The 56,372-nt window shown below is 63.4% G+C and carries 52 protein-coding genes and 1 riboswitch (2 of these 53 cut by a window edge); of the genes, 39 read left to right on the top strand and 13 right to left on the bottom strand.

The annotated features are described in order from the left end of the window. The 13 genes from waaC to PVZ80_RS16275 form a co-directional block, all read left to right on the top strand. Positions 1–83, top strand: the 3' portion of a protein-coding gene (gene waaC, locus PVZ80_RS16335; RefSeq protein WP_110175391.1) for a lipopolysaccharide heptosyltransferase I. 979 nt of this gene lie to the left of the window's left edge; the window shows 83 of its 1,062 coding nt (coding positions 980–1,062); its start codon lies beyond the left edge, outside the window; its stop codon occupies positions 81–83. Next, the gene (locus tag PVZ80_RS16330) at positions 83–1,204 is read left to right on the top strand and encodes a glycosyltransferase family 4 protein (RefSeq protein WP_009041865.1); all 1,122 of its coding nucleotides are present in this window, start codon (positions 83–85) and stop codon (positions 1,202–1,204) included. Before waaC ends, PVZ80_RS16330 begins: the two co-directional genes overlap by 1 nt. Beyond that, positions 1,204–2,010: a lipopolysaccharide core heptose(I) kinase RfaP gene (gene rfaP, locus PVZ80_RS16325; RefSeq protein WP_009046648.1), complete on the top strand. Its 807-nt coding sequence runs from the start codon at positions 1,204–1,206 to the stop codon at positions 2,008–2,010. Before PVZ80_RS16330 ends, rfaP begins: the two co-directional genes overlap by 1 nt. After that, the gene (locus PVZ80_RS16320) at positions 2,010–2,744 is read left to right on the top strand and encodes a lipopolysaccharide kinase InaA family protein (RefSeq protein WP_009046649.1); all 735 of its coding nucleotides are present in this window, start codon (positions 2,010–2,012) and stop codon (positions 2,742–2,744) included. Before rfaP ends, PVZ80_RS16320 begins: the two co-directional genes overlap by 1 nt. After that, positions 2,741–3,493, top strand: coding sequence for a lipopolysaccharide kinase InaA family protein (locus tag PVZ80_RS16315; RefSeq protein WP_016704482.1), 753 nt, complete (start codon positions 2,741–2,743; stop codon positions 3,491–3,493). The genes PVZ80_RS16320 and PVZ80_RS16315 overlap by 4 nt, the downstream gene beginning before the upstream one ends. Further along, complete coding sequence (locus tag PVZ80_RS16310; protein ID WP_124310230.1) at positions 3,493–4,947, top strand: lipopolysaccharide kinase InaA family protein; 1,455 nt, start codon at positions 3,493–3,495, stop codon at positions 4,945–4,947. Before PVZ80_RS16315 ends, PVZ80_RS16310 begins: the two co-directional genes overlap by 1 nt. 278 nt (positions 4,948–5,225) lie before the next feature. Beyond that, positions 5,226–6,983, top strand: a complete 1,758-nt coding sequence (locus PVZ80_RS16305) for a carbamoyltransferase family protein (protein WP_009041869.1) — start codon at positions 5,226–5,228, stop codon at positions 6,981–6,983. Continuing rightward, positions 6,967–8,097 carry a glycosyltransferase gene (locus tag PVZ80_RS16300; protein ID WP_273864207.1) on the top strand — a complete coding sequence of 377 codons (1,131 nt, stop codon included), beginning with the start codon at positions 6,967–6,969 and terminating at the stop codon, positions 8,095–8,097. The genes PVZ80_RS16305 and PVZ80_RS16300 overlap by 17 nt, the downstream gene beginning before the upstream one ends. Beyond that, a complete protein-coding gene (locus tag PVZ80_RS16295; protein ID WP_273864206.1) occupies positions 8,097–8,993 on the top strand; it encodes an antimicrobial resistance protein Mig-14 in 897 nt (298 codons plus the stop codon). Before PVZ80_RS16300 ends, PVZ80_RS16295 begins: the two co-directional genes overlap by 1 nt. Beyond that, positions 8,990–10,396: a PIG-L deacetylase family protein gene (locus tag PVZ80_RS16290; RefSeq protein ID WP_273864205.1), complete on the top strand. Its 1,407-nt coding sequence runs from the start codon at positions 8,990–8,992 to the stop codon at positions 10,394–10,396. The genes PVZ80_RS16295 and PVZ80_RS16290 overlap by 4 nt, the downstream gene beginning before the upstream one ends. Before the next feature lie 84 nt (positions 10,397–10,480). Beyond that, positions 10,481–11,437, top strand: coding sequence for a glycosyltransferase family protein (locus tag PVZ80_RS16285; protein ID WP_038630439.1), 957 nt, complete (start codon positions 10,481–10,483; stop codon positions 11,435–11,437). Positions 11,438–11,491: 54 nt separating this feature from the next. After that, positions 11,492–12,253, top strand: a complete 762-nt coding sequence (locus PVZ80_RS16280; protein ID WP_009046656.1) for a hypothetical protein — start codon at positions 11,492–11,494, stop codon at positions 12,251–12,253. A 48-nt stretch (positions 12,254–12,301) separates the two neighbouring features. Next, positions 12,302–13,405, top strand: a complete 1,104-nt coding sequence (locus tag PVZ80_RS16275) for a glycosyltransferase (RefSeq protein WP_029527142.1) — start codon at positions 12,302–12,304, stop codon at positions 13,403–13,405. Here the strand turns inward: PVZ80_RS16275 and PVZ80_RS16270 are convergent. Continuing rightward, positions 13,391–13,996 carry a hypothetical protein gene (locus PVZ80_RS16270; RefSeq protein WP_009046658.1) on the bottom strand — a complete coding sequence of 202 codons (606 nt, stop codon included), beginning with the start codon at positions 13,994–13,996 and terminating at the stop codon, positions 13,391–13,393. The genes PVZ80_RS16275 and PVZ80_RS16270 overlap by 15 nt on opposite strands. Before the next feature lie 107 nt (positions 13,997–14,103). Between PVZ80_RS16270 and PVZ80_RS16265 the strand changes: the two genes are divergently transcribed. From PVZ80_RS16265 to hldE, 5 genes are all read left to right on the top strand, one after another. Further along, positions 14,104–15,276 (top strand): O-antigen ligase family protein, encoded by a 1,173-nt coding sequence (locus PVZ80_RS16265; protein ID WP_198919663.1) that lies wholly within the window; start codon positions 14,104–14,106, stop codon positions 15,274–15,276. Between the two features lie 15 nt (positions 15,277–15,291). Continuing rightward, positions 15,292–17,100, top strand: coding sequence for a lipid A export permease/ATP-binding protein MsbA (msbA, locus tag PVZ80_RS16260; protein ID WP_028683749.1), 1,809 nt, complete (start codon positions 15,292–15,294; stop codon positions 17,098–17,100). Between the two features lie 187 nt (positions 17,101–17,287). Beyond that, the gene (locus PVZ80_RS16255) at positions 17,288–17,992 is read left to right on the top strand and encodes a sulfotransferase family protein (RefSeq protein WP_257371433.1); all 705 of its coding nucleotides are present in this window, start codon (positions 17,288–17,290) and stop codon (positions 17,990–17,992) included. Further along, complete coding sequence (gene cysC / locus PVZ80_RS16250) at positions 17,985–18,596, top strand: adenylyl-sulfate kinase (RefSeq protein WP_273829311.1); 612 nt, start codon at positions 17,985–17,987, stop codon at positions 18,594–18,596. The genes PVZ80_RS16255 and cysC overlap by 8 nt, the downstream gene beginning before the upstream one ends. A gap of 102 nt (positions 18,597–18,698) precedes the next feature. Next, entirely contained in the window at positions 18,699–20,123 is a 1,425-nt protein-coding gene (gene hldE, locus PVZ80_RS16245) for a bifunctional D-glycero-beta-D-manno-heptose-7-phosphate kinase/D-glycero-beta-D-manno-heptose 1-phosphate adenylyltransferase HldE (RefSeq protein ID WP_009046663.1), read from the top strand. Between the two features lie 54 nt (positions 20,124–20,177). Here the strand turns inward: hldE and PVZ80_RS16240 are convergent, their stop codons facing one another. The 4 genes from PVZ80_RS16240 to PVZ80_RS16225 all read right to left on the bottom strand — a co-directional run bounded on the left by PVZ80_RS16240 (position 20,178) and on the right by PVZ80_RS16225 (position 23,618). Beyond that, positions 20,178–21,149, bottom strand: a complete 972-nt coding sequence (locus PVZ80_RS16240; protein ID WP_009046664.1) for a hypothetical protein — start codon at positions 21,147–21,149, stop codon at positions 20,178–20,180. 41 nt (positions 21,150–21,190) lie between these two features. Next, entirely contained in the window at positions 21,191–22,003 is an 813-nt protein-coding gene (locus PVZ80_RS16235) for an aldo/keto reductase (RefSeq protein WP_028683746.1), read from the bottom strand. After that, positions 22,000–23,175, bottom strand: a complete 1,176-nt coding sequence (locus tag PVZ80_RS16230) for an NAD(P)/FAD-dependent oxidoreductase (RefSeq protein ID WP_273864204.1) — start codon at positions 23,173–23,175, stop codon at positions 22,000–22,002. The genes PVZ80_RS16235 and PVZ80_RS16230 overlap by 4 nt, the downstream gene beginning before the upstream one ends. A 110-nt stretch (positions 23,176–23,285) precedes the next feature. Then, positions 23,286–23,618, bottom strand: coding sequence for a DMT family transporter (locus tag PVZ80_RS16225; protein ID WP_007921448.1), 333 nt, complete (start codon positions 23,616–23,618; stop codon positions 23,286–23,288). Positions 23,619–23,727: 109 nt separating this feature from the next. On the opposite strand from PVZ80_RS16225, the gene PVZ80_RS16220 reads away from it, so the two are divergent. Further along, positions 23,728–24,612, top strand: a complete 885-nt coding sequence (locus PVZ80_RS16220) for a LysR family transcriptional regulator (protein WP_162473257.1) — start codon at positions 23,728–23,730, stop codon at positions 24,610–24,612. 23 nt (positions 24,613–24,635) lie between these two features. Then, positions 24,636–25,907 carry a lipid IV(A) 3-deoxy-D-manno-octulosonic acid transferase gene (gene waaA / locus PVZ80_RS16215; RefSeq protein WP_273864203.1) on the top strand — a complete coding sequence of 424 codons (1,272 nt, stop codon included), beginning with the start codon at positions 24,636–24,638 and terminating at the stop codon, positions 25,905–25,907. A 124-nt stretch (positions 25,908–26,031) separates the two neighbouring features. On the opposite strand, the gene PVZ80_RS16210 is transcribed toward waaA, so the two are convergent. Beyond that, positions 26,032–27,471 (bottom strand): TolC family outer membrane protein, encoded by a 1,440-nt coding sequence (locus tag PVZ80_RS16210; protein WP_038630449.1) that lies wholly within the window; start codon positions 27,469–27,471, stop codon positions 26,032–26,034. 196 nt (positions 27,472–27,667) lie between these two features. Beyond that, positions 27,668–27,772: riboswitch (TPP riboswitch) on the top strand. Positions 27,773–27,947: 175 nt separating this feature from the next. Here PVZ80_RS16210 and thiC point away from each other — a divergent pair. Continuing rightward, positions 27,948–29,837, top strand: a complete 1,890-nt coding sequence (thiC, locus tag PVZ80_RS16205) for a phosphomethylpyrimidine synthase ThiC (RefSeq protein WP_023970195.1) — start codon at positions 27,948–27,950, stop codon at positions 29,835–29,837. 102 nt (positions 29,838–29,939) lie between these two features. Further along, the gene (gene cytX, locus PVZ80_RS16200; RefSeq protein ID WP_273864238.1) at positions 29,940–31,229 is read left to right on the top strand and encodes a putative hydroxymethylpyrimidine transporter CytX; all 1,290 of its coding nucleotides are present in this window, start codon (positions 29,940–29,942) and stop codon (positions 31,227–31,229) included. Here the strand turns inward: cytX and PVZ80_RS16195 are convergent. Then, the gene (locus PVZ80_RS16195) at positions 31,198–31,944 is read right to left on the bottom strand and encodes an RsiV family protein (protein WP_028683742.1); all 747 of its coding nucleotides are present in this window, start codon (positions 31,942–31,944) and stop codon (positions 31,198–31,200) included. The genes cytX and PVZ80_RS16195 overlap by 32 nt on opposite strands. 223 nt (positions 31,945–32,167) lie before the next feature. Here PVZ80_RS16195 and PVZ80_RS16190 point away from each other — a divergent pair, with 223 nt between their 5' ends. The 9 genes from PVZ80_RS16190 to PVZ80_RS16150 all read left to right on the top strand — a co-directional run bounded on the left by PVZ80_RS16190 (position 32,168) and on the right by PVZ80_RS16150 (position 41,481). Further along, on the top strand, positions 32,168–32,785 hold the full coding sequence (locus PVZ80_RS16190; RefSeq protein WP_009046673.1) for an NUDIX domain-containing protein: 618 nt from the start codon (positions 32,168–32,170) through the stop codon (positions 32,783–32,785). Further along, on the top strand, positions 32,776–33,228 hold the full coding sequence (locus PVZ80_RS16185; RefSeq protein ID WP_007921426.1) for a DUF1249 domain-containing protein: 453 nt from the start codon (positions 32,776–32,778) through the stop codon (positions 33,226–33,228). The genes PVZ80_RS16190 and PVZ80_RS16185 overlap by 10 nt, the downstream gene beginning before the upstream one ends. A gap of 99 nt (positions 33,229–33,327) precedes the next feature. Further along, positions 33,328–34,143: a 3',5'-cyclic-AMP phosphodiesterase gene (cpdA, locus tag PVZ80_RS16180; RefSeq protein WP_257371431.1), complete on the top strand. Its 816-nt coding sequence runs from the start codon at positions 33,328–33,330 to the stop codon at positions 34,141–34,143. A 116-nt stretch (positions 34,144–34,259) separates the two neighbouring features. Next, the gene (locus tag PVZ80_RS16175) at positions 34,260–34,868 is read left to right on the top strand and encodes a YqiA/YcfP family alpha/beta fold hydrolase (protein WP_007921424.1); all 609 of its coding nucleotides are present in this window, start codon (positions 34,260–34,262) and stop codon (positions 34,866–34,868) included. Between the two features lie 42 nt (positions 34,869–34,910). Next, positions 34,911–36,818 carry a DNA topoisomerase IV subunit B gene (gene parE, locus PVZ80_RS16170; protein WP_016704500.1) on the top strand — a complete coding sequence of 636 codons (1,908 nt, stop codon included), beginning with the start codon at positions 34,911–34,913 and terminating at the stop codon, positions 36,816–36,818. After that, entirely contained in the window at positions 36,818–37,801 is a 984-nt protein-coding gene (locus tag PVZ80_RS16165; protein ID WP_273864202.1) for an esterase-like activity of phytase family protein, read from the top strand. The genes parE and PVZ80_RS16165 overlap by 1 nt, the downstream gene beginning before the upstream one ends. Then, a complete protein-coding gene (locus tag PVZ80_RS16160) occupies positions 37,798–38,319 on the top strand; it encodes a retropepsin-like aspartic protease family protein (RefSeq protein WP_273864201.1) in 522 nt (173 codons plus the stop codon). Before PVZ80_RS16165 ends, PVZ80_RS16160 begins: the two co-directional genes overlap by 4 nt. Before the next feature lie 10 nt (positions 38,320–38,329). Then, positions 38,330–40,588, top strand: a complete 2,259-nt coding sequence (gene parC, locus PVZ80_RS16155) for a DNA topoisomerase IV subunit A (RefSeq protein ID WP_009041892.1) — start codon at positions 38,330–38,332, stop codon at positions 40,586–40,588. A gap of 179 nt (positions 40,589–40,767) precedes the next feature. Further along, positions 40,768–41,481 (top strand): PqiC family protein, encoded by a 714-nt coding sequence (locus PVZ80_RS16150; protein ID WP_007921414.1) that lies wholly within the window; start codon positions 40,768–40,770, stop codon positions 41,479–41,481. Between the two features lie 224 nt (positions 41,482–41,705). Here the strand turns inward: PVZ80_RS16150 and PVZ80_RS16145 are convergent, their stop codons facing one another. Further along, positions 41,706–43,250: an AhpA/YtjB family protein gene (locus tag PVZ80_RS16145; RefSeq protein WP_273864200.1), complete on the bottom strand. Its 1,545-nt coding sequence runs from the start codon at positions 43,248–43,250 to the stop codon at positions 41,706–41,708. Positions 43,251–43,384: 134 nt separating this feature from the next. Between PVZ80_RS16145 and serB the strand changes: the two genes are divergently transcribed. After that, positions 43,385–44,599, top strand: coding sequence for a phosphoserine phosphatase SerB (gene serB / locus PVZ80_RS16140; RefSeq protein ID WP_009046680.1), 1,215 nt, complete (start codon positions 43,385–43,387; stop codon positions 44,597–44,599). Positions 44,600–44,669: 70 nt separating this feature from the next. Here serB and asd read toward each other — a convergent pair whose 3' ends face one another. The 3 genes from asd to PVZ80_RS16125 are packed head-to-tail and all read right to left on the bottom strand — an operon-like array spanning position 44,670 to position 47,944. Further along, positions 44,670–45,530: an archaetidylserine decarboxylase gene (gene asd, locus PVZ80_RS16135; RefSeq protein ID WP_016704504.1), complete on the bottom strand. Its 861-nt coding sequence runs from the start codon at positions 45,528–45,530 to the stop codon at positions 44,670–44,672. 16 nt (positions 45,531–45,546) lie between these two features. Continuing rightward, positions 45,547–46,362, bottom strand: a complete 816-nt coding sequence (rhdA, locus tag PVZ80_RS16130) for a thiosulfate sulfurtransferase (protein ID WP_038582587.1) — start codon at positions 46,360–46,362, stop codon at positions 45,547–45,549. Positions 46,363–46,405: 43 nt separating this feature from the next. Further along, a complete protein-coding gene (locus PVZ80_RS16125) occupies positions 46,406–47,944 on the bottom strand; it encodes an HDOD domain-containing protein (protein ID WP_273864199.1) in 1,539 nt (512 codons plus the stop codon). A 166-nt stretch (positions 47,945–48,110) separates the two neighbouring features. Here PVZ80_RS16125 and motA point away from each other — a divergent pair, with 166 nt between their 5' ends. After that, on the top strand, positions 48,111–48,962 hold the full coding sequence (motA, locus tag PVZ80_RS16120; protein ID WP_007921402.1) for a flagellar motor stator protein MotA: 852 nt from the start codon (positions 48,111–48,113) through the stop codon (positions 48,960–48,962). A 3-nt stretch (positions 48,963–48,965) separates the two neighbouring features. Further along, positions 48,966–50,006 (top strand): flagellar motor protein MotB, encoded by a 1,041-nt coding sequence (gene motB, locus PVZ80_RS16115; protein ID WP_009046684.1) that lies wholly within the window; start codon positions 48,966–48,968, stop codon positions 50,004–50,006. Between the two features lie 87 nt (positions 50,007–50,093). On the opposite strand, the gene rsgA is transcribed toward motB, so the two are convergent. Then, positions 50,094–51,125, bottom strand: a complete 1,032-nt coding sequence (gene rsgA, locus PVZ80_RS16110; RefSeq protein WP_009046685.1) for a small ribosomal subunit biogenesis GTPase RsgA — start codon at positions 51,123–51,125, stop codon at positions 50,094–50,096. Between the two features lie 107 nt (positions 51,126–51,232). Here rsgA and orn point away from each other — a divergent pair, with 107 nt between their 5' ends. Together orn and PVZ80_RS16100 are read left to right on the top strand one after the other, a co-directional pair. Continuing rightward, positions 51,233–51,775: an oligoribonuclease gene (orn, locus tag PVZ80_RS16105; protein WP_273829319.1), complete on the top strand. Its 543-nt coding sequence runs from the start codon at positions 51,233–51,235 to the stop codon at positions 51,773–51,775. 171 nt (positions 51,776–51,946) lie between these two features. Further along, entirely contained in the window at positions 51,947–52,561 is a 615-nt protein-coding gene (locus tag PVZ80_RS16100) for a trimeric intracellular cation channel family protein (RefSeq protein WP_169915460.1), read from the top strand. Here PVZ80_RS16100 and queG read toward each other — a convergent pair. After that, positions 52,543–53,622, bottom strand: a complete 1,080-nt coding sequence (queG, locus tag PVZ80_RS16095; RefSeq protein ID WP_016704510.1) for a tRNA epoxyqueuosine(34) reductase QueG — start codon at positions 53,620–53,622, stop codon at positions 52,543–52,545. The two genes, PVZ80_RS16100 and queG, sit on opposite strands and share 19 nt — an antisense overlap. Before the next feature lie 63 nt (positions 53,623–53,685). On the opposite strand from queG, the gene PVZ80_RS16090 reads away from it, so the two are divergent. The 3 genes in view from PVZ80_RS16090 to PVZ80_RS16080 are tightly spaced (at most 3 nt apart) and all read left to right on the top strand, a layout consistent with a single transcriptional unit that may run on beyond the window. Continuing rightward, entirely contained in the window at positions 53,686–54,546 is an 861-nt protein-coding gene (locus PVZ80_RS16090) for an NAD(P)H-hydrate dehydratase (RefSeq protein WP_273864198.1), read from the top strand. Then, positions 54,534–55,004: a tRNA (adenosine(37)-N6)-threonylcarbamoyltransferase complex ATPase subunit type 1 TsaE gene (gene tsaE / locus PVZ80_RS16085; RefSeq protein WP_009041903.1), complete on the top strand. Its 471-nt coding sequence runs from the start codon at positions 54,534–54,536 to the stop codon at positions 55,002–55,004. The genes PVZ80_RS16090 and tsaE overlap by 13 nt, the downstream gene beginning before the upstream one ends. Positions 55,005–55,007: 3 nt before the next feature. Beyond that, positions 55,008–56,372: the 5' portion of an N-acetylmuramoyl-L-alanine amidase gene (locus PVZ80_RS16080; RefSeq protein ID WP_196762704.1), read on the top strand. The gene runs 63 nt beyond the window's last position; the window shows 1,365 of its 1,428 coding nt (coding positions 1–1,365); it begins with the start codon at positions 55,008–55,010; its stop codon lies off the right edge, out of view.

Genomic DNA, 56,372 nt, shown 5'->3' with positions numbered 1-56,372 from the left:
GGCCGTTGTGCTTCACGCGTCTGAATCCTGAGCGTGTCGCCAGCCGGCTGAGCAGGTTGTTACTGGCTGAGGAGCTGCGCTGATGCAATTGGCTTTTGTCCTTTATAAATACTTCCCGTTCGGCGGCCTGCAGCGGGATTTCATGCGCATCGCCCTGGAGTGCCAGAAGCGCGGGCACCAGATCCGTGTCTACACGCTGATCTGGGAAGGTGATGTACCGCCAGGTTTCGAAGTGCTGGTGGCGCCGGTCAAGGCGTTCTTCAACCATCGGCGTAACGAGAAACTCAGCGCCTGGATGGAGGCCGACCTGGCCAAGCGTCCGGTGGACCGCCTGATCGGCTTCAACAAGATGCCCGGGCTGGATGTGTATTACGCCGCCGACGGCTGCTTCGAAGACAAGGCGCAGAACCTGCGTCATTCGCTGTACCGCCGTTGGGGTCGCTACCGGCACTTCGCCGAATACGAGCGGGCGGTGTTCGCCCGGGACGCGAAGACTGAAGTGCTGATGATTTCCGAGGTCCAGCAGCCGCTGTTCATCAAGCATTACGACACCCCGGTGGAACGTTTCCACCTGCTGCCGCCCGGCATCGCCCAGGACCGTCGCGCGCCGGCCAACGCGGCCGAGATCCGCGCCGAATTCCGTCGCGAGTTCGCCCTGAAAGACGATGACTTGCTGCTGGTGCAGATCGGCTCCGGGTTCAAGACCAAGGGCGTGGATCGCAGCCTCAAGGCTGTGGCCGCCTTGCCGCCGGAGCTGAAGAAACGCACCCGGCTATTTGTAATTGGCCAGGACGACCCCAAAGTATTCCAATTGCAGAGCGCCGCATTGGGCCTGGGCGAGCATGTGCAGTTCCTCAAGGGGCGCAGTGATATCCCGCGTTTCCTGTTGGGCGCCGACCTGTTGATCCATCCGGCGTACAACGAAAACACCGGTACTGTGCTGCTGGAAGCGCTGGTGGCCGGCTTGCCGGTGCTGGTCAGCGCGGTCTGCGGTTATGCCCATTACATCGCCGAGGCCGACAGCGGCCTGGTGCTGGACGAGCCATTGGAGCAAGGACAGCTCAATCAATACCTGAACACCATGTTGACCGACGACGCTGCACGCGCGACCTGGAGCCGTAACGGCCTGGCGTTCGCCGAGACGGCCGACCTCTATAGCATGCCGCAGCACGCTGCGGATGTGATTCTGGCGGAGCAACACTGATGAAGTTGATTCTTGCCGAACCGTTCAAGACCCTTTGGGCCGGACGCGATGCGTTCGCCGAAGTCGAGCGTCTGGACGGCCAGGTCTACCGTGAACTCGAAGCCCGCCGTACCTTGCGTACCGAGGTGGCCGGCGAAGGGTTCTTCGTAAAGATTCACCGCGGTATCGGTTGGGGCGAGATCTTCAAGAACCTCCTCACCGCCAAGTTGCCGGTGCTCGGCGCGGGCCAGGAATGGCAGGCCATCCAGCGCCTGCAGGAAGCCGGCGTGCCGACCATGACCGCCGTGGCCTATGGCGAGCGCGGCAGCAACCCGGCCAACCAGCATTCGTTCATCGTGACCGAAGAGCTGGCGCCGACCATCAGCCTCGAAGACTTCAGCATCGACTGGGTCAAGCAGCCGCCGCAGCCCAGGCTCAAGCGCGCGCTGATCGCCGAAGTGGCGCGCATGACCGGCATGATGCACCGCGCCGGGGTCAACCATCGCGACTGCTACATCTGCCACTTCCTGCTGCACACCGACAAGCCGGTGACGCCCGATGACTTCAAGCTCTCGGTGATCGACTTGCACCGCGCCCAGACCCGTCCGGCAATCACCCGGCGCTGGCGCGACAAGGACCTGGCGGCGCTGTATTTCTCGGCCCTGGATATTGGCCTGACCCGGCGCGACAAGCTGCGTTTCCTCAAGGGCTATTTCCAGCAGCCGCTGCGGCAGATCCTGAGCGACGAGGCGGCGCTGCTGACCTGGCTGGAGGGCAAGGCCAACAAGCTGTACGCACGCAAGCAGCGGTACGGAGATGCGCTCTGATGGCGGGTTGGAACCTTGAACCTGGGTATCGGGAGCTGGCGCAGGACTTCGGCAGTCTGGATGCGGTATTTGCCCTCAAGGGTGAACATCTGACCCGCGACCCGTTGTCGGAGGTCATCCGTGTCGAGCGCAACGGCATCAACTATTACGTCAAGCGCTACACCGGCGCCGGCAAGAACCTGCGGCGCTATCTGGGCAAGCCGCGGGTCAAGTCCGAGTGGCAGAACCTCAAGCGTTTCGCCAAGTGGGGCATTCCCACGGCGGAGGTGGTGGCCTGGGGCCTGGAACGTCGTGGCCTGGCCTACGACCGGGGGGCGATGATCACCCGCGAGCTGCCACGCACCGAAGACCTGTCGGTCCTGGCCGAGCGCAACGACCCGCTACTGGCCGATCGGGCCTGGGTGGACCGGGTCAGCCAGCAGCTGGCACGCTACACGCGGATCATGCATGAGCACCGCTTCACCCATAACGACTTGAAGTGGCGCAACCTGCTGATCGACGACGATGCCCGGCTGTACCTGATCGATTGCCCCAATGGCGATTTCTGGCGCGGTTTCTGGCTCAAGTACCGGATCACCAAGGACCTGGCGTGCCTGGACAAGGTGGCCAAGTATCATTTGTCCGCCACCCAGCGCCTGCGCTTCTATTTGCAGTACCGCCAGCGCACCCGGCTGAATGCCGCGGACAAGTGCCGTATCCGGCATGTGCTGAGATTTTTCGAGGGACGCGAATGACCGATTTCCTGGCGGCTCAGGACCGTGCGTTGCTGGAGCGCCACGGCCTCGACAGCTTCGACGCGTTGTGGGCCAAGCAGCTTGAGGCGGTGGACGAACCCAATACCGATGGTGGGGGCTGGAGCAGCGTGTATCGCCTCGACCTGGAAGGCCACGGCTACTACCTCAAGCGCCAGAGCAACTACCTGACGCGGACCCTGCACCGGCCGTTCGGCGAGCCGAGTTTTGCCCGCGAGTTTCGCAATATCAGCCGCTATCAGCAGTTGGGTATTCCGGCGCTGCAGGCGGCCTTCTTTGGTGAGCGCAAGGTGGCTGGCGAAACCCGGGCGATCCTGCTGACCCGGGCGCTGGATGGCTGGAACGACCTGGACTCGCTGTTGCAGCAGTGGGCGCAGCTCAGCCCGGACCAGCATGCGGCGATCCTGCGGGCCTGCGGCCTGCTGGCGCGCCAGCTGCATGCGGTGCGCCAGGTACACGGCTGTTTCTATCCCAAGCATATTTTTCTGCGGGCCACCGGCGACGGTTACCAGGCGCAATTGATCGACCTGGAAAAGACCCGTCCGCTGTTGTTCGGCCAGCGTGATCGGGTCAAGGACCTGGAGCCGCTGTTGCGTCGCGCCCCGGTCTGGAGTGAGGGCGATGTGCGCGCCTTGCTCGCGACCTATCTGGATCAGCCGCAGGACAGTTCGCTGGTCGATGCCTGGCTGAACCGCCTGAGTGCACGCCGCAGCCATAAGGAGACTCGTTGATGCGCCTGTCCGAACTCAAGCAGGCCGGCCGCGCGCCAAGCCTGCCGTTGAGCCTGGAGCTGGCCGACGCTGCTGGACCTGCGACGCTGCAGTTGCTCAGCCTGCTGCGGGTGCTGCCAGGGCAGCGTTATGTCGGCGCCGGTGTCTGGCGCGGGCGTCCGGTGCTGGCCAAGTTGCTGGTGGGCGCCAAGGCGGCGCGGCATTTCCAGCGTGAGCTGCAGGGTGTGCGCCTGCTTGAAGAACAAGGCATGACCACGCCGCTGTTGTTGGCCGACGGCCTGAAGGAAGGCGAGGGTGGCTGGCTGTTGTTCGAGTTCCTGGAAGGTTCCGAGAGCCTGGGCGATGCCTGGAAACAGGTGGAGTCGTTGCCGGCGCTGGCCGATGAGCAGCAGGCGGTACTCGCCGAAGCCCTGGCCGCCATCGCCGAATTGCACAGCAAGGGCCTGTGGCAGGAAGACCTGCATCTGGACAACCTGCTGCGTCATCAGGGCAAGCTGTACCTGATCGATGGTGCCGGGATCTGCGTGGAGCAGGCAGGCAAACCGCTGTCCCGGCAGAAGGTCCTGGAAAACCTTGGGGTGTTTTTCGCCCAGTTGCCCAAGAGCCTGGAGCCCTTCACCGAAGAGTTGCTGGTGCATTACCTGCTGAACAATGCCGAGCATGCCTTGCCGCTGGAAGCCTTGCAGAAGCAGGTGGACAAGGTGCGCAGCTGGCGCTTGAAGGATTTTCTCAACAAGATCGGTCGCGAGTGCACCCTGTTCAGCGTGCTGCGCGGTCCCTTCGCCTTGCGGGCGATTCGGCGCGAGGAAGAGGCGGCGATGCTGCCGGTGCTGGAACAGGCCGATGCGCTGCTGGATCGGGGGCACCTGTACAAGACCGGTGGCGCCGCCAGCGTCGGCCGGGTCGAAGTGGCGGGCCGCACCCTGGTGGTCAAGCGCTACAACATCAAGGGTTTTGCCCATTGGCTCAAACGCTTCTGGCGCCCCAGCCGGGCCTGGCATTCGTGGCAGGAAGGCAATCGCCTGGCATTCCTCGGCATTGCCACGCCCAAGCCGCTGGCCTTGCTGGAAAAGCGTTTCCTCTGGCTGCGCAGCCGGGCCTATCTGGTGACCGAATACCTGGCCGGGCCGGACATCATCGAGCGCTTCGCGCCCTATATCGATAGCGGCGCAGCTCCAGAGGCCGAGTTGCAGGCGCTGGACCGGCTGTTTGCCGAGTTGATTCGCGAACGCATCAGCCATGGCGACTTCAAGGGGCACAACCTGTTCTGGCAAGAGGATCGCTGGGCGCTGATCGACCTGGACTCCATGTGCCAGCATCACAGTCTCGGCAGCTTCGCCCCGGCCTACGCCCGCGACCGGGCGCGCTTCATGCGCAACTGGCCGCAGAGCAGCGCGCTGTATCAGGTCATCGACCAGCGCCTGCCTAAAACCGCCGAATCGTCCGTAGGCTAAGGCCTGTAGCCGCTGCCGCAGGCTGCGATCGAGCGCGAAGCGGTCGCGCTCTGGAGATCGCAGAAAGGCTCTTCGAGCCTTATCGCAGCCTGCGGCAGCGGCTACAGATCCCTCGCAAGCCATATTTGGCGCCAGCGCCCGGCGCTGAAACGTCAGGGATCATCCCGCGGCAGGTTTACGCTATAATCCCGCCCTTTAGCTGTTTCTCGCCCCTGGCGGGGAGCACATTAATTCCAGGCGCACGTCGCCTGCATGCAGACTTAAGAGGCTAGACCCCTGTGGCATTGACGATTCTTGGCCTGTCCGGCGCCCTTAGCCATGATCCTTCCGCAGCGCTGTACATCGACGGCAAGCTGGTGGCGGCTGCCGAAGAAGAGCGCTTCGTACGCGATAAACATGCAAAGAACCGCATGCCCTACGAATCGGCGAAGTTCTGTCTGGAACAGGCCGGCATCAAGCCTTCCGACGTTGACGTGGTGGCGATTCCGTTCGCGCCGATCAGCCTGTTCGGCAAGGCCCGCTGGCACTACGCCAAGCGTTACTGGTACGCCCCGGACCGCGCCCTCGACGCGATCCTGATGGGCAACCGTCGCTACAAGCGCTATCGCAACAAGATCGTCTGGTGCCTCGAGCAACTGGGCTTCGATCCGAAGAAGATCAAGATCGAGCCGGTCGAGCACCACCTGGCCCATGCTTCCAGCGCCTACCACTGCTCCGGCTTCAAGGAGAAAACCGCGATCCTCGGGATCGACGGCAAGGGCGAGTACGCCACGACCTTCTTCGGCTACGGCGAAAACGGCAAGATCCACAAGATCAAGGAATTCTACGATCCGGACTCCCTGGGCGGCCTGTATGGCGCGATCACCGAGTTCCTCGGCTTCGAGATGCTCGACGGCGAGTTCAAGGTCATGGGCATGGCGCCGTACGGCGATGCCAGCAAGTACGACTTCTCCCGCCTGGCCAGCTTTGAAAACGGCGAACTGGTGATCAACACCGATTACGCCAACGTCATCGGCCTGCGCCGCTATAAAGAGAAGGGCAAGGGTTTCTACTTCTCGCCGAAGCTGATCGAGTGGCTGGGTCCGAAGCGCGAAGGCGACATCGCCGACGAGCCGTACATCCACTACGCGGCCAGCATGCAGGCGCTGTTCGAGAAGCTGGCGCTGCAGATGATCGACCACTACCTGGGCGACATCCTCAAGGAAACCGGCAAGCTGGCCTTCGCCGGCGGCTGTGCGCTGAACGTCAAGCTGAACCAGAAGATCATCGCCCGTCCGGAAGTCAAAGAGCTGTTCGTGCAACCGGCGTCCGGCGATGCCGGTACCGCGGTCGGTGCCGCGGCCTATGTTTCCCACGCGCGCGGCGTGCCGGTGGAGAAGATGGAACACGTCTATCTCGGCCCGTCCTACAGCAACGAAGACGTGATCGCCGCCTGTGCCCGTCACCCGAACAAGCCGGCCTGGCGCCAGATCGACAACACCCCCGAGCGTATCGCCAAGATCATGGTCGACGGCAACCCGGTGGCCTGGTTCCAGGGTCGCATGGAGTTCGGTCCGCGTGCCCTGGGCGGTCGTTCGATCATCGGTTGCCCGAGCGCTACCGGCGTGGCCGACCGGATCAACGAGCAGATCAAGTTCCGCGAGCGCTGGAGGCCTTTCTGCCCGTCGATGCTCGACACCGTCGGTCCGCAGATGATCAAGGTCGATCACCCCGCACCGTTCATGACCTTTACCTTCGAAGTGGCGGAAGAGTGGAAGACCCGCGTACCGGAAGTGGTCCACGAAGACGGCACTTCCCGGGCCCAGGTGCTCAAGCGCGAATACAACCCGCGCTACTACGACATGATGAAGGCCCTGGAAGTCCTGACCGGCAACGGCGTGTCGCTGAACACCTCGCTCAACCGCCGTGGCGAGCCGATGATCTGCTCGCCGACCGACGCCCTGAACATGTTCTTCGGCTCCGATCTGCAGTACCTGATCATGGAAGACATCCTGGTGGTCAAAGACGGCGTGGACCCTTATGACACGCTCGGCTGAGCGCCACGTCCTGCAGTTCTGCCACGGCTATGACGGGCCGTTCCTGGACTGTGCCCGGCAATATGCCAGCCTGTTCGCGGGCAGCGGCTATCGCGTGACCACGGTGTTCCTCACCGGGGTCGCCGATGCCGAGGTGGCCGATGGCTGCGCCAGCGACGAAGTGCTGTTCATGGAGTACAGCTCCAAGGCCATCCGTGGCCTGAAGCTGGGGGCTATACGCGACCTGCGCAAGATCGCCGCGTCGCGCAACTTCAGCTTCTGCATCGCCCACCGTTTCAAGCCGATCTACATCGCATTGCTGGGCACCGCGTTGCCGGTGATCGGTGTGCATCATGCGTTTGGCGATTACCAGCGCGGCAGTCGCCGCCTGTTTGCCAACCTGTTCCGCAAGCGCCTGAGCCTGCTCGGTGTGTCCGATGCGGTGCGCGACGACATGCGCAGTTGCCTGCCGCAGTGGCCGGCGGCGCGGATCCAGACGCTGTACAACCGGATCGACGTCGAAGCCTTGCAGGCGACCCAGCTACCGAAGGCCGAAGCGCGCCGGGAGCTGGGGCTGTCGTCTTCCGCCTGGATCGTCGGCAATGTCGGACGCCTGCACCCGGACAAGGATCAGGCCACCCTGCTGCGCGGATTTGCCGCGGCCTTGCCGGGGCTGCCTTGGGAAAGCCAGCTGGCGATTCTCGGCAGCGGGCGCCTGGAGCAGAACCTCAAGGACCTTTCCCGTGAGCTGGGCATCGCCGACCGTGTGCTGTTCCTCGGCCAGGTCACAGAAGCCCGGCGTTTCTTCCGCGCTTTCGATGCCTTCGCCCTGAGCTCCGACCACGAGCCCTTCGGCATGGTGCTGCTGGAGGCCATGGCCGCCGGCGTGCCGCTGCTGGCGACGGCCTGTGGCGGGGCCAAGGAAGTGGTCGAAGGCGTCGGCATCCTGTTTCCGCTGGGCGATGCCGAGCATATGGCCCAGGGCCTGCAACACCTGGCCGGAATGGATGAGAACCAGCGCCTGCTGTGCGCCGAACTGATGTTCGAGCGCCTGCGCGAGCGATTCTCCGACCGCGCTGTTCGCGACGCCTTCTGGCGTCTGCCGCAAGTTACCGATCTGACCGCGAGGCCCTGATGCTCAATCGATTCCAAGGCTGGCGCGAGCGTGGCTGGTCGGTCGTCGACGCCTCGACTTATGCCGCTGCCTGGCAGCGTTTTGGCGGCAGTGTCGCCACCCATCCTTTGGTGGTGGAGCGCCTGGCGAACCTGGCGGGCATTCCGGTCCGCTACCTGGCCTGGGAACAAGCCGGCGAACTGCGGGCGGCGATCCCGACCTGGGGGCGCGACCTGGCGCTGTCCAAGGACGTGCTCAAGCGTCGCGGCAAGAAAGGCCTGTTCGACCTGGGCAACGCCGAGCTGATCCTGCCGGCCGCACCTGACACCCTGGCCCCGCTGCGTCATCGCGGCCGTTACCTGTCGGCCTTGAACCAGGGCCGCTTCAGCACCCTCAAGCCCCAGGCCGAACAACTGGCCATGGCTCGCACGCCTGAAGAGCTGTCGAAGAAGTTTCGCTACAACCAGCGCCGCGAGCTGCGCCTGCTGGAAGAGGCGGGCGGCGTGGTGCGTCCGGTCGGCGAGTTCTCCAGCCAGGAGCTGGCGGCCATCTACTGCGATCTGTTCCAGCGGCGCTGGGGGTTCCCGGCCACCGGTGCCGAGCGCATGGCCGAAGTCATCGAGTTGCTGCGCGAGCTGCTGATCGGCTCGGTGATTTTCCTCAACGATGCGCCGATCGCCATTCAACTGGTGTATCGGGTCGAAGCGCCGGAGTGGATCAGCGTCGAATACATCAACGGTGGCGTCGATCCTGAAACCCGCGAGTTCAGCCCTGGCAGCGTGTTGAGTTTCCTCAATACGCAAAGTGCCTGGGAACAGGCGCGGGCCATCGACAAGCCGCTGCGTTTTTCCTTCGGTCGCGCCGATCGCGAGTACAAGGATCGCTGGTGCAACCCCGTTCCGGTGTTCACGGTATGAATCAGCCACCGAGTCGCAAGCAACGGTTGCTCAAACGCCATCGCCGGCAGAAGCGCCTCGCTCTGCTGATTGGCCTGCTGGTGCTGGTGGCCGTCGGTGTGCTGGTGGCCTGGTGGTTGCCGCTGCTGCTCGCGGTGCTGGCCTGGGTGGCCCATGAGGCCTGGTTCGCCGACCACCTGTTTTATTCGCCCCGGGACGATTATCAGTACAGCTTTCCGTTCGGCACCGAGCAGCCCAAGGTCCACCTGGACAAGGAGCGCCTGGTGCTGGACCAGGCGATCGACCTCGCGGGGGATGAAACCCTGATCCTTGCGGTAAAGGTCAGCAGCACCTGGCTGGGGCGCTTTTTCGACCCTTGCGTCTCTTTGGCGGGGCAGGATCGGCAGACATTCGAGCGCGGCGTGAACGGCTTGCGTTATCTCAACCTCAGCGGGCTGGCACGGCCTCTGGCCAGCGGCAAGCTGCAACTGCGCGGGCGTTTCTGCCGGGTGCACGGCGAGCCGCTGTTGTCGGTGTTCCGCGAGCCGGACTATCGCCACCAGCGGGTGATGGTCATCGCCCCCCATGCCGACGATGCCGAACTGGCCGCCTTCGGTCTGTACAGCCAGGCCGACGAAACCTGGATCGTCACGCTGACCGCGGGCGAGATCGAGGCCGAGCATTACCGGCAGATGGGCATGAACGGTGCCGATGCGGCGCGGATCAAGGGCCGGCTGCGGGCCTGGGACAGTATCGCGGTGCCGCGTTGGGCCGGGGTTGCCGAGGCGCGCTGTGTGCAGCTGGGGTACTTCTGCCTGCAACTGCCGGCCATGCAGGCAGCGCCGAATCGCCCTGTGGCGTCCCGCGAGGCCGAGCTGTCGGATATCCGCCTGTTCCGCCAGTTCAATCCGTTCCCGCTGCCAGCGGATGCCGATGGCGCGCCGACCTGGAACAACCTCTTGGCCGACCTGCGGGCGCTGTTGCTCAAGGCGCGCCCCGAGGTGATCGTGCTGCCGCATCCGACACTCGACCCGCACCCGGACCACCTCTGCGCCCAGCAGGCGGTATTGGAAGCGTTGCAGGGGCTGGAGTGGCAGCCGACCACCTTGCTCGGTTACGCCAATCACTTGCATGACAACGACCGTTGGCCGATGGGCGATTCGGGGGCGGGCATTGCCCTGCCACCGGTGTTCGACCCGACCCAGGAGCTCAGGCCCTGCTGCTTGCCGCTATCGGTCGAGCAGCAACGCGACAAGGCGATGGCCCTGGGCATGATGCATGACCTGCAGCCGCGGGCGCCGTTCAAGCGCCGCCTGCGCCGGGTCCTGCAGCGTGTGTTGGCCGGCCGCGCCGCTTCGCCTTATGGCGAGAACGAGTTTTTCCGCAAGGCGGTACGCCGGCATGAGCTGTTCTGGCGTTTGTAAATTGATATTGCATGACACCCTTTTGCCTGTCGGCCAGGGTAGTTTCGCTCTTTTGTCCGGTTGCTCACGGCTGCAAGGAAGATGATGAAGGTTCTATTTCTGGTGCAGAAAGAACAGCGGGCCATTCTGGACCGCCTGTACGAAGGCGTTGCCGCTCATTGCGAATGCGACCTGCGGTGGTTGAGCAGCGACGAGCAGCGCAACCTGCGTGGCTATTTCCGCCGTGAGGTGGAGGTATCGCGCTACGACCGTATCGTGTTCTTCCTGCGTTTCAAGCAGGAAATCCGCCAGGCGAGTTTCATCCGTAGCATTCCCAATCTGGTGATCCTCGAGCACGACGCCTACCAGAACTACATCCCTTGCAAGTACACCGGCAAGTTCAGCGCGCACTACCGCCGCCTGCCGTGGGCACGGGTGATCAGCTCGGGGTTCATGGTCAGCGAGCGCTTGCGCCAGGAAGGTTTCGACGCGGTATTCGTGCCCAAGGGCTACGACCAGACCCTGCTGCAGGATCAGGGCCGCGAGCGGGATATCGAACTGGCATTCGTCGGCAGCACCAACAGCGTGGCCTACAGCGGGCGCAAGGCGCTGCTCGACGAACTTGGCCAGGTCGAGCCCCTGGTGGTGACGCGGACCAAGTCGGGCGAAGAGTATTGCGACACCCTCAACCGTATCCGCTTTTTCGTCAGTGCCGACGTCGGCATGGGCGAATACATGATCAAGAATTTCGAGGCCATGGCCTGTGGCTGTGTGTTGCTGGCATTCGACCAGGGTGAGGCGGAAAACCGCGCGCTGGGCTTGCAGGACCTGCACAACGTGGTCTTTTATCAGAACATCCCGCAATTGCAGGAAAAACTCGCCATGCTGCGCGCCGATCCGGCCCTGGCGCAGAGTATCGCGCGAAACGGCCGCGATCTGGCGGTCTCTCAGTTCAGCTTCGCCCGTATCGGGCAGCGTATTGTCGAGGAACTCCAGCCCGCATTGCGGCCTCGTGCACCCTTGAGCCTTATCGAGCGCGTACGCTCGAAGCTGGGTGTTTGACAGCGATCACTGAGCCCTTAATAGTGATCGCACTTTGTCGTAGGTGAGAATCAAGTGCAGTTTAGTCAAGAGAGTGACATCACCCTGGTGGTCACCAGTTGCGGTCGTCTGGACCTGCTCAAGCTCACGCTGGAGAGTTTCGATCGCTTCAACAGCGCGCCGATCCGCGAAGTCTTCATCACTGAAGATGCTGGCGACGAGCGGGTGCGCACGGCGGTGCCCGCCCATTGGAAAGATCACTGTACCTTCTTCGTCAACCGGCCGAAGCTCGGGCAATTGGCGTCGATCGACCTGGCCTACGAGCAGGTCAAGACCCCCTATATCTTCCATTGCGAAGACGATTGGGAGTTCTATCGCCCGGGTTTTGTCGAGGATTCGAAAGCGATTCTCGAGCAGCGCCCGGACATCCTGCAGGTCTGGTTGCGCAGTTATGCCCACGACCTGCGAGTCCATAGTCCCTACATCCACTTGGGTGCCCGCGAGTTGATCGGTGGTGTGCCTTGTTATCCGCTGATCTCCGATAAACCCGAGTGGCAGAGCTTCTCCCTGAACCCGGGCTTGCGCCGGATGGCAGAGTATCGACTGTGCGCGCCTTTCGCCGGGCACGGAGGCGAGAAAGCGCTGTCCAAGCGCTATGCTGAGCTGAACCTGACGGCTGTCAGCCTGGAAGGCGACGCGGTGCTGCATACAGGCTTCGGTCTGCATGTGGAGACTGCCGCCGAGCGGCAGCGTAAGGCTCGGCGCAGTCGTCGCGAGCAAATCAAGCTTGTTTTAGTCCTGTTGGTTGGAGTCGGTATTGGCTGGTTTATCAATTAGTTCTACCGGTTTCACTTTTCCGAATACCGCGAAAGGGCTATGTGCCCAATGAGCATTCTCAACGTCATGTGGGCAGGCGGCAGTGCATTTGCCTCCGTTCACAAGGTTCACCAGCAGATCCTCTCTCAGGCCGAGCCAGGCACTGTGGTCAAGACCTGGCTGCTGCAAGGCTCGTCCACCGGATGCGTTGCCGAAGTGGGGGAATGCCGGGAGTGGAACCTGTCGTCGGTGCGCCTGAAGGGCAAGCATTTCTGGCGCTTGCTCAAACCCTGGCTGCGGGCCCGCTTTCGCAAGGCTCTGCAGGAGACTGATGCCCAGGTGCTGTTGCTCGATGGCCTGGGGGTGGCGCGTACCTTGTTGCCGGTCCTCAAGTCATTGCCGCACATGCGTGCGGTGGTGGTGATCCACGGCTCCACGCGCTTGCACCGCAAGGATCAGCAGCTGTTCCGGCAGTTCCCCGCCTCGCAGCTGACGCTCGCGGCCGTTTCGCAGACCCTGGCGTCTTCCCTCGAATACGATTTGCAGATGCCAGTGACGGCCTTGCGCAGCGCGTTCGACCCGCAGGAGTTCAATGCAAGGCTGCTGCCGCGTGCCGAGGCCCGGGCCACCCTCGGCCTGCCCGTGGACGATGTTCCGGTATTCGGCGCGGTCGGCCGTCTGGTGGACGATAAAGGTTTTGCTTGCCTGCTGGAGGCTTTCGCCAAGGCCTTGGCGAGCCGGCCGGAGATGCGTCTGGTGATTATCGGCGAGGGCTCGAATCGCACAGCGCTCGAGGCCCGCATCAACCAGCTGGGCCTGCAGGACAGGGTTTCGCTGCCTGGACATCTGAAGCATGCGGCAATGCTTTACAAGGCATTCGACTGGGTGGCCATCCCGTCGCTGGACGAGGGCCTGGGGTTGATCCTGCAGGAAGCCGTGATGTCCGGTGTGCCGGTATTGACCAGCGATTTGCCAGTGTTCCGTGAGCAGTTGGCTGAAACCGGGCGTTATGCGCCGGTGAATGATATCGACGCCTGGCAGGAGGCCATTTTTCAGGCCCTCGGCCTGCCCGTCCAGAGCATCGCGGCGGATCAGTACGCTGCTCTGGCCCCCGACCTGGCCTGGCAGCGCTTCAGCCAGGCCGCTACCTCCCTGTTGTCATGCCGAAAGTAGGGCCTGTTCCAGCGCTTGTATCGGAAAGCTCCCGTTCAGCTTCTCCCGGGCAATATAACGGGCGAAGTGTTGCAGGTTGCGTTTGACCAGATGGCGCGGCAATGGTCCGCGGAAAAAACGCATGTCGGCCACATCGATCAGGCCGAAGCGGTTATCCGGGGTGATGACGATGTTGCCCAGGTGCAGCGAGCGAAAGTAGATCCCCGAGTTGTGCAGGCTGCGAATCAGCTCGACCAGGGCCGGCAAGGTCTGTTGCCAGTCGAAGCCTTCCTTGCTGGCGACCTGGCGCAGGGTTTCGCCTGGCAGCGGTCGGTAGAGCACCGCGGTCATGCCGGGTTGTTCCAGGCGGTAGAAGTCCAGAACCTGCAGCGTGGGAACGCCGAGTTGTTCCAGGCGCGCGGCGTTGTCGATGAAGCGCCTCGAATAGGGCCGAAACAGGGCGGATGAAAAAAGACGCTTGCGCCGAAACAGTTTCAGAATATTCCCATCCTGCAACAGGTAGACTTTCGGGCCGTAACTGTCGGCCTCCAGAATTCTGGCGCCTTCAATCATCTGATTCAAAGTGGCTTGGGGAAGCCGGGAGCATTGCATCGTAGGAAGCCTTGTCGAAGTGGCGGGCACAGTGGCGGGCAATGATGCCGAAAAGTTGTTGTTTTAACCATGCCGGGTTGGCTGGTGAATCATTTAGGAGCGAGTAGATGCAGGCCACACGTTGGGCGCAAGTATGGATGACAATCGGGTTGCTATGGTTTTTGCTGGCCATCGCACTGGCGCCCACCAACAAGCTCTACCAACAGGGGCTGGTGGCCTTTTTGTGGTTGCCGGCGATGATTCTGGCCTGGCCCGCGCGTCAACGCCTGGTTGAATGGTGGCATGCCCAACGCTGGCTTGGCCTGGCGTTGCTGGGGTTGGCGATATGGGGGCTGGTCAGCCTGCTATGGACGCAGGCGGCGGACCCATCGCGTGAGGCCAAGCGCCTGCTGTACATCGTAGTGTTCCTGCTGTTCTTCCCGGTTTTCGCCAATGCCCGGACTGAGCGGGTGATTCGCGTCATGCAGTGGGGCGGACTGGGGCTGGCGGTGACGGCGCTGATGGCCATCATCCAGTTCTACTGGATCAACGGAAATGTCTGGTGGGCACGCCTTGTGGGATTGGGTGAGCTGGCGCATCCGATCCTGGGTGGTTATGTCATCGGCCTGGCCGCCATCTGGCTGCTGCACTGGGTGCCGCGTACTCGCGCCCTTCAAACGGTGTGGCTGGTGGCGTTGGCGGTGCTCGGTGGGTTTGTCGTGCTCTGCCAGAGCCGCGGTGCTGCCCTGGCCCTGTTCCTGACCGTGCTGGCGATGCCGATCTGGTGCCGTGACCGACTCAGCCGAATTTTCGCGGCGGCAGCATTGTTGCTGGCAATGTCGGCGTTCTGGTTTCTCGAGCCTTTGGTCCTGGCGCGTGGCGTTTCCTTTCGCCCGCAGATCCTGATGGCCAGCCTGCAGATGATCGCCGAACATCCATGGACAGGCCTCGGCCTGGGTTCAGGCTATAGCGTGCATGCCGAAGGGCAGGCTTTCGATCATGCCCATAACCTGTTCAGCCACATTGCCATCGAACTGGGGATCCCCGGGCTCTTGCTCTGGGTCGTGGCCTGGTTTGCAGCGCTGCGCGAAGCCTGGCGCGCCCGTGAAACGCTCTATGGCCGGGGCGTCATCGGCATTTGGCTGTTCTCCTTCCTGGCCATGCAGTTCGATGCCGCCAGCCTGACCGGAACCCCTCGCGCCGAATGGTTCATCAGTTGGCTGCCGATCGGTCTGGCTACTGTTTTGGTCTGGGCGCGGGGCAGTCACACAGGCTGTGATAAAATCCCGCGTTCCTCCTAAACAGTGAGCTCGACGATGAGTGACGCACCGCGTAAAGCGGAACAGGACTCCAGCCTGAAAATCTATTTTCGGCTGTTGGGGTATGTAAAACCCTACATTGGCATTTTCCTGCTGAGTATCGTGGGCTTCGTGATATTTGCCTCCACCCAGCCGATGCTGGCGGGCATTCTCAAATATTTCGTCGACGGCTTGAGCAATCCCGAAGCGGTGCTCTTCCCCAGCGTTCCCTATCTGCGCGACTTGCAGCTATTGATGGCGGTGCCGCTGCTGATCATCTTGATCGCGGCCTGGCAGGGGCTCGGCTCCTTCCTCGGCAACTACTACCTGGCGAAGGTTTCCCTGGGGCTGGTGCATGACCTGCGGGTCGAACTGTTCAACAAGCTGCTGGTGCTGCCGAACCGCTACTTCGACACCCACAACTCCGGGCATCTGATTTCCCGCATCACCTTCAACGTCACCATGGTCACCGGTGCCGCCACCGACGCCATCAAGGTAGTGATTCGTGAAGGCCTGACGGTGGTGTTCCTGTTCGTCTACCTGTTGTGGATGAACTGGAAGCTGACCCTGGTGATGCTGGCGATCCTGCCGTTGATTGCGGTCATGGTCGGCAGCACCAGCAAGAAATTCCGCAAGCAGAGCAAGAAGATCCAGGTGGCGATGGGCGATGTGACCCACGTGGCCTCCGAGACCATTCAAGGCTATCGCGTGGTTCGCAGCTTCGGTGGCGAAAGCTACGAGCAGCAGCGTTTCGTCGACGCCAGCCAGAGCAACACCGACAAGCAGCTGCGCATGACCAAGACCGGTGCGGTCTACACGCCGATGCTGCAGTTGGTGATCTACTCCGCCATGGCGGTGCTGATGTTCCTGGTGCTGTTCCTGCGTGGCGATGCCACCGCGGGCGACCTGGTGGCCTACATCACCGCGGCGGGCCTGCTGCCCAAGCCGATTCGCCAGCTCTCGGAAGTCAGTTCGACCATCCAGAAAGGCGTGGCGGGCGCGGAAAGCATCTTCGAACAGCTGGACGTCGAGCCTGAGGTCGATCGGGGCCAGGTCGAGCGTGAGCGCATCGAGGGTCGCCTGGACGTGCGCAACCTGAGCTTCACCTATCCGGGCACCGACCGTGAAGTGCTGAAGGACATCAGTTTCTCCGCGGCTCCCGGGCAGATGATCGCGCTGGTCGGCCGCTCCGGCAGCGGCAAGTCGACCCTGGCCAGCCTGATTCCACGCTTCTATCACCATGAGACGGGGCAGATTCTCCTCGATGACGTGGAGATCGAGGATTACCGTCTGCGCAACCTGCGCCGGCATGTGGCCCAGGTGACCCAGCATGTGACCCTGTTCAACGACAGCGTGGCCGCCAACATTGCTTATGGCGATCTGGCCGGGGCGCCGCGGGAAGATATCGAGAAGGCGGCGGCGGATGCCTATGCCATGGATTTCATTTCGCAGCTGCCCGAAGGCCTGGACACCCAGGTCGGCGAGAACGGCGTGCTGCTCTCCGGCGGTCAGCGCCAGCGTCTGGCAATTGCCCGGGCCCTGTTGAAAAATGCGCCGTTGCTGATTCTCGACGAAGCCACCTCGGCCCTGGATACCGAGTCCGAGCGGCATATCCAGGCGGCCCTGGACAAGGTGATGAAGGGGCGCACCACCCTGGTGATCGCACACCGCCTGTCGACCATCGAGAAGGCCGACCTGATTCTGGTCATGGACCAGGGGCGGATCGTCGAGCGCGGCACCCATGTCGACCTGCTGGCGCAGAACGGCTACTACTCGCGCCTGCATGCCATGGGCCTGGACGAGCCTGCGTCCGAAGGCATTGCCTGACCGAGCTTCAGGGTGGGCACTGCCCATCCTGGAACGACCCCGGCGTGCAATGCGCCGGCCGGTCTTTGTATCCCGCCCCTTACAGTCTTGACCAAGCCTAAATAATTCCGCGTCTCGTGCTTGTTATGGTTCCAGCCTCAATCGTCGACTGAATCGAGGGGGCCAACCCCGTCGCGCGGGTACTGGAATGCTGCAACGTTATCTGTGGAAGTTATTGCCCAAGTCGCAACGGGCCTTCTTGCTTGGGCGCCTGTCTGTGGTGGACCGGCAGGTGGTGAACAAGGTCATGTCCGCCAACGTCCGTTTTCCGGAGCCGTTCCGTCAGCACGGTTGTGTGTTCATCCATGTGCCCAAGTGCGCGGGCAGCAGCCTGTGTTCGGCATTGTTCGATGGCTGGACGCCAGGCCACCTGCCTCTGTACTGGTACGAGCAACAGTTTCCCCAGCAGTTCGCCGGCAGCTTCAAGTTCGCCGTGGTCCGCGATCCCCTGGAACGAGCCTATTCGGCCTATGCCTTCCTGCGTGGCAACGAACTCAGTCGCCGCGACCAGGCCGCCCAGCGGCTGGTCAGCCACTATCGCGATTTCGACGATTTTGTCGGACGCTGGCTGCACCCGGAAAATATCCACAAGCAACTGCACTTCGCCCCGCAGACCGACTTCCTGGTGGATTCCATGGGGCGCCTGAACATGGACTTCATCGGCTATCAGGAGCACCTGCAGCGCGACTATCAGTTGCTCAGCGAGCACCTGGGCGTGAGCAGGTCCCTGCCGCACCTCAACGAATCGCGGCAGCGGCACCAGGCGCCTGCCCGGGAGTTCTGCTCGGTACGCACCCGGCGGCTGGTGCGTCGAGCCTACCAGCGCGACTACGAGATGCTCGGCTATGAATGAACCCCTGCCGGCGCATTGCCCGCGACCGGATATCCGCCCCTGCAGCCTGTCCCTGACCGCTGCCGAGCGGGCGGCGCTCAAGCAGCAGCGTCCGTGTTGCATCTGGCTGACCGGTTTGTCCGGCGCCGGCAAGTCGACCCTGGCCAACCTGCTGGAACTGCGCCTGAACGGGCAGGGCCTGCACACCTTTGTCCTTGATGGCGATAACGTGCGTGGCGGCCTGTGTCGTGACCTGGGCATGGGCGCCGAGGCACGCAAGGAAAACATCCGGCGCCTGGCCGAGGTGGCGAGGTTGATGGTGGAGGCGGGGCTGATCGTGATCGTCTCGGCAATTTCACCGTTTCGCGCGGAGCGCGCCGCTGCCCGGGCCTTGTTCGCGGCAGACGAATTTCTCGAGGTGTACGTGAGTACATCCTTCGCTGTCTGTGCCCAACGCGACCCCAAGGGCCTGTATCAGGCGGCGAGTGAAGGGCGTATCCAGGACTTCACCGGGCTCGACAGCCCCTACGAAGCGCCGCTTTATCCCGACTGCGAGATCGATACCGAAACGGTCGGGCTGGCCTGTGCGACAGACCGGCTCATGGCGCTTTTGCTCAATAAATGAACAGTTTGCGGCGATCGCGAATACTCGTGCAGCGGTAGAACTAGGCAGCGTTCACCCTGTGTTAATATCGCGCCCCTGTTCATTTTGTATGTGGGTTGCTCCATGAAGTTGTCCATGCCGCGATTCGATCAAGCCCCTGTCTTGGTGGTCGGCGATGTCATGCTCGACCGTTACTGGCATGGTGGTACCTCACGGATTTCCCCTGAGGCGCCGGTACCGGTAGTCAAGGTCGAGCAAATCGAGGACCGCCCGGGCGGTGCCGCGAACGTTGCCTTGAACATTGCCGCGCTCGGCGCACCGGCCTCGCTGGTCGGCGTCACCGGTGACGACGAGGCTGCCGACAGTCTCTCCAACAGTCTTGAAGGGGCGGGCGTCCGCGCCTTGTTCCAGCGCATTGCCCATCAGCCGACCATCGTCAAGCTGCGGGTCATGAGTCGGCACCAGCAATTGCTGCGTATCGATTTCGAAGAACCTTTCGCCACCGACGCCCTGGCGTTGGGCGCTGAAGTCGACCAGTTGCTGGACGGCATCAAGGTGCTGGTGTTGTCCGACTATGGCAAGGGTGCCCTGAAGAACCATCAGGCGCTGATCCAGGCCGCGCGTGCCCGTGGCATCCCGGTATTGGCGGACCCGAAAGGCAAGGACTTTTCGATTTACCGCGGCGCCAGCCTGATCACCCCGAACCTCAGCGAGTTCGAAACCATAGTCGGCGGTTGCGTCGACGAGCACGACCTGGTCAGCAAAGGCGCGAAGCTGATGCACGACCTGGAGCTGGGTGCCTTGCTGGTGACTCGTGGCGAGCACGGCATGACCCTGCTGCGTCCCGATCACCCGGCGCTGCACCTGCCAGCCCGGGCCCGTGAAGTGTTCGATGTGACCGGTGCCGGCGATACGGTGATTTCCACCCTGGCGGCGGCAATCGCGGCGGGCGAAGAGCTGCCGCACGCGGTGGCCCTGGCCAACCTGGCTGCCGGCATCGTGGTCGGCAAGCTGGGTACCGCGGCCATCAGCGCACCGGAACTGCGTCGCGCGATCCAGCGTGAAGAAGGTTCCGAGCGTGGTGTGCTGAGCCTCGACCAGCTGCTGCTGGCGATCGACGATGCGCGTGCGCACAAAGAGAAGATCGTCTTCACCAACGGCTGCTTCGATATCCTCCATGCCGGGCATGTGACCTACCTCGAACAGGCGCGGGCCCAAGGCGATCGCCTGATCGTGGCGATCAACGACGATGCCTCGGTCAGCCGCCTGAAAGGCCCTGGCCGTCCGATCAACAGCGTCGACCGGCGCATGGCGGTACTGGCCGGCCTGGGCGCGGTGGATTGGGTCATCAGCTTTCCCGAGGGCACGCCGGAAAACCTGCTGGCCCAGGTCAAGCCGGATGTGCTGGTCAAAGGCGGGGATTACTCGGTCGACCAGGTGGTCGGCGCCGATATCGTCAAGGCTTATGGCGGCACAGTGAAGGTGCTGGGGCTGGTGGAGAACAGTTCCACCACGGCCATAGTCGAGAAGATCCGCAAGACCGAATAAGGCTTGCTACCAAGCCGCCGACTCCTGCGAAAGCTGGAGTGGGCGGATTGGCAATCAACGTTGCCGGCTGGCCTTGGCCGGGACGATCTTGCGCAATATCTGCCGTGCCTTGCCGGTAAGACGCTGGAGCTTGGAGTCCTTCTCCGGCGCGCTCAATCCCTGCTGCTTCAGCCAGTCTTTCCAGCGAATCCGCTCGTCACGCACCAGCCAGCCCTGCTGCTGGGCGAAGCTTTCGGCCAGGTACAGGCCGCGGGTACTCGCCGGGTGCAACTGATCCTTCTTCAACGTATAGAGCTCGGCGCACGGCTGCCCGTCCTTGAGCGGCATCAGGTACAGGTCCGGGCGCTTGCGATCCAGGCGCGCCACCAGCTGATCGCCCTCCAGGCGTTCGTCGACATGGAACAGGCTCAGGGACTTGGCTTCTTTCGGCACGTCCAGGCGCAGGTCATAAATCAGCTGCAGCGACGCGGTGGGCAGATGCACATAAGCTCGCGGCCGTTCCAGCAGATGCAGGTTGGCGCAACGTACCGGGCGTGCCGCGCCCGACAGCGGCGTCAGGCGAAAGGGCAGGGCTTCGCGATAATGCAGGGCCGCCGAGTAGGGCGCTGGTAGCCAGGTATCGTTGAAGCGTCCGCTGAGCCAGCCTTCCGGGGTTTCCAGCAGGCATTCCTCGGCGATTTCCTGGATGGCGGTATGCAGCGGCAGATTCAGTTCATGGGCCGGGACGTAGCCGGAAATCAGCTTGAGCACCACATCGCCGCGGTCCTGTCGGCGCTGGCGGACCAGCACCCAATAGTCGCGATTCTGCCAATGCAGGGTCAGGCGGACCGAGACGCCGAGGTTGGCCAGCTCCAGGGCGAAGCGTTCGGCGTCGGCCACCGTGACCGGACGCCGCCGCTGCAGGGTCTGCGCAAAGTTCAGCGGCATGCCGACGCTCTGGTAGCTGAGGCCTTCGGGCGTCGCTTCGACGAACAGCGGCAGGGTCTTGAAGTTGCTGGGATTCTTTCTTATGAGCGTACGCGGCATGTCGGCTCCTTCTTGCGTCGGGGTCGGCCGCGTGGGCGGCATCAGTTTTTGCGCAACACCTGCGCGACAGTGGCGACATTATGGGCCAGGTGCAGCGGATTGATGGTCCCGACAATAGCACTGGCGACGCCCGGTTGATCGAACAGCAGTTCGAAGCTGGCGCGAACCGGGTCGACCCCCGGGCTCAGGCACACATGGCCACTGGCCAGGGCTTTTTTCACCAGAATGCCCTTGCCGTGGGCCGCGGCGTAATCGATGACGGCTCTCTCGTTCTGTTCGTTCAGATTGTAGGTGACCATGGCGCAGTCGCCTTGTTCCAAGGCCTTGAGGCCCCCTTCGACGGTTTTCCCGGAGAAGCCGAAGCCACGGATCTTGCCTTCCTGCTTGAGCTCGGCCAGCGTCTGGTACACCTCGCACTGCTCGAGGATGTGCAGATCATTGCCGTCGGAATGCACCAGCACCAGGTCGATGAAGTCGGTTTCCAGGCGCTGCAGGCTGCGCTCCACCGACAGGCGGGTATGCGCGGCGCTGAAGTCGTGGCGCGACAGGCCGTTTTCGAACTCTTCGCCGACCTTGCTGACAATCACCCAGTCCTGGCGTTGCCCGCGCAACAGCGGGCCCAGGCGCTCCTCGCTGCGACCATAGGCCGGCGCGGTGTCGATCAGGTTGATGCCCAGGTCGCGGGTCAGCTTGAGCAGCATGCGGGCTTCGGTGTCATCCGGAATCTGGAAGCCGCTGGGGTATTTCACCCCTTGGTCGCGCCCGAGTTTCACGGTGCCCAAGCCCAGTGGGGAGACCAGCAGCCCGGTGCTGCCGAAGGGGCGATGCAGGTCGTGCAGGGTCGCTTGGCTCATGGCAGCAGTTGCTCCCAGGCCGGTTGGGCGATGGCGGGTTTCGGCAGCTCCGGCAACGGGGTTGCGGGGCCTGGCTTGATGCCGTCGCGCTCGAGGGCGGCGAACACCCGGTCGGCGAAATCCGGGGCCAGGGCCAGCTTGGTCGGCCAGCCGACCAGCAGGCGGTCCTGCTCGGCGAGGAAGGCGTTGTCCGGGCGAGTCAGGCCCGATTGTGCGGGTTCGGCCCGATCCACTCGCAGGGTGGCCCATTGCGCCTGGCTGAGGTCGACCCATGGCAACAGGTTGCTGAGTTCTTTCTGGGCAGCGGCAATCTGCGCCGCCGGTTCGCGCGCCACGCCTTCGGCTTCGGCGATATCGCCGCCGAGGTACCAGACCCATTGGCCGTCGGCCGCCGGGTGGGTGGTCACGGTGATGCGCGGTTTTGGCCCGCCGCCCAGGCAGTGGGCGTACAGCGGTTTCAGGCTCGGGCCTTTGACGATCACCATGTGCAGCGGCCGGCGTTGCATGGCCGGCTGGCTCAGGCCGAGGCTGTTCAGCAGCTCGGCATTGCCGGCGCCGGCACTGAGCACTATGCGTTGCGCGCGGATTTCCCGGTCGTCGACCCGCAGGCCCAGCAATTGCCCGTTTTCCAGTACGGGCTCGATCTTCTGCCCGGCCAGCAGGCTATCGCCGCCCAGTTCGGCCAGGCGCCCGATCAGGCTCGGCACGTCCACCACCAGCTCGGCCAGGCGATAGACCTTGCCCTTGAAGCGACGGTCCTGCAGGGCTGGCGGCAACTGGTCGCCCTTGACCTGGTCGACGCGGCCACGCACCGCCTTGCTGGCGAAAAAGCTGGTGAGGTTGCCGGCCAGGGTGCCGGGGGACCACAGATAGTGGGCTTCGGACAGCAGGCGCACGCCGGACAGGTCCAGCTCGCCGTTGCCGGCCAGGGCCTCGCGCCAGCGGCGCGGCATATCGGCGATGGCTTCCGAGGCGCCGGTCAGGGCGCCATGCAGCGCATATTTGGCGCCGCCGTGAATGATTCCCTGAGACTTGACGCTTTGTCCGCCGCCGAGGCTGGCGCTCTCCACCAGCACAGTGGAAAAGCCCTGGCGACGCAGGCGAGCGTTCAGCCAGAGGCCGGCGACTCCGGCGCCGACAATCAGCACGTCGGTGGAAATAACGGATGGCATGCAGCGACCTCGGAGAACAAATCGAAGGCGCAAGTTTCAAGCCTCAAGCTTCAAGCTGCAAGCATGACGCTCTCTTGCCGCTTGAAGCTTGCCGCTTGCCGCTGCTTTTTTTAATGCCCGGCAGTCTTCGAAAACAGCTGGATCACCACCACGCCCAGGACGATCAGGGCCATGCCGAGCATCGCCGGGATATCCAGCTTCTGCCCGTAGAGAAACAGCGCGGCCACGCTGACCATGACAATGCCCATGCCGGCCCAGACCGCGTAAGCCACGCCCACCGGCACGGTGCGCACCACCAGGGTCAGCATCCAGAAGGCCACGCCGTAACCGACGATGATCAGCAGCAGTGGCAGGGGAGTGCTCAGGCCTTTGACCGCTTTCATCGAAACAGTGGCGATCACTTCGGCGCAGATGGCGATGGCCAGGTAGGTGTAAGCGTTCATGGGAGAGTCCTCGTGTTTGGGCTTGCTTGATGAGGTCGGCATTCTAGAGATTGTGCAGATGGGGTAAAGTCATTACCTATCTGTTTTGAAGATGGGTTGGCTCATGAATGTGCAGTGGAATCTGGAGCAGATGCGGCTGTTCGTCAGCGTCGCCGAGCAGCGTTCGTTTTCCGCGGTGGCCCGTGACCAACACAAGGCGCAATCGGCGGTCAGCAGCGCGATTGCGCTGCTCGAGGCCGATCTCGGCGTGCTCTTGTTCGAGCGCAGCAGCGGTCGCCAGCCCAGACTCACCGAGGCGGGGCGTGCCTTGCTCGCGGAGGCGCGGGAAGTGCTGCGCCAGTGCGAGCGCTTGAACGGGCGGGCGCTGGCGTTGATGCGGGGTGAGGAGGCGCGCTTGCGGCTGGCGCTGGACGAGGCGATGCCTTTCCAGCCGGTGCTCGATAGCCTTGAGGCGTTGTCCGAGCGCTTCCCCAGTCTTGAGGTCCAGCTGGCCAGCAGCGCCCAGGGTGACGTGGCGCGCAAACTGCTGGAGCGTCGGGCCGACCTCGGTTTGCTGTTCCACCATGAACAGATGTCCGAGGCCCTCGAACGGCGGGCCCTGGGCAGCGTCGAGATGGTCACGGTGTGCGCGGTCGGGCATCCGCTGGCCGGCGAGAAACAGGTGGATCGTCAGCAACTGGGGCGTCATCGGCAGTTGCTGATTTCACCGCAGTTGAGCACTTACCCCAGTGGCGAGCAGCTCAGCCCGCAAGTCTGGCGCGCCGACAGCTTCTACGCGATGGCCGAGCTGTTGATGCGCGGCCTGGGCTGGGCCTGGTTGCCAAGGCATGTGGTGCAGTACCCGGCCTACCAGAACCAGATGGTCGAGTTGGCCAGCGAGTGGACCCCGCCGGCGCTGGTGGTGGAACTGGTCTGGCGCCGCGATGAGCCCCTGGGGCCGGCGGCGCATTGGTTGGCGGAGCGTTTTGCCGTGCACTTGCGGGCGATTGGCTGAAAAAGCCGATAAACTCCGCCGCCATGAATAGAACTCTCTACACCGCGCTGTTTTACCTGGGGCTGCCATTGGTGGCGATTCGTCTGTGGCTGCGGGCGCGCAAGGCGCCGGCTTATGCCAGGCGGGTTGGCGAACGTTTTTCCTGGGGGCTGCCGGCGATGCAGCCGGGCGGGATCTGGGTGCACGCGGTGTCGGTGGGCGAAAGCATTGCTGCAGCGCCGATGATCCGTGCCTTGCTGGCGCGTTATCCACAGCTGCCGATCACGGTCACCTGCATGACCCCCACCGGTTCGGAGCGTATCCAGGCGCTGTTCGCCAACGAGCCACGCATCCAGCACTGCTACCTGCCTTACGACCTGCCTTGCGCCGCCGCGCGTTTTCTCGATCGGGTCCGGCCGAAGCTGGCGGTGATCATGGAAACCGAGCTGTGGCCCAATCACATTCACCAGTGCGCCAAGCGCAGGATTCCCGTGGCGCTGGCCAACGGGCGGTTGTCGGAGCGTTCGGCCCGAGGTTATGGCCGATTCAACAAACTGACCGCGCCGATGCTCGCGGAAATGAGCCTGTTCGCGGTGCAGACCGAAGCCGAGGCCGAGCGTTTTCGCCAGCTGGGGGCGCGGCCGGAAACAGTCGAGGTGACGGGTTCGATCAAATTCGACCTGAGCATCGACCCGCAACTGCTGGAGCGCGCCAGCGAGCTGCGCCAGCAATGGCAAGCCAGCGAACGCCCGGTGTGGATCGCCGCCAGTACCCATGAGGGCGAAGACGCCGTGGTGCTGGACGCCCATCGCCAACTGCTGGCCAGCCACCCGGATGCCTTGCTGATCCTGGTGCCGCGTCATCCGGAGCGGTTCAATCCGGTGTTCGAGCTGTGCCGGCAGCAAGGTTTCGCGACTATTCGCCGCTCCAGCGCCGAGCCGGTCACCGCCAGCACCTCGGTGCTGCTGGGCGACACCATGGGTGAGCTGCTGTTTCTCTATGCCCTGGCGGACAGCGCTTTTGTCGGCGGCAGCCTGGTGCCCAATGGCGGCCACAACCTGCTGGAGCCGGCGGCCCTGGCCAAGCCGGTGCTGAGCGGGCCGCACCTGTTCAACTTCCTGGAGATCGCGACAATGCTGCGCGAGGCGGGCGCCCTGCAGGAAGTGGACGATGCCCATGGCCTGGCGGTGGCGGTGCAGCGCCTGTTCGAGTTGCCCCGGGATGCGCAGAAGATGGCCGATGCCGGGCTGCGGGTGATGCGCAGCAATCAGGGCGCCCTGCAGCGCCTGCTCGACGGCCTGGGCCGTTTGCTGTAGCCGCTGCCGCAGGCTGCGATCCTGTCCGAAGGACAGGCAAAAAGGCCACCGCGATTCAGTTGAATGGCGGTGGCCTTTTTTACGACCGTTCCGGTCGATCGCAGCCTGCGGCAGTGGCTACAAATTACTGGCTCGGCCGGGCCTTGAGCTGTTCCGCCGCGGCCTTGGCCAGGTCCGGCGGCAGGAAGTCGCGGTCCGGGTTGTAGTCGGCTTTCAGGTAGCGCGACAGGTCCTGCAGGTCGCCCGGGTTGAGGGTGCCGGCGGCTTGCTTGAGGCGCAGGTTGTCGAGGATGTAGTCGTAGCGGCTGTTGTTGTAGTTGCGCACCGAGGTGTACAGCTGGCGCTGGGCATCGAGCACGTCGACGATATTGCGCGTACCGACCTGATAACCGATTTCCGTGGCTTCCACCGCGCTCTGGTTGGAGATGATCGACTGGCGCCGGGCCTGGACCTGCTCGACATCGGTGTTCACCGCGCGGTGCAGGTTGCGGGTGTTCTCCACCACCTGGCGGCGCAGGGCCTCACGGCGCTGTTCGCTCTGGTTCAGGCGCGAGTAGGACTCGCGGACCTGGGAGCTGGTCAGGCCGCCGCTGTAGATCGGAATGCTCAGTTGCAGGCCGATGCTGCGTTGTTCCACGTCACTGCCGTAACGCTGGCCCAGTGGGGCCGGGTTGCTGAAGCCGAGGGCGTCGTTGTCGCCTTTCTTGTACTGCGCCACTGCGTCGAGGGTCGGGGCGTGGCCAGCCTTGCGCTGCTTGAGGGTTTCCTCGGCGGCGCTGACCGCGTAGTTGCTGGCCAGCAGGTTGAGGTTCTGCTTGGCCGCGGTATCGACCCAGGCCTTGGCGTCATTCGGGGTCGGCGCCAGCACCGGTAGGCTGTGGACGATGCCCTGGATCGAGTTGTACTGACGGTTGGTCAGGGTGATCAGGGCTTCGAACGCGTCATCCACCTGGCGCTGGGCGAGGATCCGGTTGGCCCGCGCGGTGTCGTAGCTGGCCTGGGATTGCAGGACGTCGGTCTTGTCCGACAGGCCGACGTCGAAACGCTCGTTGGACTGGTCCAGCTGACGCTTGAAGGCGGCTTCCTCGGCCTTGGTCGAGGCCAGGTTGTCCTGGGCGCGCAGCACCGAGAAATAACTCTCAGCGCTTTGCAGGATCAGGTTCTGTTCGGTGGCCGAGAGCTCCAGCGCGGCTTGCTCGTTGACGTCCTTGGCCGCTTGCAGCTGGAACCAGCGGTCGGCGCGGAAAATCGGCTGGGCCAGGGTCGCCTGGTACACGGTGCCGCTGCGGGTGGCGGTCATCGAGGGTTCGTCGAACTTGGTCCGGGTGTTGTTCAGGTCGGCACCGGCCGAGAGGTTGGGCAGCAAACCGGCGCGAGCCTGTGGCACCACTTCTTTGCGTGCGTCGTAATCGGCGCGGGCGGCGGCGAGGTCGGCGTTGTTGTCCACGGCTTCCTGGTAGACGCTGACCAGGTCGGTTTTAGTGGTCAAGGGCGCTTCTGCTGCCCAGGCCATTCCATTGGACGCACAAGACACGGCGATGGCCAGTGAGAGTTTGCGCAGCATTCGGCGATCCCTAGAGTTGATATTACGAGGATAATTCTGGCGCCAAGGCTAAGTCTCGGCCTGTGCAGCGTCAAGGTTCGACGCAACCCACCGAGTGTAGATGCGCCTGCGCAGGGCAACAATCCTGCATTTACGCCATTCATCACGCTGCTTGCCGTGGTGTTGGCGTTCTGTGCCGGCTTTGTCTAGACTGGCCGAGTTCTTGTCGGGGTGCCTTGCTATGAGGCTGAGATCGGATAATCCGGATCCCGTTGAACCTGATCAGGTTAGCGCCTGCGTAGGGAACAAGATTTCTCGTCACCCGGCGAGTCCTCTTGTGCTTCGTCCGGGATGTTGTTCGACAATCGAACACCCCTCGAGCACCAAGCACTGCACCAGCTGGTTTTCGCCCCTGGCTCCAGCTATGGCTGCGTCCGTTCGTTACAGGTTCGCTCCGACAAAAATCCACTGCCTGGATGCTGTCTGGAGAGCCTGTGATGACTACAAAATTAAAAAACGCTACGCACCTGAGTGAATCGGCCAAGGTCGATGAGCAGTCGGTTCAGCCCTTTACCCGCTCGCAAAAAATCTATGTCCAGGGTTCGCGCCCGGACATCCGCGTGCCGATGCGCGAAATCAGCCTCGACGTGACCCCCACCGACTTCGGCGGCGAGATCAACGCGCCCGTCACCGTCTATGACACCTCCGGCCCCTACACCGACCCCAACGTGGTGATCGACGTGCGCAAAGGCCTGGGCGATGTGCGCTCGGCCTGGATCGACGACCGTGGCGACACCGAGCGCCTGCCCGGCCTGAGCTCCAACTTCGGCCAGCAGCGCCTCGCCGATCCCGAGCTGACCAAGCTGCGCTTCGCCCACGTCAACAACCCGCGTCGGGCCAAGGCCGGGGCCAACGTCAGCCAGATGCACTATGCGCGCAAGGGCATCATTACCGCCGAGATGGAATACGTCGCCATCCGCGAAAACATGAAGCTGCAAGAGGCCCGTGCCGCGGGTCTGCTCGATCAGCAGCACGCCGGCCACAGCTTCGGCGCCAGCATCCCGAAAGAAATCACCCCCGAGTTCGTCCGTGAGGAAATCGCCCGCGGTCGCGCGATCATTCCGGCCAACATCAACCACGTCGAACTGGAACCGATGATCATCGGCCGCAACTTCCTGGTGAAGATCAACGGCAACATCGGCAACAGCGCCCTGGGTTCGTCCATCGAAGAAGAAGTGGCGAAGCTGACCTGGGGCATCCGCTGGGGTTCGGACACGGTCATGGACCTGTCCACGGGCAAGCACATCCACGAAACCCGCGAGTGGATCATCCGCAATTCGCCGGTGCCGATCGGTACCGTGCCGATCTACCAGGCGCTGGAGAAGGTCAACGGCGTGGCCGAAGACCTGACCTGGGAGCTGTTCCGCGACACCCTGATCGAGCAGGCGGAGCAGGGCGTCGACTACTTCACCATCCACGCCGGTGTGCTGCTGCGTTATGTGCCGCTGACCGCCAAGCGCGTGACCGGCATCGTCTCCCGCGGCGGTTCGATCATGGCCAAATGGTGTCTGGCGCATCACAAGGAAAACTTCCTCTACACCCACTTCGACGAAATTTGCGAAATCATGAAGGCCTACGACGTCAGCTTCTCGCTGGGCGACGGCCTGCGTCCGGGCTCGATCGCCGACGCCAACGACGAAGCGCAGTTCGGCGAACTGGAGACCCTCGGCGAGCTGACCAAGATCGCCTGGAAGCATGACGTGCAGTGCATGATCGAAGGCCCGGGCCACGTGCCGATGCAGCTGATCAAGGAGAACATGGACAAGCAGCTGGAATGCTGCGACGAGGCGCCGTTCTACACCCTCGGCCCGCTGACCACCGACATCGCGCCGGGCTACGACCACATCACCTCCGGTATCGGTGCGGCGATGATCGGCTGGTTCGGCTGCGCCATGCTCTGCTACGTGACGCCGAAGGAGCACCTGGGCCTGCCGAACAAGGATGACGTGAAGACCGGGATCATCACCTACAAGATCGCCGCGCATGCCGCCGACCTTGCCAAGGGTCACCCGGGCGCGCAGATCCGTGACAACGCACTGTCCAAGGCGCGCTTCGAGTTCCGCTGGGAAGACCAGTTCAACCTCGGCCTCGACCCGGACACCGCACGCGCCTACCACGACGAGACCCTGCCCAAGGATTCGGCCAAGGTCGCGCACTTCTGCTCCATGTGCGGGCCGAAGTTCTGCTCGATGAAGATCACCCAGGAGGTCCGCGAGTACGCGGCCAACCAGCGCATCGAAGCGGTGGACGTGGAGGTTGCCAAGGGACTGGCGGAGCAGGCCGAGCGCTTCAAGCAGGAAGGTAGCCAGTTGTACAAGAAGGTTTAAGCGACAAGTTGCAAGCTTCAAGCTGTAAGTTAAAGGCACAGCGGTCCTGCTTTTTCTTGCAGCTTGAGGCTTGCAGCTAGCGCCCCTTTCCCTCCCCCCGAGATAACCGTCTTGAACACTTATTCACCAGACACTGCGGTCCCCGCCGACAGGCGTGTATTCGGCGCGCGCGATCTGTTTTCCCTGTGGTTTTCCCTCGGCATCGGCCTGATGGTGTTGCAGACCGGCGCGCTGCTCGCGCCTGGCCTGGGCCTGTCCGGTGCCTTGCTGGCGATTTTTCTCGGCACGGCGGTCGGCGTCTTGCTGCTCGCGGCGGTCGGGGTGATCGGCAGCGATACCGGCCTGTCGTCCATGGCGGCGCTCAAGCTCAGCCTCGGTACTCGCGGCGCGAGCCTGCCGGCGTTGCTCAACCTGCTGCAACTGGTGGGCTGGGGTTCGTTCGAGATCATCGTCATGCGCGATGCCGCCAGCTTGTTGGGTACTCGTGCGTTCAGCGAAGGCAGCCTGCTGGCCAGCCCTTTGCTCTGGACTCTGTTTTTCGGCGCGCTGGCGACCTTGCTCGCGGTCAGAGGGCCGCTGACTTTCGTGCGCAAGGTCCTGCGCAAATGGGGCATCTGGCTGCTGTTGGCGGCCTGCCTGTGGCTGACCTGGAACCTGTTCGCCAAGGCCGATCTGGCCGCGCTCTGGGCCCAGGCCGGCGACGGCTCCATGCCGCTCGGCGTGGGTTTCGATATCGCGATCGCCATGCCGTTGTCGTGGCTGCCGCTGATCGCCGACTACTCAAGGTTCGGCAAGCGTGCGCGCAATGTGTTTGGCGGTACGGCGCTGGGGTTCTTTATCGGCAACCTGTGGCTGATGAGCCTGGGCGTGGCCTACACCCTGGCCTTTGCGCCGAGCGGCGAAGTCAATGCGCTGCTGCTGGCTTTGGCCGGCGCTGGCCTGGGGATTCCGCTGTTGCTGATCCTGCTGGACGAGTCGGAAAATGCCTTTGCCGATATCCATTCGGCCGCGGTCTCCAGCGGCATTCTGCTGCGCCTGAAAGTCGAGCACCTGGCCCTGGCCATTGGTGTGCTCTGCACCCTGATCGCCTGCCTGGCGCCGTTGGCCCAGTATCAGAACTTCCTGCTGCTGATCGGCTCGGTGTTCGCGCCGCTGTTCGGCGTGGTGCTGGTGGATCACTTCATCCTGCGCAAGCGCAGTGCCCAGGTGTCGTCGGTAGGTTTGCGCTGGCCGGCGTTGCTGGCCTGGCTGGGTGGGGTCAGCACCTACCACCTGCTGGCCAACCTCTATCCGGACGTTGGCGCAACCCTGCCGTCACTGGTGCTGGCAGGGCTGCTGCAAGGGCTGCTGGGGCGGGCCTTCAGCTACGGCCAGGAAACAGCTCGGGCTTGAGAATGCCGTTCAGGCGGTTGTAAGGGATCTTCAGTTCGATGTGGCCCAGCGCGTAAGGCGCGATCACCGACACGTTGTACTTGAGGATCACGCCGCCGTAGGTCAGTGCCACGTTCGGGGTTTTCTGGAACGGCCAGCTCTTGATGAACTCTGGCTCCTGATCCAGCTTGGTGCTGATCAGCCAGCTGTTGTGGGCCACCTGGGCGGCCTTCCAGAACGCGGCTTCCTGGCCCGGGCGCAGCATGTCGGACAGGGTCAGTTCCTTGTGCAGCTCGCGCGAGTAGTTGATGAAGCCGCGGCCGGGCGTGCCGTGGGCGCCGCCGGTGTCCAGGTAGCTGGCCAGTTCGATGATCACCAGGCCGTCATGCTGTTCGCGTACCTTGGCTTGCAGGTACATGCTGTTGCGGCTGTCGGCCTCGCGCAGGAACTTCTCCCGATAGGCGCTCAGTGTCGCTGGCACGGCCTGGTCCGCAGTGGTGCGGGTCATCTGCAGCAGGCGCTTTTCAATCAGCGCATCCAGCTGCGGCTCGTCGGCGAAGTGCACGGTGTCGATGTTCACCAGCGGGCAATCCTGATTGCTGCAGCCGGGCTTGATCTGTTCCGACTTGTCGCTGGTGCTTTGCAGGGGCTTTTGATAGCTGGGTTGAAACAGGCTTTGGCAGGCGCCCAGGGTCAGGGCCAGGCAAGCCACGGAGGCGATTTTAAGAAGCGACATGTGCGTCCTTGATAAACCAGAGGTAGGCAAAAGTTACCGGCTTCGACTGCCTGCGGGGCAATCAGTTCGCCACTAAGCTCAATAGAGGCAATTAGATTAGGTTTGCCCCCTTGCCGTCTATCCCGCTGATGGCAAAGGGGCTGCATCATCGGTCACCGGCGCGTTAGGATGGCGCGATGTCGAGGGGGAGCCTCGGATCTGACCGCAGGAAACGAGGATTGCTATGACGGACTTTGCCAACACCACGCCGACCACTGTCGATATCGTTCGGCGCGAGAAATGCTTCCAGGGTTTTTATCAGCTCGACCGTGTGCACCTGCGCCACGAGCTGTTTGCCGGTGGCATGGGGCGCGAAATCAGTCGTGAAATCTTTGTGCGTCACGATGCTGTCTGCGTCCTGCCGTACGATCCGCAACGCGATGAAGTGGTCTTGGTCGAGCAGTTTCGCGTCGGCGCCATGGGGAAAACCGCGACCCCTTGGTTGATCGAACTGGTCGCCGGTCTGATCGACAAGGACGAGCAGCCGGAAGAAGTTGCTCACCGCGAAGCGCAGGAGGAAGCTGGACTGACATTCTCCGCGCTGTGGCCGATGACCCAGTATTTCCCGTCACCGGGGGGCAGTACCGAGTTCGTGCATCTGTACCTGGGGCGTTGCGACAGCAGCGGTGCCGGTGGCCTGCACGGGCTGGTGGAAGAGGCGGAGGATATTCGCGTGTCGGTCTGGGCTTTCGAAGACGCACTGCAGGCGGTAAGGGATGGGCGGATTTCCAACGCGGCGAGCATTATTGCCTTGCAATGGCTGGCTTTGAACCGCGTTGAAGTGAGGGGGTTATGGTCGTAAACAAAGTGCGCGATCGCTACCGGGTCGATCTCGTGGGGCTGCAAGCGTCCTGCGAGGCCAACTATGCCCGGCTGATGCGCCTGTTGCCCGACATGCGCAACCAGCCGGTGGCGCGGCGGATCGCGGTGACCCAGGGCGACCAGATGCTCGGCGTGCTGGCGCTGGAGGTGCTGCTGGCCTGTCCTTACACCACCACCTTGCAGGTGCGCCAGGAACACAGCCTGCCCTGGCTGCCGGTGCCGCAGCTGGAAGTGCAGGTCTACCACGACGCGCGCATGGCCGAGGTCATCAGTGCCGAGCACGCCCGGCGCTTTCGTGGCATCTATCCGTATCCGAACGCCTTCATGCACCAGCCGGACGAGAAGGCCCAGCTCAATGTGTTTCTCGGCGAATGGCTGAGCCACTGCCTGGCTTGCGGTCATGAGTTCGAGGCCGTGCGGTAGATGTGAACTGCGTCCGGTTCGCCGGTTTCCTCTTTTGAATTTCCCCCAGCATAATTGCCCCCATTCCTCACTTCCCGTGACACGCCCTGGGAGGCCGCCTTGCCGAGCGTATCCACTCTGACCACCGACGATCCCGTGTTGCTGGTGCAGTTGTCCGACAGCCATCTGTTCGCCGAAGCGGACGGCACGCTGCTGGGCATGAATACCCGCGACAGCCTGCAGCGGGTGATCGAACTGGTGCTGGAGCAGCAACCGCGGATCGACCTGATGCTGGCCACGGGCGACCTGTCCCAGGACGGTACGCTGGAGTCCTATCAGCTGTTTCGTGACATGACCCGGCAGATTCCGGCGCCGGCGCGCTGGATTCCCGGCAACCACGACGAGCCGCAACTCATGGCGCAGGCGGCGACCCAGAGTTCGTTGCTGGCGCCGGTGGTGGACATCGGCAACTGGCGGATCACCCTGCTCGACTCGGCCGTACCGGGTTCGGTACCGGGTTACCTGCAGGACGAACAGTTGCAGTTGCTCGCCAGCGCCCTGAGCGAAGCCCCCGAGCGTCATCACCTGGTGTGCCTGCACCATCACCCGGTCTCCATCGGTTGTGCCTGGATGGAGCCCATCGGGCTGCGCAATCCGCACGCGCTGTTCGCCGTGCTGGAGCGTTTTCCGCAGGCGCGCGCGGTGCTCTGGGGCCATGTGCATCAGGAAATCGACCGTCAGCAGGGATCGCTACGCCTGCTGGCATCGCCCTCGACCTGCATTCAGTTCGAGCCGGGCAGCGAGGATTTCAAGGTCGGCGAAACCGCGCCGGGCTATCGCTGGCTGCGCCTGCTGCCCGATGGGCGCCTGGAAACCGGTGTCGAGCGGGTCACCGGCTTCGATTTCCAGGTCGATTACGGTAGCGACGGCTACTGATTCCGCCCCGGAGCCGCCGTCTGCGGCGGCAGGACAAAGGGATACACCTGAACACAAGTCAAGCGGCGATACACCCTGTAAACTGCGCCTTTTTGCACGATGCAAAGGGAGTGCGCATGTCCGGTTCGATCCTGTATATCCACGGCTTCAACAGCGCGCCGGCGTCGAAGAAAGCCAGCCAGCTGATCGCTGTCATGGAGGCGATCGGCCGCGGCGAACAGCTGCGCGTGCCAGCCTTGCATCATCATCCGCGCGAGGCCATTGGCCAGTTGGAGCAGGCGATTGCCGAACTCGGACGGCCGCTGCTGGTCGGCAGCTCTCTCGGCGGCTACTATGCGACTCACCTTGCCGAGCGCCACGGCCTGAAAGCCCTGCTGATCAACCCCGCGGTCAGTCCGCACCGGATGTTCGACGGCTTTCTGGGCACGCAGACCAACCTCTATACCGGGGAAACCTGGGAACTGACCCACGACCACGTGACGGCCCTGGCCGAGCTGGAAGTGCCGGCGCCCCAGGACCCGCAGCGGTTCCAGGTCTGGCTGCAGACAGGTGACGAGACACTGGACTATCGCAGCGCCCAGCTGTATTACCGAGCCTGTGCCTTGCGCATCCAGGCCGGCGGCGACCATAGTTTCCAGGGTTTTGCCGGACAATTGCCGGCGTTGTTGAATTTTGCCGGCATCGGCCCGGATCAGTACCAGGCGATCGATTTCACCTCGCTGTGAAACCTCGCTTCTATTTCATTGAACGACTAACGACGAGACCCCATGGCCACTCCCAGCGCTAGCTCTTATAACGCAGACGCCATCGAAGTCCTCTCGGGCCTCGACCCGGTGCGCAAACGCCCGGGCATGTACACCGATACCACCCGGCCGAACCACCTCGCCCAGGAAGTCATCGACAACAGCGTCGACGAAGCCCTGGCGGGGCACGCGAAGTCGATCCAGGTCATCCTGCATGCCGACCACTCCCTGGAAGTGTCCGATGACGGACGCGGCATGCCGGTGGACATTCACCCGGAAGAGGGTGTGTCCGGCGTCGAGCTGATCCTCACCAAGCTCCATGCGGGCGGCAAGTTTTCCAACAAGAACTACCAGTTCTCCGGCGGTCTGCACGGGGTGGGTATTTCCGTGGTCAACGCCCTGTCGACCCAGGTGCGGGTGCGGGTCAAGCGTGACGGTAACGAATACCAGATGACCTTCGCCGACGGCTTCAAGGCCACCGAGCTGGAAGTGGTCGGCAGCGTCGGCAAGCGCAATACCGGGACCAGCGTGTACTTCGCTCCGGATCCGAAATACTTCGATTCGCCGAAATTCTCCGTCAGCCGCCTCAAGCATGTGCTCAAGGCCAAGGCCGTGTTGTGCCCGGGGCTGCTGGTCAGCTTCGAAGACAAAGGCACCGGCGAGAAGGTCGAGTGGCATTACGAAGACGGCCTGCGCTCCTACCTGGTGGACGCGGTCAGCGAATTCGAGCGCCTGCCGACCGAACCTTTCTGCGGCAGCCTGGCGGGTAACAAGGAAGCGGTGGACTGGGCCCTGCTGTGGTTGCCGGAAGGCGGCGACAGTGTGCAGGAAAGCTATGTCAACCTGATCCCGACCGCCCAGGGCGGTACTCACGTCAACGGTTTGCGCCAGGGCCTGCTGGACGCCATGCGCGAGTTCTGCGAATTCCGCAACCTGCTGCCGCGCGGCCTGAAGCTGGCGCCGGAAGATGTCTGGGAACGCATCGCCTTCGTGCTGTCGATGAAGATGCAGGACGCGCAGTTCTCCGGCCAGACCAAGGAGCGCCTGTCATCCCGCGAGGCGGCCGCCTTCGTTTCGGGTGTGGTCAAGGACGCATTCAGCCTGTGGCTCAATGCCAACCCTGAGCTGGGCATGCAACTGGCGGAGCTGGCCATCAGCAACGCCGGCCGTCGCCTCAAGGCCAGCAAGAAGGTCGAGCGCAAGCGCATCACCCAGGGCCCGGCGCTGCCTGGCAAGCTGGCGGACTGCGCCGGCCAGGACCCGATGCGTTCCGAGCTGTTCCTGGTGGAAGGTGATTCCGCCGGTGGTTCGGCCAAGCAGGCGCGGGACAAGGAGTTCCAGGCGATCCTGCCGCTGCGCGGCAAGATTCTCAACACCTGGGAAGTCGATGGCAGCGAAGTCCTGGCCAGCCAGGAAGTGCACAACATCGCGGTGGCCATCGGGGTCGACCCGGGCGCCGAGGACATGAGCCAGCTGCGCTACGGCAAGATCTGCATCCTCGCCGACGCCGACTCCGACGGCTTGCACATCGCGACACTGCTCTGCGCGCTGTTCGTCCAGCATTTCCGTCCGCTGGTGGATGCCGGCCACGTCTACGTGGCGATGCCGCCGCTGTACCGCATCGACCTGGGCAAGGAAATCTACTACGCCCTCGACGAAGCCGAGCGCGATGGCATCCTCGATCGCCTGGTGGCCGAGAAGAAGCGTGGCAAGCCGCAAGTCACCCGATTCAAGGGCCTGGGTGAAATGAACCCACCGCAACTGCGCGAAACCACCATGGACCCGAACACCCGGCGCCTGGTGCAATTGACCCTCGGTGAGGACTTCGCCGCGACTTCGGAAATGATGGACATGCTGCTGGCGAAGAAACGCGCCGGCGATCGCAAGAGCTGGCTGGAGTCCAAGGGCAACCTGGCCGAGGTTCTGGCCTGATGCGCAGAGGCTTTGCCCTGGCGTTACTGCTATTGGCAACCTCGGCAATGGCCGACCCCTTGCCCGAGTTGAGGCTGCTGGCCGAGCATCCGGTGGACGGTATGCGTGGCGGCAACCTGTCGGGGCTGGCGTTGTGCGGCAAGGAGCTGTGGACGGTCTCCGACCGCGACGATGACCAGATCTATCGGCTCGATACCAGCGATCGAGTCTGGCAGGCCGAGACCGTGCGCATCGACGTACCGCCGGTGCCGGACAGCGGTTTGCCCTGGGGCTTGAGTTCGCGCACCTGGGTCGCTTCGTTCGTGCGCGGCGGCGACCTGGATTTCGAGGGCATCACCTGCGACAGCGCCGGCAACAAGTATGTGGTCAGCGAATCCCACGCGGCAGTGTTGCAACTGGCGCCGACGGGGTCGGCCGCCTGGCTGAAGATTTCGCCGATCATGGTGCGCGAGGCGCGGGCCAGCGGTATGTTGCTGCACTTCAATGCCTTGTTCGAAGGCCTCGCGGTCAACCCGGCCGGCGACCGGATCTGGCTGGCCGCCGAGCGCGAGCGCCGCGGGCTGTTGTTGATCAAGCGCCAGCAGAGTGTCTGGGATTGCGATGGCGGCTGTGTGCTGCTCAGCGAGGCCGGGCTGGAAATGCAGCCGCCGCAGATGCCCAAGGCCAAGGCGGTGTCCCGGGATTTCGCCGACCTGTCGCTGTTCGAGGGCAAGTTGTTCACCCTCGAGCGCAATGCGTTTCAGGTCTGTCGTCGTGATGCGTCGACGGCCAAGGTCGAGCGTTGCTGGTCGTTTGCCGCCGAGGCGTTGCAGGAAAACCGGCGTTATCCACAGGACTATGGCCTGACCGAGGCGCTGGTGGTGAATGCCGATGGCGCCTGGGTCGGTGTGGATAACAACACCGGTGCCCGTGCCGATGGTGAAAAACGCCCGATCATCTGGCGCTTCGCCGCACCCGAGGGCGGTTGGAGTGCCAAGCCGTGAGCCAGCAGCCACCGGGTAAACGTGCCGGGCGCGTGCTGCTGGTGCTGGCCTGGGGCGCCGGGCTGTTCCTGGCGACACGGTTTTTCGGCGAGTGGGAACAGCATCAGGAGAACCCCAATGCTGTCGTCACTTCGCAACAACATGAGGGTTACATCGAAGTGAAACTGGTCGGCAACGGCCAGGGGCATTTCGTCGCCAGCGGCCAGATCAACGGCCAGCCGGTGAATTTCATGCTCGATACCGGAGCGACCGATGTGTCGATCCCGTCCGAGCTGGCCGAGCGTCTTGGCCTGGAGAAGGGCGCACCGGTGACCCTGAGTACCGCCAACGGTCGTAGCGAGGGTTATCGAACCCGCCTCGACCGCCTGCAACTGGGCGATATCGTCCTGCGGGATGTCCGTGCGCTGGTCGCGCCGGGCCTGGGCGGCGAGCAGGTGTTGCTGGGCATGAGCGCTTTGAAAAAACTTGAATTTACCCAGCGCGGCGGCACCTTGCTGCTGCGCCAGACAACGAACTGATGAGGCCCGCATGAGCGACTCCCTGGATCTCAGCCTGGATGGCGTAGAACGCCGATCGCTGGCTGACTTCACCGAAAATGCCTACCTCAACTACTCCATGTACGTGATCATGGACCGTGCTTTGCCGCATATCGGCGACGGCCTGAAACCGGTACAGCGGCGTATTGTCTACGCCATGAGTGAGCTGGGGCTGGATGCCGATTCCAAGCACAAGAAGTCCGCCCGTACGGTCGGTGACGTGCTGGGTAAGTTCCACCCCCACGGCGACTCGGCCTGCTACGAAGCCATGGTGCTGATGGCGCAGCCTTTCAGCTACCGCTACACGCTGGTGGACGGCCAGGGTAACTGGGGGGCGCCGGACGATCCCAAGTCCTTCGCCGCCATGCGTTACACCGAGGCGCGTCTGTCGCGTTACTCCGAAGTCCTGCTCAGCGAGCTGGGCCAGGGCACCGCGGACTGGGGGCCGAACTTCGACGGCACCCTGCAGGAACCCCTGGTATTGCCGGCACGTTTGCCGAATATCCTGCTCAATGGCACCACCGGTATCGCCGTGGGCATGGCCACTGACGTGCCGCCGCACAACCTGCGCGAAGTCGCTACGGCCTGCGTGCGCCTGCTGGACGAGCCCAAGGCCACGGTCGAACAGCTCTGCGAGCATATTCAGGGCCCGGACTACCCGACCGAAGCGGAAATCATCACGCCGCGCGCGGACCTGCTGAAAATCTACGAGACCGGTCGCGGTTCGGTGCGCATGCGTGCCGTCTATCGCATCGAGGATGGCGACATCATCGTCACCGCGCTGCCGCACCAGGTGTCCGGCGCCAAGGTGCTGGAACAGATCGCCGCACAGATGCAGGCCAAGAAGCTGCCGATGGTCGCCGACCTGCGTGACGAGTCGGACCACGAGCACCCGTGCCGGATCGTGATCATTCCGCGCTCCAACCGGGTCGACCCCGACGAACTGATGCAGCATCTGTTTGCGACCACCGAGCTGGAATCCAGCTACCGGGTCAACGTCAACATCATCGGCCTGGACGGCAAGCCGCAGCTGAAGAACCTGCGCGCCCTGCTGGTGGAATGGCTGGAGTTCCGCGTACTGACGGTGCGCCGCCGCCTGCAGTTCCGCCTGGACAAGGTCGAGCGTCGCCTGCACCTGTTGGACGGCTTGCTGATCGCCTACCTCAACCTGGATGAAGTGATCCACATCATTCGTACCGAGGATCAGCCGCGGGCCAAGCTGATCGAGCGTTTCGCCCTGAGCGAAGTGCAGGCCGACTACATCCTCGATACCCGCCTGCGTCAGTTGGCGCGTCTGGAAGAGATGAAGTTGCGCGCCGAGCAGGACGAACTGCTCAAGGAGCAGGCCAAGCTGCAAGCCTTGCTCAACAGTGAAGCCAAGCTGAAGAAGCTGGTGCGCACCGAATTGCTGCAGGACGCTGAAACCTACGGCGACGACCGTCGTTCGCCGATCGTTGAGCGTGCCGAGGCCAAGGCCTTGTCGGAAAACGAGCTGATGCCGACCGAGCCGGTCACCATCGTTCTGTCGGAAAAAGGTTGGGTACGTTGCGCCAAAGGGCATGATATCGACGCCACGGGCCTGTCCTACAAGGCCGGTGACGGCTTCAAGACCTCGGCCATCGGGCGCTCCAACCAGTTCGCGGTGTTTATCGACTCCACCGGGCGCAGTTATTCGGTGGCGGCACATACGCTGCCATCGGCCCGTGGCCAGGGTGAGCCGCTGACCGGACGCCTGACGCCGCCGCCTGGTGCCAGTTTCGAATGCGTGCTGCTGCCGGACGACGAGGCGCTGTACGTGATCGCATCCGACGCGGGTTACGGCTTCGTGGTCAAGGGCGAGGATCTGCAAGCCAAGAACAAGGCCGGCAAGGCGCTGTTGAGCCTGCCGAACAACGCCAAGGTGCTGTTGCCTCGGCCGGTGAGCGATCGTGAACAGAACTGGCTGGCTTCGGTGACCACCGAAGGGCGTTTGCTGGTGTTCAAGATCAGCGACTTGCCGCAGCTGGGCAAAGGCAAGGGCAACAAGATCATCGGGATTCCGGGTGAGCGGGTGGCCAGCCGCGAGGAGTACGTGACCGATATCGCGGTGCTGCCGGAAGGCGCGACACTGGTGCTGCAGGCCGGAAAACGTACCCTGTCGCTCAAGGCCGATGACCTCGAGCACTACAAGGGCGAACGCGGTCGCCGGGGTAACAAGCTGCCACGAGGCTTCCAGCGAGTGGATGCGTTGTTGGTAGAAACTCTCAATTGATGCGGCTTAGAGCGTCCGATCTGCGATTTAACCGGTAGAACGGCGCTACAACACTGGAGTCATGGCGCATATTCACGGATGATATGCGCTTTCAAGCGCCGGCGTGGCTGAGCGTTATTCAGGGTTATTTTGAGTATTTACACTGTGGCTAGCCTTGTGGCCGCCACCTGGATGGGATGATGACTGCTCTGCGCCTTCCTCTTGTTTTCTTGCTCGCTGGCGTTCTTGGCCTGGCGGGTTGCAGCGTACACCAGCCGGTGTCGCTGTATCAGCTGGACAGCGGAAGTCCGGCTCAGCCGGCACAAAGTGCTGGCATGGCTGTATTGCTGGGGCCGGTACTGGTTGCCGACTACCTGCAACGTGAAACCTTGCTGCAACGCCAGAACGACGGCAGCCTGCAGGCTTCGACCGACGGTCGCTGGGCGGGCAGCCTGTCTTCCGATATCGATCAGTTGCTGTTGCGTCAGGTCGCCGGCCAGCTGGACAGCCAGCGCGTCGTACTGGCGCCGGCGAGTACCGGTTTCACTCCGGATGTGCAGGTATTGTTGTCGATCACTCGCCTGGATTCGGGCGCGTCGCAACCGGCGGTTCTCGATGCGCAATGGCGCCTGATCGATCGTCGTGGGCAGGTGCGCGACAACCGTATCGTTCATCTGCAGGAACAGCATGCCGGTACCACCGCGTCCCAGGTCCAGGCCCAGGGTGTACTGCTGCAACGCTTGGCCGAGCAACTGTCGGGTGCCCTCAAGCCGCTGGCCAACCAGCCGACGGTAGCCGAGGTGCCACGCAAGGCGGCGCCTGCGCCGGCGGCAAAACCGGCCGAGCAGGAGAAGCAGCCGAAGATTCCGATGGCCACACCAATCCGTACGGATATGGAAGTGTTCCGCTTCTGAGTGTTGCGCTTCCAGAACAAAGCCCGCTGATCAGCGGGCTTTGTCGTTTCTGGAGAGTTGTCCGGTGGCTCGGGCGCTCTGCGGTGTTCTGCAGATTGCTATCGCGGCCAAGCCTCGCTCCTACCGAAGCAGATAGGTGCGAGGCTTGCCCGCGATGGCGTCAGCCCGATCAACACCCAACAAAAAGCCCGCATCGCTGCGGGCTTTTTTGTTGAGCGGCTGGCTTACAGCTTGGCCCGGCTCTCGTGCATCCGCGCCAGTTGCCGCTCCAGCATCGATGGGTAGGGCTCCATCAGGCGCTCGACGCAGCAGGCGCCTTCCGGGCTGGCGATCGGACGAATGCGCGCACGCTGACGAATCAGCGCGTCATCGTTGATCTTGCGCTCGACCAGCAGCAGGTTGCGGCTGTGCTGGGACAGCGCCAGGGCATCCTGGGCGGTCTCGGTCAGCAGCAGGTCGATCTGGCTCAGGCCGAACAGCTCGTCGCCCAGGGTCAGGCCCAGTTGCAGTTGCAGGGTGATACCGCTGTCGGCCACTTCGATTTGCAGGGCGTGGCCCAGGGCGCGCAGCAGTTCGCCGCAGCAGATGGCGTTGGTCAGGTAGTCGTCGCCGCTGTCTTCGCTGTGGAACAGCATCAGCGTGCTGCCGTCGTTCAGGGTGTGCAGTTCGCTCTGGTACAGCGAGGCGGCCTGGTCGAGGCAGTCGCGATAACGTTCCAGCAATTCCGTCAGGCGGGCGCGGGGCAGGCGGCGCAGTTGCTCCTGGGCGCCCAGTTGCACGGCCAGTACCGCGCTGTGCTGCGGTTGTGCCGGTACCGCGGGTTTTACGATCGGCTTGGCAGCGGTCGCGGTGGACGAGCTGTCGCGAAGATCGGCGAACGGGTCTTCGTCGTCGGCCAGATCTTCTTCGGCGCTGACCACGTGCCGTGGTGCGGGCTTGAGGCCGGCCACCGGAGCGCTTTCGTCGAAGCTCGGGTCACGCAGGTTGCGCACCTCGAAGGTCGGTTCCGCGTCTTCGCTGTCGTCGTAGTCGGTATCGTCGATCTCGGCTTCCGGTTCGGGCTCCGGCTCGACCTTCTCCGGCGCGAAGCTGGCATGCAGCTGGCGCGCCAGGTCGCCGATCTCGTCCTGGCGCTGGGTGGCCGGGGTGTGCGCGTCGATATCCCGCAGCCAGACCCGCAGTTGCATCAGCGGCGTGGAGATGTGCCGCCCCAGGCGCAAGCTCAAGGCCAGGGCCAAAGCCAGCAGGATGGCGCTGAGAATGCCCATGCTCTGCAGGCTGATGGTCATCGGCTGCTGGAATTGTTCCATGTCCAGGCTGATGCGCAGGTTGCCCGCGGTCACGTCCTGGAAGGTGATTTTGGTCTGGTAGACGCCTTCGGTTTCACCCAGCAGGCTGCTTTTCGGGCGCTGACCGGCTTCGGCGAGGATGCGGTTGTCCACGCTGTAGATCGCCGCGTGGGCCACCAGCGGGTTCTTGGTCAGGTTGTTCAGCAGCACGTTGAGGCTGAGGATGTCGTTGGACACCAACAGCTCGGTGGCCGAGGTCGCGGTCTGGGTGGTCAGGCTCTGACCCAGGGCGTCGGCTTGTTCGTGCATGGCCTGCTTGAATTGCAGCCCCATCACGCAGGCATAGATCACCAGGGCCAGGGCGACCAGGATCACGTTATGGCTGGCAATGCGCAATGCAATCGGTACACGGCGATGACGCAGTGCACGGAAGATCAGCAGGAAGAAGTTATCGGTTTTAACTGGCGTGGGCCGGTTCACTGAGCTCGGCTCTTTTGTCCGTGAAGTTGAGGCGCAGTATAGCGACAGGCCCTAGACCGGCAAAGCGCTGGCTGTGCCCGATGGTCACTGAAAGTGGGTAGAATGCGGTTTTTTTCCACCTGCGGGGGTGCGCCTTGCGCGAAATCGTCCTGATAAACATCACTGGTGAGGACCGTCCGGGCCTCACTGCGGCCATTACCGGCGTTCTGGCCCAGGGTGGTGTGAACATTCTCGACATCGGTCAGGCGGTGATCCACGACACTCTGTCGTTCGGCATCCTGGTTGAAATTCCGGACAACGAGCAGAGCTCGTCGGTGCTCAAGGACATTCTGTTCACCGCCTATGAGCTGGACCAGCAGGTCCGTTTCACGCCGGTTTCCGAAGAGGATTACCAGCAGTGGGTCGGCGGCCAGGGCAAGAAGCGCCATATCGTTACCTTGCTGACCCGCAAGGTCACCGCCGAGCAGTTGCAGCGCGTCAGTTCGATCACCGCCAAGTACGGCTTGAATATCGACCATATCGATCGCCTCTCCGGGCGCATGCCGCTGGACACCCCGGCCGACAAGGGCAAGGGTTGCATCGAGTTCTCCGTGCGTGGCGAAGCAGCCGATCCGCAAGCGTTGCGCGCCGAGTTCCTGAGCGTCGCACAGGAACTGAACGTCGATATCGCCTTCCAGGAAGACTCGTTGTTCCGTCGTAACCGCCGCCTGGCGGTGTTCGACATGGACTCGACGCTGATCGAGGCGGAAGTCATCGACGAGCTGGCCAAGGCGGCCGGCGTGGGTGACCGGGTGGCGGAAATCACTGAGCGGGCCATGGCCGGCGAGCTGGATTTCCGGGCCAGCTTCAAGGAACGCCTGGCCTTGCTCCAGGGCCTGGACATCAAGGTGCTGGACTCCATCGGCGCATCGCTGCGCCTGACCGAAGGCGCCGAGACCCTGTTCGCCGAACTCAAGCGCCTGGGCTACAAGACCGCGATTCTCTCGGGTGGCTTCACTTACTTCGCCAAGCAATTGCAGGCCAAGCTGGGGATCGACTACGTATTCGCCAACGAACTGGAAGTGATCGACGGCAAGGTGACCGGTGTCGCGGTCGAGCCGATTGTCGATGCCCAGCGCAAGGCCGATCTGCTGCGTGAGCTGGCCGCCAAGGAAGGGTTGCGCCTGGAGCAGACCATCGCGGTCGGCGACGGCGCCAACGACCTGCCGATGCTGGCGATTGCCGGCCTGGGCGTGGCTTTTCGCGCCAAGCCGCTGGTCAAGCAGTCGGCCAAGCAGGCGATTTCTACCCTGGGCCTGGATGGCGTGCTTTATCTGCTGGGCTTTCGCGATCGCGACGGCCAGCTCTGAGCCGAATCCAAGGCAAAAAAAACGCCGCGATCTGCGGCGTTTTTTATGTCCAGCTTTTTATGCCCAAAGCTCAGGCCTTGGGTAGGCCCATGCCTTGGCCCACCTGTACTGGCGAGCCGGCCGCCAGTTCTTCGGCCCACTGCACTTGCTCCGGCCCGAACAGCACGATCGCGGTGGAGCCCAGCTTGAAGCGGCCCAATTCGGCGCCTTTTTCCAGGTGGATCGGTGCGCGGGCGGCTTCGTCGTAGCGTACGGTCTTCAGTTCGCGCTTCGGCGGAGTCACCAGGCCGGCCCAGACGGTTTCGATCGAGGCTACGATCATCGCGCCCACCAATACCACGGCCATCGGGCCGCGCTCGGTATCGAAAACGCACACCACGCGCTCGTTGCGGGCGAACAGCTCTGGCACGTTTTCCGCGGTGGTCTGGTTGACCGAGAAGATCCGCCCTGGCACGTAGACCATTTCCCGCAGGGTGCCGGCCAGCGGCATGTGCACGCGATGGTAGTCCTTCGGCGACAGGTAGATGGTGGCGAAGTCGCCGCCCATGAACGGAGCCGCCAGGGCCGAATCGCCACCCAGCAGTTCCAGCACGCTGAAGCTGTGGCCCTTGGCCTGGAATACCCGGCCGTGTTCGATCGGGCCGAGTTGGCTGACCGCGCCGTCAGCCGGGCTGAGGATCGCGCCCGGAGTCTGGTCCAGCGGGCGGGCGCCGTCTTTCAGGGCGCGGGTGAAGAAGGCGTTGAAGTGCTCGTAGGCGGTCAGGTCTTCCACCAGTGCTTGCGACATGTCCACCTGATAACGCTTGGCGAACCAGGCGGTGAAGGCATTCTTGAACCAGCGCACGCGGCACTCGGCGATGCAGCCGGCCAGGCGCGACAGCAGGTGGTGAGGCAGCAGGTACTGGCTGAGGATAAACAAACGCTTTTTCATTAACTGTCCTTAAACCTTAAATCTCTACGGGCGTGTCAGGGTGGTTGCCCCATTCGCCCCAGGAACCGGCATAGCCTTTGACCCGCGGATAACCGAGCGCCTTGGCCACCAGGTAGGTGAAGCCAGAGCGGTGGTGAGTCTGGCAGTGGGTAATCACTTCTTTGTCTTTGCTGATGCCGAGCTGTTCGAGGATCTGCGGCATGTCGCTGCGGATCCGCAGGTTGCGCGCCTGGTCCATGCCCGCCGTCCACTCGAAGTTGATCGCGCCGGGAATGTGCCCACCCTTGGCGGCGAGGACTTTCTCCCCCGAGTACTCCAGCGGGCCGCGAGCATCCCAGATCGCCAGGTCGGCCGCGCCAAGCCGGCTTTGCAGGTATTCACGGGTGGCGGTCGGCTCGTCGTGCAGGGTCAGGGCGACAGGGCCGCCAACGGCTGCCGGGACTTCGCTCGAGACCGGCAGGCCGTCCGCCAGCCAGGCCAATAGCCCGCCGTCCAGGTAGTGGTAACGGGAGTGGCCGATGACATCCAGCAACCAGATGAAGCGCCCGGCCCAGCCGCCGCCTTCGTCGTCGTAGACCACGTAGACAGCATCCGGGTTATGCCCCAGTTCGCCGAACAGGGCTTCCAGGGCCGCCTGTGGTGGCATCAGCCCGGGCGCCGGTGCCTGACCGAGCTGGGTGCGTTTAGGGTCGACGAAGCGCGCGCCGGGGATGTGGCCCGCGGCATAGCGGGCGGCGCTGGTCAGGTCCACCAGGATCAGTTCGCGGGCGTCCAGGCGAGGGAGCAGGTCGCTCGGCTCGATCACCAGCGGCAAGCCAGAGAAGTCAGGCATGTGAGGTCTCCAGGGCACAAAGGGGAGGATTGTAGCGCAAGCGTCAGCGGCTGCGGTTGGTAAAGCTGTGCAGGGCCTTTTCGATGCATTGGGCGGTCTTGCCGAACGCCTGTACGGAGATTTCCGAGAAGGGCTGGCCGCCCTGGTCGGCGACGATCAGCATGATCACCCGGCCATTGCTGGGCACCGAGCGCATCAGCAGATGCTCGCCACGAAACAGCGTGCGCAGGCTGGCGGGCAGGCGGGCGGAGAACTGGGCGTTGTTGGTCGGCGTCAGGCGCACTTGCGCCGGGGCGTCCAGCAGCCGCTGCAATACGCTGCTCTGGCTGATCGTCAGCATCAGGCTCGAGGCTTGCGCGGGCAGCCCGGCGATCTGATGCACCCGCAACTGGGTCCGGGTGCGGTCGACCATCAGCAGCATCACCCGGCGCATACCGCATGCCACCAGGGCATCGCGGGCAAAGGTGGTCAGGTGCATGGCATTGCTGAAACGGCTGGGTTCCACCAGCAATTCGCTGCACTGCTTGCGCCACTTGGCCAGGTCTTCGGCGGTTGGTGCGGGCACTGGAAGCTCGCCGCGATGCACGCGCCGGGCCTCCCAAGGCCAGAGCAGCGCCTCGGCTGGATGCCACAGGTCGGGCATGCGGTGATGCCGGGCACTCTGCGCGGCTTGCTGGTGCAGCTGTTGTTGCAGCTCGTCCATCGGCATCTGCAGATACAGGCTGGTCAGGTATTGCCAGCGCATGCAGTGCGGGCTGGTCCAGGACTCTTGCGCCGAGAGGGCCAGGGCGTTGGCCAGCAACACACTGTTGGCCGGTTGGTTCAGCCAGCGCTGCAGGGCCGGATCGGCATCCAGGCATTGTTGCTGGTGCAGCGGGTGGGCGTTGTCCCGGGCGATATGCAGGGCCTTGACCAATTGCTCCTGCTCGTCGATCAACAGGCGGTAGCCTTGCTGTACCCAGATCGGCAAGTGCCAGATCTCCACCAGGGCCTGGCCCAGCTGAAGCAGGCCGACACCGAACAGTTGCTGCTCGACCTCCTGGGCCGGTTCGGCCTTGTGGACGACCCGCAACTCCCACTCTTCGAGCAGTTTTGGATAGGTCAGCGCCAAGGGCCACAGCGGCGAGAGAAACAGCAGGCTGCCCCAGTGAATGTCCTGCCAGAGCCTGGCCAGGCGCCCGGCGAAAAAACCGTTGGCCTGTTGGGTCGCGTGCTGGCTGATCAGTTGCAACTGGCGCAGTCCGACCGGGATCTCCTGTTCGGGCTGGGCAGGCAGGCGGGCGAGCAATTCTTCGGTACGCGCGAGGCCCAGGCGGTTGAGGGCAACCTCGAGGTTCTCGGCCGGCTCGCCCATGCTGCCGTGGGTGTGGCGATTGGCTTCGCGAATCACGCTCAAGGCCAGCGCGGGGCTGTCCTGCATCAGGTCGGCAATGTCGCGCAACGAGCTGCGATTGTCCCTGATGGCTTTGCAGACCCGGTCGTGGCTGGCTTGCGGCACCGGCAAACGGACCGCGTCAAGCAGCTTTATCCAGGATTCGAGGGAGTGGGGGGCGGTAGTTGGGACTGTCGTTTCATTAGACATGGCTGGGCGCAATCATCGTCTGCTGTAAACACGCCCAGAGCGGGCCAAACTGGCTTTTCGCCTTAACGGCCTATAGTCTGGCGCAGTTTTGCCGATAAGTAGAAGAAGAGTTTTAAGAACTTCCGAATATGACCTTGAACCCGACTCAGTAAGTACCTTCCTACCTATGGCTAAAATTATCGGCATCATCGTCGTGTTCGCGAGCGTGCTCGGCGGATACGTGCTTTCTCACGGCAAGATTGCCGCCCTGATCCAGCCTTTCGAGGTGCTGATTATCGGTGGCGCCGCGCTGGGGGCGTTCCTGCAGGCGAACCCCGGCTACATGACCATGCACGTGCTCAAGAAGTCCTTGGGGATGTTTGGTTCGCGCTTTTCCCAGACCTTCTACCTGGAAGTGCTGGGGCTGATCTACGAGATCCTCAACAAGAGCCGCCGCGAAGGCATGATGGCGATCGAGGGCGATATCGAAGATGCCGCCGCCAGCCCGATTTTCGCCAAGTACCCATCCGTGCTCAAAGACGAGCGCATGACCGCGTTCATCTGTGACTACCTGCGCATCATGTCCTCCGGCAACATGGCTCCCCACGAGCTGGAAGGCCTGTTCGACATGGAGCTGTTCAGCCTCAAGGAAGACCTCGAGCATCCGTCCCATGCGGTCAACGGCATCGCCGACGGCATGCCGGGTTTCGGTATCGTCGCGGCGGTACTGGGTATCGTGGTGACCATGGCGTCCCTGGGTGATGGCGACCAGAAGTCCATCGGCCTGCACGTAGGTGCGGCGCTGGTCGGTACCTTCTTCGGTATTCTCGCGGCCTACGGCTTCTTCGGCCCGCTGGCTCATTCCCTGGCGCACGACGCCAAGGAAGAGCTGAACGTCTACGAAGCCATCAAGGCCTCCCTGGTGGCCTCGGCTTCCGGCATGCCGCCATCGCTGGCCGTGGAGTTCGGGCGCAAGGTGCTGTACCCGGCGCACCGTCCGAGCTTCGCCGAGCTGGAACAAGCGGTTCGCGGTCGCTAAGCCATGGAAAACAATCAGCCGATTATCATCAAGCGCGTCAAGCGCTTTGCCGGCGGACATCACGGCGGGGCGTGGAAGATCGCCTTCGCCGACTTCGCCACGGCGATGATGGCGTTCTTCCTGGTGCTGTGGCTGTTATCCACCGCCACCCCGGAACAGAAGATCGCCATCGCCGGTTACTTCAAGGACCCGATCGGCTTCTCGGAAAGCGGCACGCCCTACATCATCGACCTGGGCGGTTCTCCCGAGCTGGCGCCGGAAAACACGCTCAACCCCGAGATCAAGTCGCAGCCGCAGCCGGACAAGGTTACGGTCGATACCGATCAGGTCGAGAGCATGGCCGAGCAGGTGGAAAGAGAGCGTCTGGAGCTGTTGCTGCAGGAGTTGCAGAACAAGGTCGAAGAAAACCCGCAATTGCAGAAGTTCAAGGACCAGATCCTGTTCGAGATCACTCCGGACGGCCTGCGTATCCAGATCATCGATTCGGAAAACCGGCCGATGTTCGACTCCGGCAGTGCACGCCTGAAGCCGTACTTCGAGGACATCCTGCTGGCCATGGCCGACACCATCAAGGCGGTGCCGAACAAGATCAGCATCAGCGGTCACACCGATGCCAAGCCTTACGCGGGCACCGGAGATTTCGGTAACTGGGAGCTTTCGGCCAACCGTGCCAACGCCGCGCGTCGGGCGCTGGTGGCGGGCAGCTATCCGGACGGTCAGGTGGCTCGCGTGGTGGGTTATGCCTCGTCGTCGCTGTTCGATCGCAAGGACCCGTTCAACCCGATCAATCGGCGTATCGACATCGTGGTGCTGACCAAGAAGGCCCAGCGCGCGATCGAAGGTGAAGTCGCTCCCGAGGCTCCGGCTCCAACCCAGGGCCAGGGCGCCCCGGGCGAAGTGCCGGTCGACCCGAACGCCTTGCCGCCGGAGCAGGAGCCTTTGCCGGCTCATGAGCTGCGCGAGCGCCTGAATATCTTCGACGACGCTGCACCGAAGACCGAGGGCGCGGCTGCGCCCGCAGCTACGCCTCCAGCTGCGCGGTGATGGGTAAAAGCAGGCTCTGTTAAAGAGTGCTCGATAAAAAAGGCCGCGATCATCGCGGCCTTTTTTGTTTCTGCGTGGGGCTACTTATTAATAGCTGCTATCCGGCAGGCTGGCGATGATCGAGCGGTAGCTGTTCATCCGTTGCTGCTGGATCCGCCCGTCTTCCAGGGCCTTGAGCAGGGCGCAGCCCGGTTCGCGGTCATGCTTGCAGTCACGGAAGCGGCAGGTGCCCAGCAGGTCGTTGAACTCGATGAAACCCGCTTCGACATCGGCGCGGCTGACGTGGCCCAGGCCGAATTCGCGAATCCCCGGGGAGTCGATCAGTTCGCCGCCGCCCGGGAAGTGGAACAGGCGCGCGGTGGTGGTGGTGTGGGTGCCCTGGCCGGACAGCTCCGACAAAGGCCCGACACGGGTTTCGACATCCGGTAGCAGGCTGTTCACCAGCGACGACTTGCCCACGCCAGACTGGCCGACGAACACGCTGATCCGCCCGTCCAGCTGCGCTTGCAGCTGTTCCATGCCATTGCCGTGGTGGGCCGAGACTTCCAGCACTGGATAGCCCAGTTGCCGATAGACCGCCAGCAGGGCGTTCAGGGCAGGGGCGTTCTGCTCGTCGATCAGGTCGAACTTGTTGAGCAGCAGCAGCGGGCGGATGCCGGCATGTTCGGCCGCTACCAGGTAACGGTCGATCAGGTTGGCATGGGGCTCGGGCAGCGGGGCAAAGACGATCACGATCATGTCGACGTTGGCGGCGACCGGCTTGAGCTGGCCGCGGCTATCCGGACGGCAGAGTTCGGTGTGGCGCGGCAGTTGCGCGACGATTACGCCGATGCCCTGGTTGCCCGGGCGCCAGACCACCTGATCGCCGGTCACCAACGCCGGCAGGTTGGCGCGCAAGTGGCAGCGGAACACCTGGCCGGCCAGTTCGCCCTCGCGCGCCTCGACCTCGACCTGCACACCGAAGTGGGCGATCACCAGGCCGGTCTGTTCGGGGCCGAGGTCGCCGCCTTCCAGTGCTTCCACGGCAGAGGATTCACGTTTGGCGGCGCGGGCGGCGCGTTCGCCTTGAATCTTTTCGATGCGCCAGTTTTGGCGACGATTGAGCTGGCGTTTGGCCATTGGTGTTCCGTGTCGAGAATGCGGCGGTTAGATAAAACGGCCGCGAGTTTAGCACGCCAGCAGGTCCCTCTAGGCTAAACTGCGCAGCTACGCCGAGGAGCCCACACATGCAAAACCCGCAGAATCTGATCTGGATCGACCTGGAAATGACCGGTCTGAACCCTGATACCGACGTCATCATCGAGATGGCGACCATCGTCACCGATAGCAATCTCAATACCTTGGCTGAAGGTCCGGTCATCGCCATCCACCATAGCGATGAAATTCTCGCCGGCATGGATGAGTGGAACACCCGCCAGCACGGCGGCTCTGGGCTGACCCAGCGCGTGCGTGAAAGCCGCATCAGCATGGCTGAAGCGGAAGCGCAGACCATCGCCTTCCTGGAGCAGTGGGTGCCCAAGGGCAAGTCGCCGATCTGTGGCAATAGCATCTGCCAGGACCGGCGTTTTCTGTATCGCCATATGAAGGCGCTGGAAAGCTACTTCCACTACCGCAACCTTGACGTTTCCACCCTCAAGGAGCTGGCGGCCCGCTGGGCGCCGGATGTGCGCGACAGCTTCAAGAAAGGCAGCACCCACCTGGCGCTGGATGACATCCGCGAGTCGATCGCCGAGCTGCAGCATTACCGCAAGCACTTCATCAAGCTCTGATGATTCGGTGGCGCTGGTTCTGATGTCATCGCGGGCAAGCCTCGCTCCTACAGGTTTGCATAAGGCTTGCCCGCGATAGCTCGCGCCGGGGTCTCCAGCAATTCCAGCCGGCGCCCCCTTTTGGTGCCAGCAGCAACTGAGTAGACTGCGCGCCTTCCTGTAAGGACCGCCATCATGCTGCTGATGCTTTACCTGATTGCCATTACCGCCGAAGCCATGACTGGCGCCTTGTCTGCCGGCCGTCGCGGCATGGACTGGTTCGGGGTGGTGTTGATCGCTTGCGTCACGGCCCTGGGCGGCGGTTCGGTGCGTGACGTGCTGCTGGGGCATTACCCGCTGACCTGGGTCAAACATCCGGAATACCTGGTGCTGACCTCGGTCGCGGCCCTGGTGACCATCTTTATCGCGCCCTTGATGCGCCACCTGCGCTCGCTGTTTCTGGTGCTCGACGCCGTGGGGCTGGTGGCGTTCACCCTGATCGGTTGCATGACCGCGCTGGAAATGGGCCACGGCATGGTGGTGGCATCGGTCAGCGGGGTGATTACCGGGGTATTCGGCGGCATCCTGCGGGATATCTTCTGCAACGATATTCCGCTGATCTTCCGTCGCGAGCTGTATGCCAGCGTCTCGTTCGCCGCGGCCTGGTGCTACATGCTCTGCATCTACCTGCAATTGCCCGGCGAGCAGTCGATCCTCATCACCCTGTTCGGCGGTTTCCTACTGCGCCTGCTGGCGATCCGTTTTCACTGGGAAATGCCCAAGTTCGTCTACAACGATGAGCAGTGACGGCTGGCGTGTTGCTTCAGCGCCCATTCCACGTGTTCGCGCACCAGCTCTGACGGGTAGTCCCGACGGGCCTTGAGGGCTTCCAGCACCGGAATGCTCGACGGCGCGTTGCCCAGCCCTACCGCCAGGTTGCGCAGCCAGCGTTCGTAGCCGGCGCGGCGTAGCGGCGAGCCTTCGGTGCTGCTGAGGAACTTGTCCTCGTCCCACATGAACAGCTCGGCCAGCTCGGCATTGTCGAGGTTGTGGCGTGGCTTGAAGTCGCCTTCGCCGGAAGGGCGGGCGAAGCGGTTCCACGGGCAGACGATCTGGCAGTCGTCGCAGCCGAACACCCGATTGCCGATCAGCGGGCGCAGGTCTTCGGGAATGGCGTTTTTAAGTTCGATGGTCAGGTACGAAATGCAGCGCCGGGCGTCCAGTATATAAGGGCCGACGAAGGCCTTGGTCGGGCAGATGTCCAGGCACGCGGTGCAGCGGCCGCAGTGCTCGGTGGCGTGGGGCTCGTCCACCGGCAATGGCAGGTCGACGAACAGTTCGCTGAGGAAGAAGTAGCTGCCGGCCTTGCGGTTGAGTACCAGGGTGTTCTTGCCGATCCAGCCGAGCCCGGCCTGTTCGGCGATGGCTTTTTCCAGCACCGGGGCGCTGTCGACGAAGGCGCGATAGCCGAACGGGCCGATTTCCTTCTGGATGCGCTCGGCCAGTTGCTGCACGCGCTTGCGGATCAGCTTGTGATAGTCGCGGCCCAGGGCGTAGCGCGAGACGTAGGCTTTTTCCGGTTGGGCCAGGCGCTGCGCCATCTGGGTGTCGCCGGGCAGGTAATCCATGCGCAGGGACACCACGCGCAGGGTGCCGGGCACCAGTTCGTCCGGGTGGGAGCGTTTGCTGCCGTGGGCGCCCATGTAGTCCATTTCGCCGTGGTAGCCCGCCTCGAGCCAGCGCTCCAGGTGCTGTTCATGCTCGGCCAGGTCCAGGCCGCTGATGCCGACTTGCTGAAAGCCCAGCTCGCGGCCCCAATCCTTGATCGATTGGGCGAGGGCGGGCAGATCGGTGGTAATGGCAGGCATGAGGCGAGAGAAACCGGGGCTGAGGTGCGTATAATTCTGCCAGACATCGGAGCCCGAAGACGCATGCCGCAGACAAAACACCCTTTACCCGACATTCAGCTGCTGACGCCCGGCACATTGCCGCGGCTGGCTGCCCGTGCGCCAAGCGCCCATAAAGGCCAGTTCGGGCACCTGTTGCTGATCGGTGGCGATCGCGGTTTTGGCGGTGCGGCGCTGCTCTGCGCCGAGAGCGCCTTGCGCGGCGGTGCCGGGATGGTGTCTCTGGCGACGCGCAGCGAGCACGTTGCGGCCGCTCTGGCGCGGGTTCCGGAGGTCATGGCCCTGGGCACAGACTCGGCCAACCAGTTGATGGGCTTGCTGGAGCAGGCCTCGATCATCGTGGCGGGCCCTGGTCTGGGGCAGGCGGCCTGGGGGTGCAGCCTTTTATCTGCCGCCGCCAATGCGCCACGGCCCCAGGTCTGGGACGCCGATGCGCTCAATCTGCTGGCCAAAGGCGGTTTGACCTTGCCGTCGGGCAGCGTGATCACCCCGCATCCGGGGGAAGCCGCGCGGCTGCTGGGGATTTCCACTGCGCAGGTGCAGGCGGATCGTCTGGCCGCCGCTCAAGCGCTGAGCAAAAAATACACAGCTGTGGCCATCCTGAAGGGCGCCGGAAGTCTGGTCGCCAGCCCTGATGGCCGCTTGGGTCGCTGCGACCGCGGGCATCCGGCCATGGCCACGGCGGGGCTGGGGGATGTGTTGGCTGGCCTGGTCGGGGCGCTGCTGGCCCAGGGGATGTCGGCGTTCGATAGCGCTTGCCTGGCGGTCTGGCTGCATGCCGTCGCGGGCGAGCATCAAGGTAAATTGGGCCGGGGGCTGGCGGCCAGCGATCTGATTCCGGTCATTCGTCAGTTGCTGGAGGAGCAATCACCGTGTCTGAAATAACCCTGTATCTGGCAGACGAAGACGCCATGATCGCCTTTGGCGCGCGCCTGGCGCAGGTCACTCAAGGGGTGGGTGTGATCTTTCTGGAAGGCGATCTGGGGGCGGGGAAAACCACGCTGTCCCGGGGCCTCATCCGTGGCCTGGGACATGCCGGTGCGGTGAAAAGCCCGACCTTTACCCTGGTTGAGCCCTACGAGATCGGCGATGTGCGGGCCTTCCACTTCGATCTTTATCGCCTGGTCGATCCTGAGGAGCTGGAGTTTCTCGGCATCCGCGATTACCTGGAGGGTGATGCACTGTGTCTGATCGAGTGGCCCCAGCGTGGTGCGGGCTTTTTGCCAAAGCCGGACCTGACCATTACCATTAGCCCGCATAACAGCGGGCGTTCCCTGCATTTGTTGTCGCAAGGCTCGCGTGGCGAGGCCTGGTGTGCCGCTTTGGCGTTGGAATTCAAATAATTGATGGGGTTAGGTATGCGCATTCGCGCGTTGGTTGCTGTCGTAGGACTGTTGCTTACGGCATTGGCCGTCGACGCTCTGGCCGCTACACAGGTCCGCAGCGTTCGCCTGTGGCGGGCACCGGATAACACTCGACTGGTATTTGACCTGTCCGGTCCGGTCCAGCACAGCGTCTTCACCCTGACGGCCCCTGATCGTCTGGTGATCGATATCAACGGTGCGACCCTCGGCGGGCCGCTGAATGTCTCCACGGCGAATACGCCGATTACCGCCATGCGTTCGGCCCAGCGCACCCCCACCGACTTGCGGGTGGTCGTCGATCTGAAAAAGGCCGTCACCCCCAAGAGTTTTACCCTGACGCCCAATGCCCAATACGGCAATCGCCTGGTGGTCGACCTGTTCGATAACCCGGCGGACGCCGCGCCGACGCCGCCACCGGCACCGAATGTCGCGACCGTGCCGGCGGTCCCGGTAACGCCGACCAAGCCTGAGATCAAGCTGCCACCGGCCCCGGCCGGCAAACGCGATATCGTCGTGGTCATCGATGCCGGTCACGGTGGCGAGGACCCGGGTGCTTCCGGCTCTCGCGGCCAGCATGAGAAAGACGTGGTACTGGCCATCGCCCGCGAGCTGCAGCGCCAGATCAATGGCCTCAAGGGCTTCCGCGCCGAGCTGACCCGTACCGGCGACTACTTCATTCCGTTGCGCGGTCGTACCGAGATCGCCCGCAAGAAAGGCGCCGACCTGTTCGTCTCGATCCACGCCGACGCGGCACCGTCCCGCGCGGCCTTCGGGGCCTCGGTGTTCGCGCTCTCCGACCGCGGCGCCACGTCCGAGACAGCCCGTTGGCTGGCGGACAGCGAAAACCGTTCCGACCTGATCGGCGGGGCCGGCAACGTCAGCCTCGATGACAAGGACCGGATGCTTGCTGGCGTATTGCTGGATCTGTCCATGACGGCCTCGCTGACTTCCAGCCTGAACGTCGGCCAGAAAGTGCTCAGCAACATCGGCCGGGTCACCCCGCTGCACAAGCAGCGCGTCGAGCAGGCCGGGTTCATGGTGCTCAAGTCTCCGGACATTCCGTCGATCCTGGTGGAAACCGGCTTTATCTCCAACGCCAACGAAGCCTCCAAGCTGGCCACCGTCAGCCACCAGCAAGCACTGGCGCGTTCCATCAGCAGCGGCGTGCGGCAGTTCTTCCAGCAGAACCCGCCGCCGGGCACCTACATCGCCTGGCTGCGTGATTCCGGGAAGATTGCCCAGGGGCCTCGCGACCACCGCGTGAGCCCGGGCGAAACCCTGGCGATGATCGCCGTGCGTTATCAGGTTTCCGCCGCCACCCTGCGCAGCGCCAACAACCTGAGCAGC

This window comes from Pseudomonas sp. B3G-3, assembly GCF_028640915.1.
GTDB lineage: Bacteria > Pseudomonadota > Gammaproteobacteria > Pseudomonadales > Pseudomonadaceae > Aquipseudomonas > Aquipseudomonas chlororaphis_I.
The sequence above is the reverse complement of the archived record's forward strand: the minus strand, read 5'-3'. Positions and strand labels throughout refer to the sequence as shown.

What these genes read in the sequence shown, in the direction of transcription:
- PVZ80_RS16310 (WP_124310230.1), top strand. Translation starts at nt 3,493, where the DNA reads ATGCGCCTGTCCGAACTCAAGCAGGCCGGCCGCGCGCCAAGCCTGCCG.
- asd (WP_016704504.1), bottom strand. Translation starts at nt 45,530, where the DNA reads ATGAAAAAGCGTTTGTTTATCCTCAGCCAGTACCTGCTGCCTCACCAC.
- motA (WP_007921402.1), top strand. Translation starts at nt 48,111, where the DNA reads ATGGCTAAAATTATCGGCATCATCGTCGTGTTCGCGAGCGTGCTCGGC.
- PVZ80_RS16125 (WP_273864199.1), bottom strand. Translation starts at nt 47,944, where the DNA reads ATGTCTAATGAAACGACAGTCCCAACTACCGCCCCCCACTCCCTCGAA.
- waaA (WP_273864203.1), top strand. Translation starts at nt 24,636, where the DNA reads ATGAATAGAACTCTCTACACCGCGCTGTTTTACCTGGGGCTGCCATTG.
- PVZ80_RS16225 (WP_007921448.1), bottom strand. Translation starts at nt 23,618, where the DNA reads ATGAACGCTTACACCTACCTGGCCATCGCCATCTGCGCCGAAGTGATC.
- PVZ80_RS16255 (WP_257371433.1), top strand. Translation starts at nt 17,288, where the DNA reads ATGCTGCAACGTTATCTGTGGAAGTTATTGCCCAAGTCGCAACGGGCC.
- parC (WP_009041892.1), top strand. Translation starts at nt 38,330, where the DNA reads ATGAGCGACTCCCTGGATCTCAGCCTGGATGGCGTAGAACGCCGATCG.
- PVZ80_RS16285 (WP_038630439.1), top strand. Translation starts at nt 10,481, where the DNA reads ATGAAGGTTCTATTTCTGGTGCAGAAAGAACAGCGGGCCATTCTGGAC.
- PVZ80_RS16290 (WP_273864205.1), top strand. Translation starts at nt 8,990, where the DNA reads ATGAATCAGCCACCGAGTCGCAAGCAACGGTTGCTCAAACGCCATCGC.
- rhdA (WP_038582587.1), bottom strand. Translation starts at nt 46,362, where the DNA reads ATGCCTGACTTCTCTGGCTTGCCGCTGGTGATCGAGCCGAGCGACCTG.
- PVZ80_RS16240 (WP_009046664.1), bottom strand. Translation starts at nt 21,149, where the DNA reads ATGCCGCGTACGCTCATAAGAAAGAATCCCAGCAACTTCAAGACCCTG.
- PVZ80_RS16320 (WP_009046649.1), top strand. Translation starts at nt 2,010, where the DNA reads ATGGCGGGTTGGAACCTTGAACCTGGGTATCGGGAGCTGGCGCAGGAC.
- PVZ80_RS16230 (WP_273864204.1), bottom strand. Translation starts at nt 23,175, where the DNA reads ATGCCATCCGTTATTTCCACCGACGTGCTGATTGTCGGCGCCGGAGTC.
- PVZ80_RS16090 (WP_273864198.1), top strand. Translation starts at nt 53,686, where the DNA reads ATGCCGCAGACAAAACACCCTTTACCCGACATTCAGCTGCTGACGCCC.
- rsgA (WP_009046685.1), bottom strand. Translation starts at nt 51,125, where the DNA reads ATGGCCAAACGCCAGCTCAATCGTCGCCAAAACTGGCGCATCGAAAAG.
- thiC (WP_023970195.1), top strand. Translation starts at nt 27,948, where the DNA reads ATGACTACAAAATTAAAAAACGCTACGCACCTGAGTGAATCGGCCAAG.
- PVZ80_RS16265 (WP_198919663.1), top strand. Translation starts at nt 14,104, where the DNA reads ATGCAGGCCACACGTTGGGCGCAAGTATGGATGACAATCGGGTTGCTA.
- PVZ80_RS16165 (WP_273864202.1), top strand. Translation starts at nt 36,818, where the DNA reads ATGCGCAGAGGCTTTGCCCTGGCGTTACTGCTATTGGCAACCTCGGCA.
- PVZ80_RS16175 (WP_007921424.1), top strand. Translation starts at nt 34,260, where the DNA reads ATGTCCGGTTCGATCCTGTATATCCACGGCTTCAACAGCGCGCCGGCG.
- cysC (WP_273829311.1), top strand. Translation starts at nt 17,985, where the DNA reads ATGAATGAACCCCTGCCGGCGCATTGCCCGCGACCGGATATCCGCCCC.
- queG (WP_016704510.1), bottom strand. Translation starts at nt 53,622, where the DNA reads ATGCCTGCCATTACCACCGATCTGCCCGCCCTCGCCCAATCGATCAAG.
- orn (WP_273829319.1), top strand. Translation starts at nt 51,233, where the DNA reads ATGCAAAACCCGCAGAATCTGATCTGGATCGACCTGGAAATGACCGGT.
- PVZ80_RS16185 (WP_007921426.1), top strand. Translation starts at nt 32,776, where the DNA reads ATGGTCGTAAACAAAGTGCGCGATCGCTACCGGGTCGATCTCGTGGGG.
- PVZ80_RS16235 (WP_028683746.1), bottom strand. Translation starts at nt 22,003, where the DNA reads ATGAGCCAAGCGACCCTGCACGACCTGCATCGCCCCTTCGGCAGCACC.
- msbA (WP_028683749.1), top strand. Translation starts at nt 15,292, where the DNA reads ATGAGTGACGCACCGCGTAAAGCGGAACAGGACTCCAGCCTGAAAATC.
- hldE (WP_009046663.1), top strand. Translation starts at nt 18,699, where the DNA reads ATGAAGTTGTCCATGCCGCGATTCGATCAAGCCCCTGTCTTGGTGGTC.
- PVZ80_RS16315 (WP_016704482.1), top strand. Translation starts at nt 2,741, where the DNA reads ATGACCGATTTCCTGGCGGCTCAGGACCGTGCGTTGCTGGAGCGCCAC.
- parE (WP_016704500.1), top strand. Translation starts at nt 34,911, where the DNA reads ATGGCCACTCCCAGCGCTAGCTCTTATAACGCAGACGCCATCGAAGTC.
- PVZ80_RS16295 (WP_273864206.1), top strand. Translation starts at nt 8,097, where the DNA reads ATGCTCAATCGATTCCAAGGCTGGCGCGAGCGTGGCTGGTCGGTCGTC.
- motB (WP_009046684.1), top strand. Translation starts at nt 48,966, where the DNA reads ATGGAAAACAATCAGCCGATTATCATCAAGCGCGTCAAGCGCTTTGCC.
- PVZ80_RS16190 (WP_009046673.1), top strand. Translation starts at nt 32,168, where the DNA reads ATGACGGACTTTGCCAACACCACGCCGACCACTGTCGATATCGTTCGG.
- PVZ80_RS16300 (WP_273864207.1), top strand. Translation starts at nt 6,967, where the DNA reads ATGACACGCTCGGCTGAGCGCCACGTCCTGCAGTTCTGCCACGGCTAT.
- PVZ80_RS16270 (WP_009046658.1), bottom strand. Translation starts at nt 13,996, where the DNA reads ATGCAATGCTCCCGGCTTCCCCAAGCCACTTTGAATCAGATGATTGAA.
- PVZ80_RS16330 (WP_009041865.1), top strand. Translation starts at nt 83, where the DNA reads ATGCAATTGGCTTTTGTCCTTTATAAATACTTCCCGTTCGGCGGCCTG.
- PVZ80_RS16195 (WP_028683742.1), bottom strand. Translation starts at nt 31,944, where the DNA reads ATGTCGCTTCTTAAAATCGCCTCCGTGGCTTGCCTGGCCCTGACCCTG.
- PVZ80_RS16275 (WP_029527142.1), top strand. Translation starts at nt 12,302, where the DNA reads ATGAGCATTCTCAACGTCATGTGGGCAGGCGGCAGTGCATTTGCCTCC.
- PVZ80_RS16210 (WP_038630449.1), bottom strand. Translation starts at nt 27,471, where the DNA reads ATGCTGCGCAAACTCTCACTGGCCATCGCCGTGTCTTGTGCGTCCAAT.
- rfaP (WP_009046648.1), top strand. Translation starts at nt 1,204, where the DNA reads ATGAAGTTGATTCTTGCCGAACCGTTCAAGACCCTTTGGGCCGGACGC.
- PVZ80_RS16150 (WP_007921414.1), top strand. Translation starts at nt 40,768, where the DNA reads ATGACTGCTCTGCGCCTTCCTCTTGTTTTCTTGCTCGCTGGCGTTCTT.